The organism is Nocardia carnea, assembly GCF_029868325.1.
GTDB lineage: Bacteria > Actinomycetota > Actinomycetes > Mycobacteriales > Mycobacteriaceae > Nocardia > Nocardia carnea_C.
In genome coordinates, this window is sequence record NZ_JARWNW010000046.1 from 1 (window position 1) to 45,144 (window position 45,144).

Annotated in this window: 46 protein-coding genes and 1 pseudogene; 25 read left to right on the forward strand and 22 right to left on the reverse strand. The window is 67.3% G+C overall.

Going from position 1 to position 45,144, the window contains the following annotated elements; genetic code table 11:
- From QH196_RS02130 to QH196_RS02175, 10 genes and pseudogenes are all read right to left on the reverse strand, one after another.
- Nucleotides 1-129 (reverse strand): annotated as a pseudogene (locus tag QH196_RS02130) (homoserine kinase); the annotation flags it as partial.
- Between the two features lie 325 nt (nt 130-454).
- Nucleotides 455-793 (reverse strand): monovalent cation/H(+) antiporter subunit G, encoded by a 339-nt coding sequence (mnhG, locus tag QH196_RS02135; RefSeq protein WP_280414048.1) that lies wholly within the window; start codon nt 791-793, stop codon nt 455-457.
- Nucleotides 790-1,050 carry a monovalent cation/H+ antiporter complex subunit F gene (locus tag QH196_RS02140; RefSeq protein ID WP_062977854.1) on the reverse strand — a complete coding sequence of 87 codons (261 nt, stop codon included), beginning with the start codon at nt 1,048-1,050 and terminating at the stop codon, nt 790-792. The genes mnhG and QH196_RS02140 overlap by 4 nt, the downstream gene beginning before the upstream one ends.
- Complete coding sequence (locus QH196_RS02145; protein WP_280414049.1) at nt 1,047-1,601, reverse strand: Na+/H+ antiporter subunit E; 555 nt, start codon at nt 1,599-1,601, stop codon at nt 1,047-1,049. The genes QH196_RS02140 and QH196_RS02145 overlap by 4 nt, the downstream gene beginning before the upstream one ends.
- Nucleotides 1,598-3,193: a Na+/H+ antiporter subunit D gene (locus tag QH196_RS02150; RefSeq protein ID WP_280414050.1), complete on the reverse strand. Its 1,596-nt coding sequence runs from the start codon at nt 3,191-3,193 to the stop codon at nt 1,598-1,600. The genes QH196_RS02145 and QH196_RS02150 overlap by 4 nt, the downstream gene beginning before the upstream one ends.
- A complete protein-coding gene (locus QH196_RS02155; RefSeq protein ID WP_280414051.1) occupies nt 3,190-3,570 on the reverse strand; it encodes a Na(+)/H(+) antiporter subunit C in 381 nt (126 codons plus the stop codon). The genes QH196_RS02150 and QH196_RS02155 overlap by 4 nt, the downstream gene beginning before the upstream one ends.
- A complete protein-coding gene (locus QH196_RS02160; protein WP_280414052.1) occupies nt 3,567-6,356 on the reverse strand; it encodes a Na+/H+ antiporter subunit A in 2,790 nt (929 codons plus the stop codon). Before QH196_RS02160 ends, QH196_RS02155 begins: the two co-directional genes overlap by 4 nt.
- Nucleotides 6,357-6,571: 215 nt before the next feature.
- On the reverse strand, nt 6,572-8,815 hold the full coding sequence (locus QH196_RS02165; protein WP_280414053.1) for an AAA family ATPase: 2,244 nt from the start codon (nt 8,813-8,815) through the stop codon (nt 6,572-6,574).
- Between the two features lie 31 nt (nt 8,816-8,846).
- Nucleotides 8,847-9,305, reverse strand: coding sequence for a hypothetical protein (locus QH196_RS02170; RefSeq protein WP_280414054.1), 459 nt, complete (start codon nt 9,303-9,305; stop codon nt 8,847-8,849).
- 443 nt (nt 9,306-9,748) lie between these two features.
- Entirely contained in the window at nt 9,749-9,910 is a 162-nt protein-coding gene (locus QH196_RS02175) for a hypothetical protein (RefSeq protein WP_280414055.1), read from the reverse strand.
- A 199-nt stretch (nt 9,911-10,109) separates the two neighbouring features.
- On the opposite strand from QH196_RS02175, the gene QH196_RS02180 reads away from it, so the two are divergent.
- The gene (locus QH196_RS02180; RefSeq protein WP_280414087.1) at nt 10,110-10,562 is read left to right on the forward strand and encodes an SRPBCC family protein; all 453 of its coding nucleotides are present in this window, start codon (nt 10,110-10,112) and stop codon (nt 10,560-10,562) included.
- On the opposite strand, the gene QH196_RS02185 is transcribed toward QH196_RS02180, so the two are convergent.
- Complete coding sequence (locus tag QH196_RS02185; protein WP_280414056.1) at nt 10,537-11,583, reverse strand: beta-ketoacyl-ACP synthase III; 1,047 nt, start codon at nt 11,581-11,583, stop codon at nt 10,537-10,539. The two genes, QH196_RS02180 and QH196_RS02185, sit on opposite strands and share 26 nt — an antisense overlap.
- 255 nt (nt 11,584-11,838) lie before the next feature.
- Between QH196_RS02185 and QH196_RS02190 the strand changes: the two genes are divergently transcribed.
- The 9 genes from QH196_RS02190 (at nt 11,839) to QH196_RS02230 (ending at nt 18,652) form a co-directional block, all read left to right on the forward strand.
- Complete coding sequence (locus tag QH196_RS02190; RefSeq protein WP_062977869.1) at nt 11,839-12,099, forward strand: GlsB/YeaQ/YmgE family stress response membrane protein; 261 nt, start codon at nt 11,839-11,841, stop codon at nt 12,097-12,099.
- 140 nt (nt 12,100-12,239) lie between these two features.
- Nucleotides 12,240-12,965 carry a phosphatidylserine decarboxylase gene (locus QH196_RS02195; protein WP_280414057.1) on the forward strand — a complete coding sequence of 242 codons (726 nt, stop codon included), beginning with the start codon at nt 12,240-12,242 and terminating at the stop codon, nt 12,963-12,965.
- Nucleotides 12,965-13,858, forward strand: coding sequence for a CDP-alcohol phosphatidyltransferase family protein (locus QH196_RS02200; RefSeq protein ID WP_280414058.1), 894 nt, complete (start codon nt 12,965-12,967; stop codon nt 13,856-13,858). The genes QH196_RS02195 and QH196_RS02200 overlap by 1 nt, the downstream gene beginning before the upstream one ends.
- Before the next feature lie 51 nt (nt 13,859-13,909).
- Nucleotides 13,910-14,677, forward strand: coding sequence for a Clp protease N-terminal domain-containing protein (locus QH196_RS02205; protein WP_280414059.1), 768 nt, complete (start codon nt 13,910-13,912; stop codon nt 14,675-14,677).
- Nucleotides 14,678-14,819: 142 nt separating this feature from the next.
- Nucleotides 14,820-15,113, forward strand: coding sequence for a DUF222 domain-containing protein (locus QH196_RS02210; RefSeq protein WP_033246356.1), 294 nt, complete (start codon nt 14,820-14,822; stop codon nt 15,111-15,113).
- A 253-nt stretch (nt 15,114-15,366) separates the two neighbouring features.
- On the forward strand, nt 15,367-16,992 hold the full coding sequence (gene groL, locus QH196_RS02215) for a chaperonin GroEL (protein ID WP_280414060.1): 1,626 nt from the start codon (nt 15,367-15,369) through the stop codon (nt 16,990-16,992).
- A 152-nt stretch (nt 16,993-17,144) separates the two neighbouring features.
- Entirely contained in the window at nt 17,145-17,363 is a 219-nt protein-coding gene (locus tag QH196_RS02220) for a type II toxin-antitoxin system VapB family antitoxin (RefSeq protein WP_068044211.1), read from the forward strand.
- Entirely contained in the window at nt 17,360-17,782 is a 423-nt protein-coding gene (locus QH196_RS02225; RefSeq protein WP_280414061.1) for a PIN domain nuclease, read from the forward strand. The genes QH196_RS02220 and QH196_RS02225 overlap by 4 nt, the downstream gene beginning before the upstream one ends.
- A 90-nt stretch (nt 17,783-17,872) precedes the next feature.
- The gene (locus tag QH196_RS02230) at nt 17,873-18,652 is read left to right on the forward strand and encodes a hypothetical protein (protein WP_280414062.1); all 780 of its coding nucleotides are present in this window, start codon (nt 17,873-17,875) and stop codon (nt 18,650-18,652) included.
- A gap of 68 nt (nt 18,653-18,720) precedes the next feature.
- Here the strand turns inward: QH196_RS02230 and QH196_RS02235 are convergent, their stop codons facing one another.
- The gene (locus QH196_RS02235) at nt 18,721-19,611 is read right to left on the reverse strand and encodes an NAD(P)-dependent oxidoreductase (protein ID WP_280414063.1); all 891 of its coding nucleotides are present in this window, start codon (nt 19,609-19,611) and stop codon (nt 18,721-18,723) included.
- 145 nt (nt 19,612-19,756) lie between these two features.
- On the opposite strand from QH196_RS02235, the gene QH196_RS02240 reads away from it, so the two are divergent.
- Nucleotides 19,757-20,113 carry a winged helix-turn-helix transcriptional regulator gene (locus QH196_RS02240; RefSeq protein ID WP_280414064.1) on the forward strand — a complete coding sequence of 119 codons (357 nt, stop codon included), beginning with the start codon at nt 19,757-19,759 and terminating at the stop codon, nt 20,111-20,113.
- Nucleotides 20,114-20,147: 34 nt separating this feature from the next.
- On the opposite strand, the gene QH196_RS02245 is transcribed toward QH196_RS02240, so the two are convergent.
- Complete coding sequence (locus tag QH196_RS02245; protein WP_280414065.1) at nt 20,148-21,146, reverse strand: SMP-30/gluconolactonase/LRE family protein; 999 nt, start codon at nt 21,144-21,146, stop codon at nt 20,148-20,150.
- A gap of 121 nt (nt 21,147-21,267) precedes the next feature.
- Between QH196_RS02245 and QH196_RS02250 the strand changes: the two genes are divergently transcribed.
- Nucleotides 21,268-21,732: a MarR family winged helix-turn-helix transcriptional regulator gene (locus tag QH196_RS02250; protein WP_280414066.1), complete on the forward strand. Its 465-nt coding sequence runs from the start codon at nt 21,268-21,270 to the stop codon at nt 21,730-21,732.
- Between the two features lie 180 nt (nt 21,733-21,912).
- Entirely contained in the window at nt 21,913-23,985 is a 2,073-nt protein-coding gene (locus tag QH196_RS02255) for a prolyl oligopeptidase family serine peptidase (protein ID WP_280414067.1), read from the forward strand.
- Between the two features lie 5 nt (nt 23,986-23,990).
- Here the strand turns inward: QH196_RS02255 and QH196_RS02260 are convergent, their stop codons facing one another.
- Both QH196_RS02260 and QH196_RS02265 read right to left on the reverse strand, forming a co-directional pair.
- Nucleotides 23,991-24,851 (reverse strand): alpha/beta hydrolase family protein, encoded by an 861-nt coding sequence (locus tag QH196_RS02260; RefSeq protein WP_280414068.1) that lies wholly within the window; start codon nt 24,849-24,851, stop codon nt 23,991-23,993.
- A 41-nt stretch (nt 24,852-24,892) separates the two neighbouring features.
- A complete protein-coding gene (locus QH196_RS02265; RefSeq protein WP_280414069.1) occupies nt 24,893-25,525 on the reverse strand; it encodes a TetR/AcrR family transcriptional regulator in 633 nt (210 codons plus the stop codon).
- Nucleotides 25,526-25,770: 245 nt separating this feature from the next.
- Here QH196_RS02265 and QH196_RS02270 point away from each other — a divergent pair, with 245 nt between their 5' ends.
- A complete protein-coding gene (locus QH196_RS02270; RefSeq protein ID WP_280414070.1) occupies nt 25,771-26,457 on the forward strand; it encodes a ZIP family metal transporter in 687 nt (228 codons plus the stop codon).
- 79 nt (nt 26,458-26,536) lie between these two features.
- Here QH196_RS02270 and QH196_RS02275 read toward each other — a convergent pair whose 3' ends face one another.
- Together QH196_RS02275 and QH196_RS02280 are read right to left on the reverse strand one after the other, a co-directional pair.
- Nucleotides 26,537-27,658 carry an NADP-dependent oxidoreductase gene (locus QH196_RS02275; protein ID WP_280414071.1) on the reverse strand — a complete coding sequence of 374 codons (1,122 nt, stop codon included), beginning with the start codon at nt 27,656-27,658 and terminating at the stop codon, nt 26,537-26,539.
- 273 nt (nt 27,659-27,931) lie between these two features.
- Nucleotides 27,932-29,032 (reverse strand): AraC family transcriptional regulator, encoded by a 1,101-nt coding sequence (locus tag QH196_RS02280; RefSeq protein ID WP_280414072.1) that lies wholly within the window; start codon nt 29,030-29,032, stop codon nt 27,932-27,934.
- 121 nt (nt 29,033-29,153) lie between these two features.
- Between QH196_RS02280 and lpdA the strand changes: the two genes are divergently transcribed.
- Nucleotides 29,154-30,557 (forward strand): dihydrolipoyl dehydrogenase, encoded by a 1,404-nt coding sequence (gene lpdA, locus QH196_RS02285; RefSeq protein WP_280414073.1) that lies wholly within the window; start codon nt 29,154-29,156, stop codon nt 30,555-30,557.
- Between the two features lie 460 nt (nt 30,558-31,017).
- Here the strand turns inward: lpdA and QH196_RS02290 are convergent, their stop codons facing one another.
- The 4 genes from QH196_RS02290 to QH196_RS02305 all read right to left on the reverse strand — a co-directional run bounded on the left by QH196_RS02290 (nt 31,018) and on the right by QH196_RS02305 (nt 33,780).
- The gene (locus QH196_RS02290; protein ID WP_280414074.1) at nt 31,018-31,563 is read right to left on the reverse strand and encodes a carboxymuconolactone decarboxylase family protein; all 546 of its coding nucleotides are present in this window, start codon (nt 31,561-31,563) and stop codon (nt 31,018-31,020) included.
- An 89-nt stretch (nt 31,564-31,652) separates the two neighbouring features.
- Nucleotides 31,653-32,366 carry a polysaccharide deacetylase family protein gene (locus QH196_RS02295; protein ID WP_280414075.1) on the reverse strand — a complete coding sequence of 238 codons (714 nt, stop codon included), beginning with the start codon at nt 32,364-32,366 and terminating at the stop codon, nt 31,653-31,655.
- 359 nt (nt 32,367-32,725) lie between these two features.
- Nucleotides 32,726-33,124, reverse strand: a complete 399-nt coding sequence (locus tag QH196_RS02300) for an ArsR/SmtB family transcription factor (RefSeq protein ID WP_280414076.1) — start codon at nt 33,122-33,124, stop codon at nt 32,726-32,728.
- Nucleotides 33,124-33,780, reverse strand: coding sequence for an SRPBCC family protein (locus QH196_RS02305; RefSeq protein ID WP_280414077.1), 657 nt, complete (start codon nt 33,778-33,780; stop codon nt 33,124-33,126). Before QH196_RS02305 ends, QH196_RS02300 begins: the two co-directional genes overlap by 1 nt.
- Before the next feature lie 349 nt (nt 33,781-34,129).
- Here QH196_RS02305 and QH196_RS02310 point away from each other — a divergent pair, with 349 nt between their 5' ends.
- A complete protein-coding gene (locus QH196_RS02310; RefSeq protein WP_280414078.1) occupies nt 34,130-35,401 on the forward strand; it encodes a helix-turn-helix domain-containing protein in 1,272 nt (423 codons plus the stop codon).
- A gap of 125 nt (nt 35,402-35,526) precedes the next feature.
- Here the strand turns inward: QH196_RS02310 and QH196_RS02315 are convergent, their stop codons facing one another.
- Nucleotides 35,527-36,381: a patatin-like phospholipase family protein gene (locus tag QH196_RS02315; RefSeq protein WP_280414079.1), complete on the reverse strand. Its 855-nt coding sequence runs from the start codon at nt 36,379-36,381 to the stop codon at nt 35,527-35,529.
- A gap of 172 nt (nt 36,382-36,553) precedes the next feature.
- Here QH196_RS02315 and QH196_RS02320 point away from each other — a divergent pair, with 172 nt between their 5' ends.
- The 9 genes from QH196_RS02320 (at nt 36,554) to ramB (ending at nt 44,893) form a co-directional block, all read left to right on the forward strand.
- Nucleotides 36,554-36,934, forward strand: a complete 381-nt coding sequence (locus tag QH196_RS02320) for a VOC family protein (protein WP_195058478.1) — start codon at nt 36,554-36,556, stop codon at nt 36,932-36,934.
- A 160-nt stretch (nt 36,935-37,094) separates the two neighbouring features.
- Nucleotides 37,095-37,961, forward strand: a complete 867-nt coding sequence (locus QH196_RS02325) for a nuclease-related domain-containing protein (protein ID WP_280414080.1) — start codon at nt 37,095-37,097, stop codon at nt 37,959-37,961.
- 158 nt (nt 37,962-38,119) lie between these two features.
- Nucleotides 38,120-39,946 carry an acyl-CoA dehydrogenase gene (locus QH196_RS02330; RefSeq protein ID WP_280414081.1) on the forward strand — a complete coding sequence of 609 codons (1,827 nt, stop codon included), beginning with the start codon at nt 38,120-38,122 and terminating at the stop codon, nt 39,944-39,946.
- 83 nt (nt 39,947-40,029) lie between these two features.
- Entirely contained in the window at nt 40,030-41,295 is a 1,266-nt protein-coding gene (locus tag QH196_RS02335) for a multidrug effflux MFS transporter (RefSeq protein ID WP_280414082.1), read from the forward strand.
- A 1-nt stretch (nt 41,296) separates the two neighbouring features.
- Entirely contained in the window at nt 41,297-42,511 is a 1,215-nt protein-coding gene (locus QH196_RS02340) for an inorganic phosphate transporter (protein WP_280414083.1), read from the forward strand.
- A 1-nt stretch (nt 42,512) separates the two neighbouring features.
- Nucleotides 42,513-42,794: a hypothetical protein gene (locus tag QH196_RS02345; protein WP_280414084.1), complete on the forward strand. Its 282-nt coding sequence runs from the start codon at nt 42,513-42,515 to the stop codon at nt 42,792-42,794.
- Entirely contained in the window at nt 42,794-43,135 is a 342-nt protein-coding gene (locus QH196_RS02350) for a DUF3349 domain-containing protein (RefSeq protein ID WP_280414085.1), read from the forward strand. The genes QH196_RS02345 and QH196_RS02350 overlap by 1 nt, the downstream gene beginning before the upstream one ends.
- 8 nt (nt 43,136-43,143) lie before the next feature.
- Entirely contained in the window at nt 43,144-43,413 is a 270-nt protein-coding gene (locus tag QH196_RS02355; RefSeq protein ID WP_348538039.1) for a DUF3349 domain-containing protein, read from the forward strand.
- A gap of 73 nt (nt 43,414-43,486) precedes the next feature.
- Nucleotides 43,487-44,893 carry an acetate metabolism transcriptional regulator RamB gene (gene ramB, locus QH196_RS02360; RefSeq protein WP_280414086.1) on the forward strand — a complete coding sequence of 469 codons (1,407 nt, stop codon included), beginning with the start codon at nt 43,487-43,489 and terminating at the stop codon, nt 44,891-44,893.
- Nucleotides 44,894-45,144: the final 251 nt, after the last annotated feature.

Consider the following 45,144-nt stretch of genomic DNA (forward strand, 5'->3'; position numbering starts at 1 on the left):
GAGTGCGAGCACCGTGGGGCCGGCGCCAGAAACGGTAGCCGCGATTCCGGCGGCCCGCAAGCGGTCGATCCAGGCGGTCGTCAGCGGCAGGGCGGGTGCGCGCTGGGTTTGGTGCAACCGGTCCGCGGTCGGCCAGGATCAGCCGCAGCTGGCGCCGGGCCAGGGTGGAGAACTGCTTCCAGGCACCCGATTGTGGCGGCGAGCCACCACCACCCTGTCGCGCCCCGGGCGGCGGTGGGGGCGGCCGCGCCGCCCGCCCGCCCCCCCCCCCGCCCCCCCCCCCCCCCCCCCCCCCCCCCCCCCCCCCCCCCCCCCCCCCCCCCCCCGGGCCGAAACCTTTCAGGGCCTCGCTGGACTCGGCACCGAGGTTGGTCACTCTCGGGTTCGGCGCGGCTCGAGTTCGGCAGCTACGAGGTTCGCGGGTCTGCCGGGGGACCCGTCTGGGCAGGCACCTTTACTTGTCGAGTTTGTCGCCGAGTTCGTCGACTACGAGCAGGTCGGCGCGGTAGCGGCGTTCCCGGTAGGCGGTGCGGCCGATGAGGTGGGCGATCACCGGGGCGGTGAGCAGGGTGAACAGGCCCACGAGTATCAGCATCCAGACGTTCGGGTCGTCGTAGACCCGCAGGCAGGTTCCGGCGAGTACCAGGTTGAGGCCGATCACCTGTGGTTTGGTGGCGGCGTGCATGCGTAGCAGGGTGTCGGGGAAGCGGACGATCCCGATGGCCGCGGTGAGCGCCATCAGCGCGCCGATGATGATCAGTGTGCCCGACAGCCAGTTCAGTATCGTGCTCATCGGTCGTCCCGGACCCGGTAGCGGGTGACGGCCGCGGATCCCAGGAAACCGACCAGGGAGAGTGCGACGATGGCGGGTACCACGGACGTGTCGCGGCTGTAGGCGGCCCAGACCGCCAGACCGCAGATCGCCATCGCGATGATCGAGTCGATGCCGACCACTCGGTCGAGGGTGCCGGGGCCGGCGAGGATCCGGTACCCGGTGATCAATGCGGCCGCCGAGAGCAGGATGCCGGCCACTACGGCTACGACGATCACGGCTTCACCTCCTGAGTGGGCAGCGGGGTTGCGCGGTTCTCGAGGCCCGCGATCAGCAGTGCTTCGATCTGCCGGATGGTGCGGTAGAAGCTGGTGACCGCCTTATCGCTGCTGACATCGATGACGTGGACGTAGGCCACGCAGCGTTCCCGGTCGATCTCGAGCACCATGGTGCCGGGGATCAGGTTCAGCAGGTTGGTGCACAGCACCATCACGAAATCCGAGCGGAACGCGAACTGCACCTCCAGCACACCCGATACGGGCGCCGGTCCGGGTCGTAGCGCGAACCAGGCGAGCTGGAGACTCGATTCGATCGCGGAGTAGACGCTCACGGCCAGCAGTTTCAGCAGCGGCCATATTCGCAGCCGGCCGCGTACCGGGATCCGGGGCAGCGGCAGCGCCACCATGATCACCGTTCCGACCGCCAGGCCCGCCAGCACGTTGGCCGGGCTGATCTGCCCCCACAGCGCGACCCACACGACCGTCAGCCAGAGCAGTACGCCGAGGCGATGGATATTGTCGCGGCTGAGTGCCAGCCGCAGCCGGGTCATTTCGTGCCCCCGTCGAGGACGGCGCCGATATAGATCCCGCGGTCCTGTAGTTCGGCGGCGGAGCGGTCGGCGATGCCCAGTACCGGACCGGCCCAGACGGTGAGCGCGACACCCACCGCGACCAATGCGGCGGTCGGCAGCACCATCATGGCGGGCAGCCGGCCGGGGTCGGTGCGTTCGTCGTAGAGCATGTCGGTGTTGTCCTCGACCAGCGAGGGCAGTGTCGCCGAGACCAGATGGCCGTCCGGGGCCTGTTCCCGCGGCCGCCAGAACGCCTTGCTCCACACCCGGGCCATCACATAAAGCGTGAGCAGGCTGGTCACGATCGATCCGGCGACGAGGATCCAGGCCAGGGCACTGCCGTCCTGGGCGCCCGCCTGCAGGAGCGCGACCTTCCCGATGAAACCGGAGAAGGGCGGTATTCCACCGAGGTTGAGCGCGGGGATCAGGAACAACGCGGCCAATATGGGGCTCGCCGCGGCCATTCCGCCCACTCGGCGCAGCGAGGTGGACCCGGCTTGTCGCTCGATCAGACCGGCGACCAGGAAGAGCGCGGTCTGCACCAGAATGTGGTGCGCGATGTAGTACACGGCGCCGGCCAGGCCGATCTTGCTCGCGATCCCCACCCCGAACATCATGTAGCCGATATGGCTGACCAGCGTGAAGGAGAGCAGCCGGCGGATATCGTTCTGCGCGATCGCGCCGAATATGCCGATCAGCATGGTGAGCAGGCCGGCGATCAGCAGCAGATTGTCGAAGCCGCCATCGGGGAACAGCAGGGTCTGGGTGCGCACGATGGCATAGACACCCACCTTCGTGAGCAGGCCGGCGAAGACCGCGGTGACCGGTGCGGGGGCGGTGGGGTAGGAATCGGGCAGCCAGTTGGACAGCGGGAACACCGCCGCCTTGATGGCGAACGCGACGAGCAGGACGGCGTAGACCGCCTGGCGGATACCGTCGGGAACGCTATCCATCCGCGTGGCCAGCTGCGCGAGATTCAGGGTGCCGGTGGCCCCGTAGACGACGGCGATACCGATCAGGAAGATCAGCGACGACACCATCGACACCATCACATAGGACACACCTGCGCGGATGCGTTCGGCGGTGGCGCCGAGGGTCAACAGGACGAACGAGGCCACCAGCAGGATTTCGAAGCCGACGAACAGGTTGAACAGATCGCCGGCCAGGAAGGCCATCGAGACACCGCCGTTGAGCACCAGATAGGTGGGCCAGAAGATCGAGGTCGGCTGGCGCACCTTACTGTCGCCGATATTCTGCCCGGCGCCGTAGGCGGCGACGGCGAGCAGCACGATCTGCGAGACCAGCAGCATCGCCGCCGACAGCCGGTCCACCACGATGGTGATACCGATCGGGCTCTCCCAGCCGCCGACCTGCACCGCGACCGTACCGTCGCGATCGGCCAGATACAGCATGAAGGCGCACACCACGACGGCGGCGGTGAGCGCGACCATGACGACAACCCGCTGGAAGCGGGGCCGGCGGCCGACGATGAGGGTCGCGGCGGCGGTGAGCAGCGGGATGAGCACCGGCAGCGGTGCCAGGACGGGAAGCAGGGTCTGCGGAAGGGTCATTCTTCGGGTTCCTCCCGCTCGCGCTCGGCGATCCCGACATCCTCCGGGTCGTTCTCGACTTTTTCGCTGGTGGTCAGGATGTAGGAGCGATACGCGAGTGCCAGGACGAACGCGGCGACACCCATGGTGATGACGATGGCGGTCAGGATCAGGGCCTGGGCGAGCGGGTCGGCCATGGTGTCGCGCACGGTATCGGTCGCGCCTTGGATGGGCGGTGCGCCGTCGGGGCCGCCCATGGTGAGGATGAGTAGGTTGACGGCATTGCCGACCAGCAGGATGCCGAGCAGCATCTTCGTGACCGTGCGTTCGAGCAGCAGGTAGACACCGCAGGCCACCAGGACTCCGACGACGGTCAGCAGGGTGAGGTTTGCGCTCATGATTGCACCAGCTCGTCGTCGAGTCGCGCGCCGAGGCTGCGCAGTACGTCCAGGACCAGTCCGAGCACGATCAGGTAGACACCGAGGTCGAAGAACAGCGAGGTCACCAGCTTGACGTGCCCCAGCACCGGAAGGGTGGCCTCCAGGATGACCGACTGCAGCGGCGGCGCGCCGAACAGCAGCGGGACGGTGGCCGTTCCGGCGGCCAGGATCAGACCGGCCCCAAGTAGATGACCGGCGTCGACGGGCAGCGCCTCACCCAGTTCGTACTGTCCGCCGGCCAGATAGCGCAGGACCAGTGCGAGGCCGGCGATGAGGCCGCCGGCGAAACCGCCGCCGGGGGCGTTGTGGCCGGAGAAGAAGAAGTAGACCGACAGCACCATCATCGTCGGGAACACCAGGCGAGTGGTGATCTGCAGGACCATCGACCGGTCCCGGCGGTCCACCAGCCGGCCGGCGGGCAACCAGCCCACTTTCCCCGGGTTGTAGTTCGGTGCGTCGGCCGCCCGCGGCGGCAGGCCGAACCGGCGGCTGCGGAACACCAGCGAGGCCACGCCGGTGGCGGCCACCAGCAGCACCGATATCTCGCCGAGGGTGTCCCAGGCGCGCATATCGACCAGCAGTACGTTGACCGCGTTCTTACCGCCGCCGAATTCGTAGGCGGCCGCGGGGATCCGTTCCCAGATCGGTTCGGTACTGCGCGCGGCCGTGGCGAAGGCCGCCAGCACGGGCACCGTGATACCGGCGGCGACGGCGATCGCGGCCCGGCCGATCTGGAAGCCGGCCTGCTGTTCCGGCCCGATCTCGGCCGGGAAAGCGCGCAGGACCAGGACGAAGGCCACCAGTGTCAGCGTTTCCACCAGGAACTGGGTCAGCGCCAGATCGGGTGCGCCGTGCAGGGCGAAGATCACGCCGCAGCCGTAGCCGGTGAGCCCGACCACCAGCACACTTGCCAGGCGGTTGCGCAGCACGGTGGCGCCCAGGGCCATGGCGATCATGATCGCGCCGATCACCAGTTGCAGCGGGCGGTCCCAGAGCCGCAGCTCGACTCCCGTGCGGGTGCCGAGGGCCAGCACGGTCGCCGGGAGAATTACCAGGGTGCCCAAGATGACGGCCTGGTTCAGCGGGAGGGAACCGCGCTGCACCGAACCGGTCATCCGCAGTGATGCCCGGTCCATGGCGCGCAGGGCGGCATCGTAACCGCGGTCGGCGTTGCCGAGGAGTGTCGTCGATTCACCGAACCAGTCGCGCCGGAAGAAGAACAGCGCACCCACGGCGATGATCACCACGGTGAGCAACAGTGGCCAGGTCAGGCCGTGCCACAGTTGCAGGTGCCCGGTCAGTTCTCCGGGCAGAGTCTTCGCGTACGGCGCGAGCAGGCCGTCCACCCAGGGAGCGGCGAGTCCGGCGCCCAGCGAGCCGAGCGCCAGCAGCGCGGGAGCGGCGAGGAACGCCGGTCCGGGAGCGTGCCAGTCCGGAACCCGGATCCCGGGTTTGTCGGCGAAGGCGCCCCAGACGAAACGCGCACTGTAGGCGACGGTGAGCATGGACCCCAGCACCACACCGGCGAGGAGCAGCCATTTCCCCGTACCGCTCAGCGGTGGGTCGGCGGCGATTTCGGCGGCCAATGCCGATTCCTTGGCCACGAAACCCCAGAGGGGTGGAATTCCGGCCATGCTGAGCGCCGCCAGGACGGTGGTGCCCAGCAGGACGGGCGCACGGCGCCCCAGACCGGACAGTTCGCGGATATCGCGGGTTCCCGCGCCGTGGTCGATGATGCCGACCACCAGGAACAGGCAGGCCTTGAAGAGGGCATGGGCGAGGAGAAGTCCCACACCGGCCAGTGCCGCATCGGGGGTGCCCAGGCCGACCATGATCACCAGGAAGCCCAGCTGGCTGACGGTGCCGAAGGCGAGGACCAGTTTCAGGTCGGTGACCTGCATGGCGCGCAGGCCGGCCAGCAACATCGAGGCAAGGCCGAGGGTGAGGATCAACGGCCGCCAGACCGGTTCGTCGGCGAACGCGGGCGCGAGGCGGGCGATCAGGTAGACACCTGCCTTCACCATGGCCGCAGCATGCAGATACGCGCTGACCGGGGTGGGGGCGGCCATCGCGCCGGGCAGCCAGAAATGCAGTGGGACGATGGCCGATTTGCTGAGCGCGCCGATCAGTACCAGCACCAGCCCGACCTGCACCGCGATCCCGCCCGGCGACTCCCGGGCGAGCAGGCCGGAGAGCAGATAGCTGTCGTAGGCCTGCCCGAGTACGACGATGCCGCCGAGCATGGCCAGCCCACCCGCGCCGGTGACCAGCAGTGCCTGCAATGCCGACCGGCGCCCGGCCGCGCTGTCGGAGTTGTGGCCGACCAGCAGGAAGGAGAGCACCGTGGTGATCTCCCAGAAGACGAACAGCAGCAGCATGTTGTCGCTGGTGACCAGTCCGAACATGGCCCCGGCGAACGCGACCAGCCAGGCGGCGAAGGACCCCAGCTTCGGTTCGTCGTCGTCGAAGTAGCGGGCGCAATAGGCGAGCACGAGTGCGCCGATACCGAGTACGAGCGCGCTCATCACGGTGGCGAGGGAGTCGAACCGCAGCTGCAGCGAGAGGTTGATGGTGGGTGCCCAGGCGTAGCTGACCTGCTGGACGTCGTTCCATCCGGCGATCACCCACCCCAGGGAGACCAGCGGTACCAGTGCCAGCGGGTAGAACGCCTTACGCCCTACTGCTCGCACGGCTGCGGGCGCGACAAGCGCGGCCAGGGCGTGTGCAAGCAGGATGGCGAGCAAGCGTTACCTCCGTCGGAATCAGGGGCGGCGGGGTATTGCGCGCTCATCATATGCGAGCACGAACTGGCACAATCGTACACGTATGCGGACCTCGGTCCGTATTCGGCTACCGTTCGGCAACGATTTGCGCAGGTCAGACATAACGGACAGGGGTGCTGCGGCGACCGGGCCGCAGCGGTGTCGACCTCAGTCGTAACCGGCGTCGCCGGCAGTACTCACCGTTCGGAATAGCGGCGTAGTGCCTCGACCTGAGCCGGGTCGAGTGAAGGCCGGACGGCCTGGCGTGCGGCGGCGATATCGTCGGCGGTGACATCGGCGGCCAGCACATCGCGGCGCATTGCGGCGAGCGCGGCTTCGCGCAGGAGTGCGGCGCAGTCCGCGGCGGAGAAACCGTCCAGGTCGGCGGCCAGCCGGGGCAGGTCCACCGATTCGGTCAGCGGGACCGAGCGCCCCGCCGTTCGCAGGATCGCCTCCCGGGCCTGCGCGTCCGGCGGTGGAACGAACACCAGACGTTCGAGGCGGCCCGGCCGCAGCAGTGCCGGGTCGATGAGTTCCGGACGGTTCGTGGCCCCCAGCACCACTACGTCACGGAGCGGTTCTACCCCGTCCAGTTCGGTCAGCAGGGCCGCGACCACGCGGTCACCGACCCCGGAGTCGGAACTCTGCCCGCGCCGCGGCGCCAGCGCGTCCACCTCGTCCAGGAAGATCAGCGACGGCGCCGAATCGCGGGCGCGCTGGAACAGTTCACGCACCGCCCGCTCCGACGAGCCGACCCATTTGTCCATCAACTCCGCGCCCTTGACCGTGTGCACACTCAGCTGTCCACTACCCGCCAGCGCACGGACCAGGAAAGTCTTCCCGCATCCCGGCGGGCCGTACAGCAGGACTCCGCGGGGTGGTTCGATTCCCAGCCGGGCGAACGAATCGGGGTGCCGCAGCGGCCAGAGCACCGCCTCGGTGAGTGCCTGTTTGGTCTCGGCCATATCGCCGACGTCATCGAGGCCGAGACTGCCGATCGCCAGTTCTTCGGTTCCCGACCGGGACAGCGGCCGGATCACCTCCAGTGCGCCCAGCAGGTCTTCGTGCTCCAGCCGGGGCTCGGTGCTGTCTTCCCGGCTGGCCCGCGCCGCAGCTCGCAACGCCGCCTCCCGGCACAGCGCCGCGAGATCGGCGACCACGAAACCGGGCGCGGACGCGGCGATCTTCTCGAGCCGGAGTTCACCGGTGGGCACCTTCGCCAGCAACTGCTCGAGCAGGGCCTTACGAATGGCCGCCGTGGGCAGGGCCAGCGCGAGTTCGCGATCGCACAGGTCCGGCGCACGCAGCCGGGAATCGACCGCGGCGGGATGCGCGGTGGTCGCCAGCAATGCCACACACGGTTCGGCCACCGCCGCGCGCAACTGATCCAGGATCAGGATGGCCACCGGTTCGGCCGGTTCCGGGAGCAGGGCATCGATATCGGTGATGAGCAGTATGCCGCCCTTACCCGAGGTTGCGGCCACAGCGGCTGCCACCTCGCGTAACCGGGCTCCGCTCTCGGCGGCGCCGACCGAGGGGCCGTCCAACTCCACCACCCGGCGCGGTGCGGCCACCGCCCGCGCCAGCGTGGCCTTGCCGACCCCGGCCGGTCCGGTGATGAGAACGCCCAGGTGGGGCGCGGCGCCCAGCGCTTTCAGCAATTCGGGTTCGTCGAGCGCCAGGCTCAGCCATTCTTCGAGTTTGGCGGCCTGCTGGCGTGCACCGGCCAGTTCTTCCACGCGGACTCCGGTGGCGGGTGTGCTGGTCACCGGTACGGCTCCGGGAAGGTCGGTTTCGCAGACGGTGTCGAGATGGCTCGGTATCAGCGGTTGGTCCGGCACACCTTGTCCGTTGACCCGCACCACCGCCGTCTGACTCCCGGCGCCCGCGCCCGCGGTCCATTCGACCGCCGAATTCGGCTGCACGCTCACCGGGCCGGGCGGCTCGGTGGCGACCACTGTGAGCAGTTCGGAGGTCCAGGCGATGCCGAACGCCCGCGACAAGGCCTGGCTGGCCGCCGACGACGGGATATCCGGGCCGAGATCGCGGGGCAGCAGTGAGACCGTATCGCCGACGGTGACGACCTTGCCGAGCAGCGCCTGCCGCAGGGTAGCGGCCGGTATCGACTGTGTGGCGTGCCGGGACCCGCTCACCGAAATATGCCGGGCGCCGTGCACTGCCGCGGGCGAGACCACCACGGTGGCGTTCTCCCGCAACCCGGCGTTGGACAGGGTCACATCGTCGAGCAGGGCGGTGCCGGCCGGCGTATCGGCCGGGGCGCGACCGGCGACGGCGGCGGTCCGGCGGGCGCCGACCAGCGTGATCCCGTCCCATTCGCGTAGTCCCAGCGCGGTCAGCACTTCCGGGTGCAGCCGGATCACCCCCCGCCGGGCATCCGCGGCGGACGAATTCAGTCGGGCGGTCAAAGCCAGTTCAGCCACAGTGTCTATTCTGCGCGCGGAGAAAGGCGCCTCACCCGTTGACGACGATCCCGGAGACCACGGCGACCTTCTGATCGGCGAGTTTGCTGGAATTGCAGACCAGTTTCGCGGTGCCGAGGGCGGCATTGGGGTTGCCGACGAAGGTGGAATCGGGGTTCTCGGCGAGAATCGTCTGCACCAACTGCTGCTGCTCCGGTTCGTCGAGCTGGGCGAACTGGGCGCATGTGGTGTCGGATGCTCGTTCGGAGACGGGGGCTTCCTCTTCGGCGGCGGAGGTCTGCGCGGGCGCCTCGGAGGCTTCGGGGGTTTCGCCTGGTGCGGGGGTTTCGTTCGTGTCGCCGGTCTCGGATTCGGTCTGCGGCGATGTCTGCCCGGTAGCGGTGTTCTTGCGGAGCCCGGACGCTTCGGCGGGTTCTTCCGACGAGCAACCGGTCAGCATCAGCGCCGCGGTGGCGGTAGCGGCCAGGACAACAGTTGAAATTCGCTTCATAACGCATTCCCCGAGATCAGCCACGCCGGAGCCTCCGGCGCGACCAGCAGCGTACTGTAACTATGGCGCCGCCTCCGGCGTCGCGGGGTTCGGGGCCCCCTTGGTCTCGTTCTTCACTCCGCCGCTCCTCCGCTTCGCTCCCCCGCTCTGTCGCTCCAGAACGAGACGGGCCCCGAACCATGGAGGTGATCCGAATCGAAGCGGGTGGATTCGTGGTGGTGGCGCGGCGTCTCGGGTGCAGTTGGTGTAGATCCGAGACGGGCACTCAACCATCGAGGTGAACCGACGTGGGAGGTGGGTTCTGTGTTTATGGCGCTGCCTGCGTAACGCCTGGTTCGAGGGGGCTCTTGTGCCGAACCATCGGGGTGGGCGGCAAGCGCGGGTGGGATCTGCGGCTGAGGATGGCCGAGGGCCCGGTTTCGCCGGGCTCGGGGCCGGCAGAATCAGACCCGGTGTCTGCGCACCATATCGAGTTCGGTGGGGGTGAGCAGACGTTCCAGCCGCTCGTCGACGCGGTCGTCGCCGACGACGTCATCCGGTTCGAGGGCGGGCAGCTTGGGTAGGCCCTCGGAGTTCTGGCGGCGTAATAGCGAGCGAAGGTTCACGGCCCATCACCTTACCGTAGCTGAGTGTTTGCTGGTGGCGTGTCGTCCTTGCGTTGGCGTTAACTGAACCGGCGGGTCTTACGCCTCGATTCTGCTTCCGGATCCACGCTATCGATATGCCGGCCGGGAAAATGTGACCGAGACGAAGCCGATCGCTACTCTTTCTGATACTTGGAGTGTCAGCTACCTGGAGGCAATGGTGCCGAAGAACTTGGAAGCCAGTATCGATATCGCCGCGGCGCCGGACCGGGTCTGGGCGGTGCTCGCCGACCCGCGCCGGATGCCGGAATTCAGCCCGCAATGCGTGCGCATGATCCCGATCGGCAAACCGAAGGCCGGCGTGATCACCGTCAACCTCAACCGCGACGGCTGGAAGTTCTGGCCGACCACCTCGCGCATCCTGCGCTACGAGAAGAACAGCGCCTTGGCGTTCCGGGTCAGCCAGAACCGCACCGTCTGGACCTACACGCTCGAGGCGACCGCGGACGGAACCCGGCTCACCGAACGCCGCGACGTCCCCAACGGCACCACCTGGGTCTCGCAGACCTTGATCAACGCGATGCTCGGCGGCGAAGAAGCCTTCGAGGAGAGCTTGGTCCGCGGGATGAACGAATCGCTGGCGCAGATCAAGAAAGCGGTCGAGGCGAACTGAACTCCGGCAGCTTCACGACCTGCGCCGCGTAGGAGAGTCCGGCGCCGAAGGCGATCAGCAGTGCGGTATCGCCCGGTTTCGACTGGCCGGTTCGCAGCAGGGTCTCCATGGCCAGCGGAATCGAGGCTGCCGAAGTGTTGCCGGCCTCCTCGATATCGTTGGCCAGCGCGCAGTTCTCCGGAAGTTTCAGCACCCGCGCCATGATCTCGATGATCCGGCCGTTGGCCTGGTGCGGGATCATGGCGTCCAGGTCGTCCATGGCCAGCCCGGCCCGGTCGACCGCGTCGCGGCATACCTTCTCCAGCGAATGCGCCGCCCACCGGAACACCGCCGTGCCCTCCATCGCGAGGTAGGGCCGAACGGCGTCGAGGCCCTTCTCCTCGATCTCGGTGAAGAACTCGATCCAGTCCTTGTCCTGCCGGATCGCCTGGTGCTGGGTGCCGTCGGATCCCCATACGGTCGGGCCGATACCCGGTTCGTCGGCCGGGCCGACCACAACGGCACCCGCGCCGTCGGCGAACAGGAATGCGGTGCTGCGATCGGCCGGGTTGATCGTGTCGGTCAGTTTCTCCACGCCGATGACCAGCACCCGCGACGATGTACCGGCACGGACGAGGTCCGAGGCCATGGCCAGGCCGTGGCAGAAACCGGCGCATCCGGCGGAGATATCGAAGGCTGCGGCGCCGCCCGCGCCCAGTTCGGTGGCGATGCGGGGCGCGGCGGCCGGGGTGAGCAACAGGTGGGTGGAGGTCGCGACGATCACACAGTCGACCTGGTCGGCGGCGATCTTGGCGGATTCGAGGGCGCCGCGCGCGGCCGCGACGCTCATCGAGTGGATGGTTTCGGAATCGTCGGCGAATCGTCGGGTGCGGATACCCGAGCGGGTGCGGATCCACTCATCGCTGGAATCGATCGGCCCGGCCACTTCGTCGTTGGTGACGACGCGCGCCGGGCGATAGACGCCCAGTCCCAGGATCGCGGTGAATTGCGCCCCGGTCGTCTGGGCGATCTGAGTAGCCATGGTGCTTCTCCTATGTACCTGCGGCGGCATCGCCGCGAGGGTTGACCCGATTCGATGTGGATTCCTCGCCCGGCGTCGGCTGACGTCTGCCGGGCAATCCGAAGACATGAGGCACCCTCATATTAGCTCGGTGTTCGCGCGATGGCAGCTCATATCCGATTTTCCTCCAGGGGTTATCCGGACGGTGCCCGGGTATCGCCCGGGTAGGCGTTCGCCTCCGCGAGCGCGTAACCGGACAGATAGCGAGGGACACTCATGCTCGGTCTCGGCATAATCGGCTGGATCATCATCGGCGGGATTGCCGGCTGGATAGCCAGTAAGATCATGAAAACCGATGCACAACAGGGGATCCTGCTCAATATCGTGGTCGGTGTCGTCGGTGGTCTGCTCGGCGGCTTCCTGCTCGCGGCCTTCGGGGTCGACGTCGCGGGAGGTGGCTGGTGGTTCAGCTTCTTCACCTGCCTGGCCGGCGCGGTCATCCTGTTGTTCCTGGTGAAGTTGGTCGTCAGGAGGTAGACCTGCGGCGACACCCGGCACGAATACCCTGCTCGGCGTAAGGTGTGAACGCTTGCGCCGACAGGTTCGGCCGGGATGCCGCAGGTGTCCGACCGTACCGTCGGTCCGAGTGGATCGAATCGAGTATGAAAGAGGAATCTGTGGCACGCCGTCCCACTCCGCCCGGTACCCCGGAACGTACCGGGCCGGGCCATCTGGCCGATCTGGTGCGTAAAGCGGTCCCGCCGATGCACCCGGCCGGATTGCCGTTCGTAGCCGCGCCGCTGGCCGTGGCGCTGGCAGGCCGGCGTCGCCCCTGGCTACGGCGGGCCGGACTGGCCGCCGCCGCGGCGAGTGCCACATTCTTCCGGCACCCGCACCGGGTGCCGCCGAACCGGCCGGGCGTCGTGGTGGCGCCCGCCGACGGTGAGGTGGCGCTCGTCGATACCGCCGCCCCGCCTGCCGAGCTCGGTCTCGGGGATCGGCCGCTGCCGCGGGTGAGCATCTTCCTGTCCGTTCTGGACGTGCATGTGCAGCGGACACCGGTTTCCGGTGTGGTCCGCGATGTGCAATACCAGCACGGCAGTTTCAAATCCGCCGACCTCCCCGAAGCCAGCGCGGTCAACGAGCGCAACAGCATGGTGATCGACACCGAATCCGGCGAACAGGTGGTGGTGGTCCAGATCGCTGGACTGCTGGCGCGGCGGATCGTCTGTGATGCTGCTCCCGGTGACCGGATCACCATCGGCGACACCTACGGCCTGATCCGATTCGGTTCCCGGGTCGATACGTATTTCCCGGCCGGTACCGAACTGCTCGTGAACACCGGGCAGCGGACGATCGGAGGGGAGACGGTGCTGGCGGTTCTGCCGTCGGCGGGGTCGTGATGGAGCAGGTCATCGAAGGCAGGCGGCGCCGGTCCATCAGGTTGCTGCCCAGTATCGTCACGATCCTGGCGCTGTGCTCGGGGCTCTCCGCGGTGAAGTTCGGCCTCGAAGGCGAACTGAAGATCGCGCTGGCCATGATCGGCGCCGCCGCGGTGCTCGACACCCTGGACGGCCGGCTGGCCCGGTTGCTGTCGGCTACCACCAAGATCGGTGCGGAGCTGGATTCACTATCCGACGCCATCTCGTTCGGGGTGGCGCCGGCGCTGGTGATCTATGTCGTGCTGTTCGACGGTGAAAGCAGTAGCGCGGGCTGGATCATCGCGCTGCTGTACGCGGTGAGTATCGTGCTGCGGCTGGCGCGGTTCAATACGCTGATGGACGACGACACCCGGCCCGATTGGGCGCGGGAGTACTTCGTCGGCGTCCCCGCGCCCGCGGGTGCGCTGATTGCGATGGCGCCGATCGCGTTGTTCGTCCAGTTCGGTGACGGCTGGTGGACCAGTTTTCCGATCGTCGCGGCCTGGACGGTGTTCACCGCGGCATTGTGTGTGAGCACGATTCCGACGCTGGCCATGAAATCGGTCTCGGTGGCCCCGCAGGCTGCCGCGGGGTTGCTGGTATTGGTTGCGCTGGCCGGTGCCGCGCTGATCACCTACCCGATTGTGCTGTTGCTGGTGCTGATCGTGGTTTATCTGGGGCATATCCCGTTCGCCTGGTACTCGCAGCGGTGGGTGGCCGCCCGGCCCGAGACCTGGCAGTACAAACCGGCCGAACGGCGGGCTCAGCGGCGGGCCGATCGCCGGATGCCGGTGCTGCGCCGGCCGGAGATCCGGCGGCCGGTGCTACGTGGGGATTCCCGCCTGCGGTTGCGACGGCCGAGCGGCCGGAACTGAGATCGTCAACTCTCGGTTGACGATGACCATGCGTCAACCTATAGTTGACGCATGAACTCGCCAGTGCGTTTGGACGACCTCATCGAGGTCATCAAAAAAGCCCGTCCCGACAATGCCCTGGAACAACTGACCGACGCGGTGGTCGCCGCCGGACACCTCGGCGATGTGGCCGACCACCTGATCGGCCACTTCGTCGACCAGGCCCGCCGCTCCGGCGCCTCCTGGACCGAAATCGGCGCGAGTATGGGCGTCAGCAAACAGGCCGCGCAGAAACGTTTCGTTCCCAAGCCGCCGGGGGATCCGTCGGCCGAAATGGACCCCAACGCGGGCTTCGCCAAATTCACCGAACGGGCCCGGACCATGGTCGTCGCCGCCCAGGAAGCGGCCGGCGGCGCCGGTAGTGCCGAGATCCACCTGCCCCATCTCGTTCTCGGCCTGCTCAGCGAGTCCGACAGCCTGGCGGTCCGGCTCATCGCCGACCAGGGGGTCGCGCCGGCCGATCTCGCGGCCGCCGCCATCGCGGCATCGGGGGCGGAACCGGGTGCGGCGATCTCGCCCGAAGAATTGAAGGCCGCCACCTCCAGCGGCAAGATGAGCGGACTCGTGCCCTTCGACGCCGAAACCAAGAAGGCGCTGGAACTGACGTTCCGGGAGGCGCTGCGGCTCGGCCACAACTACATCGGCACCGAACACGTCCTGCTGGCGATCCTGGAACAGGAGAACGGGGCGGGCATCCTGTCCGATGCGGGCCTGCGTAAAGATGCGCTCAAGGCGCGGTTGGTCGAGATCCTGCAGCAGATCGTCGCCGGTAAACAGTAGCCCTCGGGTAGTGGTGTGCCCGATGACCAGCGGAAACCGGGCACGGGCGGGCATCGTCGTCGCGGTCGGCGAAGCGGTGGCGAGTCGTCTGCGTTCGCGTCGGCGCTCCCGGTGAGGGTGGTAGTCCCGGTAACCTATAGCAATGGCGGATGAAACGGACCCCGATCTGGTCGCCGGGGAACACCGGGACGATCTGCTGCGCGCGCTCACCTACGTCTCCACCGAATCCCTGTCCGATGGCAGTTACGTGGTCAACGGTGATCTGCCGCCCGAGGTCGCGCCGCCGTTCATCCGCGCGATCATGCGGGTCGAAGCGGAGCTGCTCCTGCACGATGCCGAATTCGTCACCATCGACGAGGGGGAACCACGGAGTCCGGAAGAGCGGCGCGCGGATGCTTTCCTGGCGCTCGCGCTCCGCGTCACCGACAGCCTCTGAGGTATTTCCGGCGGGGGAGCGCCGGGTTCTCGCGGTCTCCGCACCCATCGACCTTGCACTCGCTATCGGCGAGTGCTAAAAATGGCTTTGGCACTCTCGAACCCAGAGTGCTAGGTCGGGACGGTGAGATCGGGTACACGACACCCCTGGTCGTCCGTCGCGGGCACCGAGCCTGGCCACAGCGTAGCTAAGGGTGACCCGACAAGGCGGTCATCCTGTGTGTCAGCCTCATCATTTGGAGGATCTCACCGCAATGGCCAAGACAATTGCGTACGACGAAGAGGCCCGTCGCGGCCTCGAGCGGGGCCTGAACAGCCTCGCCGACGCGGTCAAGGTGACGCTGGGGCCGAAGGGCCGCAACGTCGTGCTCGAGAAGAAGTGGGGCGCCCCCACGATCACCAACGATGGTGTGTCCATCGCCAAGGAGATCGAGCTCGAGGACCCGTACGAGAAGATCGGCGCCGAGCTGGTCAAGGAAGTCGCCAAGAAGACCGACGATGTCGCGGGCGACGGCACCACCACCGCCACCGTTCTCGCTCAGGCGCTGGTGCGCGAAGGTCTGCGCAACGTCGCGGCCGGCGCGAACCCGCTGGGCCTGAAGCGCGGTATCGAGAAGGCCGTCGAGGCCGTCACCGCCAAGCTGCTCGACTCCGCCAAGGAGGTCGAGACCAAGGAGCAGATCGCCGCCACCGCCGGTATCTCCGCGGGTGACCCGTCCATCGGTGAACTGATCGCCGAGGCCATGGACAAGGTCGGCAAAGAAGGCGTCATCACCGTCGAAGAGGCGCAGACCTTCGGTCTGTCGCTGGAGCTCACCGAGGGTATGCGCTTCGACAAGGGCTACATCTCGGGCTACTTCGTCACCGACCCCGAGCGTCAGGAAGCGGTCCTCGAGGATCCGTACATCCTGCTGGTCGGCTCGAAGGTCTCCACCGTCAAGGACCTGCTGCCGCTGCTGGAGAAGGTCATCCAGGCCGGTAAGCCGCTGCTGATCATCGCCGAGGACGTCGAGGGCGAAGCCCTGTCGACCCTGGTCGTGAACAAGATCCGTGGCACCTTCAAGTCCGTCGCCGTCAAGGCCCCGGGCTTCGGTGACCGCCGCAAGGCCCAGCTCGCCGATATCGCCATCCTCACCGGTGGCGAGGTCATCAGCGAAGAGGTCGGCCTCAACCTGGAGACCGCCGGCATCGAGCTGCTCGGCCAGGCCCGCAAGGTCGTCGTCACCAAGGACGAGACCACCATCGTGGAGGGCTCCGGCGATGCCGAGGCCATCCAGGGCCGGGTTTCGCAGATCCGCACCGAGATCGAGAACTCGGACTCCGACTACGACCGCGAGAAGCTGCAGGAGCGCCTGGCCAAGCTGGCCGGCGGTGTTGCGGTCATCAAGGCCGGCGCCGCAACCGAGGTCGAGCTCAAGGAGCGCAAGCACCGCATCGAAGATGCCGTGCGCAACGCCAAGGCCGCCGTCGAAGAGGGCATCGTCGCCGGTGGTGGCGTGGCCCTGCTGCAGTCGGCTCCGGCTCTGGACGACCTGAAGCTCGAGGGTGACGAGGCGACCGGCGCGAGCATCGTCCGCGTCGCCCTGTCGGCTCCGCTGAAGCAGATCGCCTTCAACGCCGGCCTCGAGCCCGGCGTGGTGGCGGAGAAGGTTTCCAACCTTCCGGCCGGCCAGGGCCTCAACGCCCAGACCGGTGACTACGAAGACCTGCTCGGCGCCGGTGTCGCCGACCCGGTCAAGGTCACCCGCTCGGCCCTGCAGAACGCGGCCTCCATCGCGGCCCTGTTCCTGACCACCGAGGCCGTTGTCGCCGACAAGCCGGAGAAGGCGGCCGCCGCGCCGGCCGATCCGACCGGCGGCATGGGCGGCATGGACTTCTGAGTCCTGCCACCCGGCAACCAGTTTCGAGCCGATGGCCGGTCCACCTGCGGGTGGGCCGGCCATCGGCCTTTATGCGCTTTCGAGAGACCAACCCCTAGGTATCCTGGACGTCTAGTTATGACGTAGGAGATATCCCAAGGAGGTAGGCGATTATGGGATCTTCCAAGACGCCGATCGAGATCGACGACGAAGCGCTGGCGATCGCTGCGGAAGTACTCGGTACCAAGACCAAAAAGGACACCGTCAACGCTGCGCTCCGAGAGGTCGGCCAACGATTGGTCCGCATGCGCGCTCTCGCCCGTCTCGGCGAGATGGCCGACCAGGGTGACTTCGACGAGTTTCTCGACAACAAGGCGGCCTACCGCCGGTGACTCCTGCCATCTACCTCATAGATACGTCCGGACTGTTACGGATTCTCCAGGAGCCCTACCGGAAGGCATGGGCCGATCAGCTGGCCGTCGGAGTTATCGCCACTTGTCCTATCGTGGAACTCGAATTCCTGTACTCGGCCCGATCACTGGCCGACCGGCTCGAGAAGCGGCGACTACTACATGACTTGTTCGGCTGGACCCCGATGTCGGACCGGGCCTACGAGCGTGCAGAAGAGGTCCAGCAGCTGATGACGGAGCAGGGAACACATCGTTCGGCCGGCCCGGTCGACCTACTCATCGCGGCGACCGCCGAACACAGCCGCCTCACAATCCTCTGCGATGACAACGATTTCGCGACTGTTGCCCGGATAACCGGACAGCAGGTGGCGTTCGTGTCCGGTACCACCGGCGCCAGGTAGCTGAACTACCTTCGAAGCGTCGCCGACGAAGATGCGCTGGACCGGTCGAACCTTGTGCGGGAGGGTCTTTTGTCAACATACGATGAAAAGATGAGCGAGCCCAGCGCGTCCGCGCGGCAGATCCGGGCTTTCACGCCCGCCGATGTGCCGACCTGGGAACACATCGAGGGCGGGATCCGGCTCGGCTCCGTGGTGGGGGAGGGGTACGGCCGGATGAGCGTCGGCTTCACGCAGCTGGACGCCGGCACGCGGGCTCCGCTCTTGGCCCCCTATGAGGAAGTCTGGATCGTTACGGCGGGGACGATGATCGTCGACAGCGACGACGGCAGTGTTTCCGCGCGGCCGGGAGACCTGATCGCGCTGTGTGCGGCGAGCCGCGGTGAACTGCGCGTCGAGGCCGATGTGGAGATGATCGCGCTGGCATATCCGCCCGCGTGGGAAATCGATAGCGCGGCATGGGAAAGCGCCCGTGCCCGGTCGGTCGCAGGGCCGTCGGCGGTCGTATTGTCGCCCGGTGGGTCGCCGAGCCCGTGGCCACGGGGAGAAAGGCAGGAATTGTTCGCTGCCCACGAAAAGGCCGATTCTGCGCAGAATCACTTCGGAGTCGGGTTCTGGCGGGCAGATACCCAGGCCGACGTCGAGTTCTTCACCCGACACGACAATCTGGTGGCGGCAACGGCCGGGCAGTTCGAGATCCACGTCGGTGCGGACCTGAACTGCGACGGTTCCCCGGCTCCCGCGGGACGCGGACTCGTGACGGTCCGGCAGGGCGAATTCGCTTATCTCCCAGCAGGTGCCGCTGGCGCACTCTCGGCCGCTCCGGGTGCGGAACTGGCGTGGGCGCAGCAGACATTCCCGCCACTTTCGTGACTTCGGAACTATTCGCGGTGGGCGGCGCTGCTCGACGACTGAGACGCGATGCGCCGCCGCCGGCTGGGTCACCGGGCAGGCCGGATCGGTGGGTGCAGGCTTTCGAACATTCGCTCGGAGCTTTCGTGGCCGTAGCCGGCGGCGACCTGGCGGTCGACGAGGTTCTTCACCGGGCCGATGATGTCGAGGTCCACTCCGGCGTCGCGGCTGGCGGAGACGATGGCGTCGACTGCCGCTTTGGTGAAGTTCAGGCTCTGGAACGGCACCGAGTAGTCACCGCTGTCGATCTGTTCGCCTGCGGTGGGCAGGATCGAGAGGACGGCGCCCAGCCAGGCTTCGGCGCGACGGCCGAATTCGGTGGCGGACATACCGGCGGAGCGCACCATCGCGGCGCCGTGGTAGAAGCCGGAGAACATGACGTACATCCCGGACAGCAGTGCGAAATCGACGAGCGCGGCCTTGCCCGGTTCGGCGCCGAAATACTCTGCTGAGCCCAGTAGTTCGAGAACCTGCCGGTGCCGGTCGAACACCTCGGCCGAGCCGCTGTACAGCAAGGCCGAACCGGGCTGACCGATCATCGGCGGGGTAGCCATGATGCCACCGTCCAGGAACGGAATACCGTGCCCGGCAGCCCAATCGGCGAGTTCGCGGGCACCGGCGGGTTCGGTGCTGGTGAGGTTCACCAGATCGCGGCCGGCCAGTGTTGCGGTCACCGGGTCGAGGGTTTCGTGGACCGATGCGTGGTCGAACAGGCAGGCGATGATCAGATCTCCGGCGGCGACCGCTGTTTCGACCGAATCGGCGCCGCGGGCGCCGGCCGCTATCAGTTCGGCGTCCTTACCGGGGGTGCGGTTCCAGACGGTGGTGGGGTGCCCGGCTTTCACGAAAGTGGCTGCGAGGGCGCTGCCCATCGCGCCGAGTCCGAGCACGGTGACGGGGGTCGGTACGGGTTGTCCCATGGGGGGTGACTCCTTCTCGAGCACTGGTTCGGCACGTCGTCCGTGCGTGCACCGAGCGTCCCCCGCGTACTGTTGTTCCGGCAAGTACCTACTTTCTTGTCTGGTACTAACCAAATGGTATGCATGCAGGTAGTGAGGTCGAACGGTGAACGATAAGCGATGCGGTCCGTACTTCTGCGGTATCGACGCCGCGATGGATGTCGTCGGGGGCAAATGGAAATCGCTGATCCTGTGGGAGTTGCACGAGAAAGGTGTCCGGCGGTTCGGTGAACTCAAACGCGGGCTGCCCGGGATCTCCGAGAAGATGCTCATCCAGCAATTGCGGGAGCTGGCCGAGGACGGGATTGTGCATCGCGAGGTGTACCGGGAGGTGCCGCCGCGGGTCGAGTACTCGTTGACCGCCGACGGGACGGCGCTCAACGCGGCGCTGGAACCGCTCGGCCGCTGGGGTGCCGGCCGGATCGCCCGGATCGACGCCGGGCGGGTGCACGTCCCCACGTGATCGACGGCTCGGCGGTCTCGTCTGCGCGGGGTTGTCAGAATCCGGATACTGCCGTTACCCGGAACGGGGTGGTGGGTACGCCCGGTCCGCGCGGTCCGCCTTTGTCGAATTGTGAGGCGACGACCAGGGTCGTCTCCGGTCCGCGGACCAGGGTGGTCGGGGTGGCGAGGGTCTCGTCGTGGTGGCGGCCGGTGCGAGTTGCGGTGGTGCCGTCGGGCGACATCTCCCAGCGGGTGAGGGTGTTCTCGGTGTTGTGGGCGACCCGGAGGGTGCCGTCGTGGAAGTCGAGGCCGTCACCGAGGGTGAGATCGCCGCCGTCGAGGGCCACTTTGCTGATTGCGGTGGTGGTGAGGTCGATTCGGTAGAGGTCGCCGCCGGTGGAGTCGACTGTGAGCAGGTAGGACCCGGTGGGGTCGGCGACTATGCCGTTGAGGGTGTAGGCGCCTGGATCGTGGGGTTCCAGGGAGGGGTTCAGGTCGAAGGATTCGGTGAGTTCGCCGTGGCCGCCGGTGCTCATGGCATGGGTGAGGGCGTCGGCGGTGATCCGGTAGACGACTGCGCGGCGGCTGTCGGTGAGATAGGCCGTGCCGTCGGGAGTGAGGGCGAGGTCGTTGAGGAATCGGTCTGCCGGGCCGGTGACGTCGAAGCGGGCCAGCAGGGTGCGTGAGGTGAGGTCGTAGACGGTGACGCCGGTGGTGGAGTCGATCACCCAGAGGTGGCCGGCGGGGTCCACGCGTAACCCGTTGGCCGTCCGGCGGCCGTCGGTGCCGGCGGGCAGGAAGACCTCGGCGCGTGGGGTGTCAGGGGTCGCTCGGTAGATGGTCCCGTCGCCGAAGGAGCCGACGTAGATATCGCCGGTCCGTTCGTCCAGGGCGATGCCTTCCGGGTAGACCCGGTCGCCCGGAAGTGTGAACGCCGTCTCGACTCGGGGCGGCGAGGCGGCCGGGGCTGTCTCGCCGCAACCGGTGAGAGTGAGGCCCGCGGCTGCCGCCAGGAGTGCGGTTGACCAGCGGATTTTCTGTGGATCGAGCATCGGTTTCCCGGCCTTTCGTGGCATTCGGTAGTGCGCAGATCAAAGTGTGTACTCGAAGGTAGATTAGAGCTCTAATTCATGTCAACGCTCTAACTCAGGAAAGGATGGATACCATGCCTGCATGACCTCCATGCCCGCCGGCGAGCGCATCGGTTCGTACGTGAAACGCGCGGAACAAGCCCGCACCGCGGCCAAACTCGCCGTGCTGAAGCCCGCGGGGGTCACCGAGGCGCAATACGCGGCGCTGCTGTTCCTCACCGAGAACCCGGGGATTTCCGCCGCGGCGCTGGCCCGGCTCTGCGGGGTGACACCGCCCACCATGAACACCGTGCTCACCAACCTCGTCGATCGCGGACTGATCGAACGCACCCCGCACCCCTGGCACCGGAACGTGCTGGAAACCCGGCTCACCGAGAAAGGCGAATCGGTGATGCACGATGCCGATGCGCGCGCGATTGCCGTCGAGCGGTCCGTCGGCGAGGGGTTCACCGATTCCGAGCGGGAAACGTTGTTCCGGTTGCTCAGTCGCTGCGCCGACCTGTTCGACACTGCCCGCACAGAAATACCTGCCCGCTTCCGAACCTGAACCGGCTCGCGTCCGGACCACGGCGGCGACAGGGATAACCGCTGACGGCGTCGGCGTGCAGGCCGCAGCCTGCCGGTCCGGCGTGTAGATCGAGCGAACTGGACGTCAGCCCGGTCGTGCGCCGGGGTCGGGCGCCGACCGGCAGCGCACACTCCTGCCCTGCTGGGCCAGAATGGTCGGATGAGCGATGCACCGGACAGCGCAGCCGACCCCTATCTGTGGCTCGAAGAGGTCACCGGCGAGCGGTCGCTGGATTTCGCCCGGGCGAACAACGAAGTGGTGATGCAGCGGTTCGCCGCGGATGACCGCTTCGACCTGTTGCAGCGGCGGATCCTGGACATGCTCGATACCGATGCCAAAATTCCGTTTCCGGGCCGGCGCGGGGAATGGTTGTACAACTTCTGGCGTGATGCGCAGCATCCGCGGGGGTTGTGGCGACGGACCACTTTCGCCGAGTACCGGAAAACCGAGCCGGAGTGGGATGTCCTCATCGATCTCGATGCGGTCGCCGCGGCCGAGGACGAGAACTGGGTGTGGGGCGGGGCCGGGGTGTTGCGGCCGGAGCAATCCCGCGCCCTGATAAGTCTTTCCCGCGGCGGGGCCGATGCCAAGGTCGTGCGCGAATTCGATCTCGGGACACGGGAATTCATCGCGCCCGAGGACGGCGGATTCTTCCTGCCCGAGGCGAAATCCCGGCTGAGCTGGATCGATATCGACACCGTGTATGTGGGCACGGATTTCGGGCCCGGCTCGCTCACCGATTCCGGCTATCCCCGGATCGCGAAACGCTGGCGCCGCGGTACTGCGCTCGAAACCGCGGAAACGGTATTCGAGGGCGCAGCCGGCGACGTCGCGATCAGCGCCGGTTACGATCGCACTCCCGGTTACGAGCGCCACTATGTCGGGCAGGCGACCGATTTCTACAACGAGGACGTGTACCTGCTGCAGGCCGACGGTTCCCGGGTCCGCCTCGAAACCCCGTCCGACGCGGACGAATCCTGGTACAAGGAGTGGCTGCTGGTGCGGTTGAAATCGCCGTGGGAGACCGGTGGCCGCAGGTACGCCGCCGGTTCACTGATCGTGACGAATTTCGACCGTTTCCTTTCCGGTGAACGCGATTTCGAGGTGCTGTTCGAACCCGATGCGCATACCGCGCTACACGGTTACGGCTGGACCGAGAACCATCTGCTGCTGGTGACCTTGGAAGATGTGCAGACCAAACTGTATGTCTTCACTCCGGGCGACGACGGTTGGCGTAGTGAGCCTCTCGCCGACACCCCGGCCATGGCGACCACGAGCGTCATGAATCTCGACCCGCTCGAAGGCGGCGACGATTTCATGCTGATGACCAGCGGTTTCACCACACCGACAACGCTGCTGTCGGGTGTGGTGGGCGCACCGGCGACCGAGCTGAAACAGGCGCCCGCCTTCTTCGACGCGACCGGGATCGATACCGAACAGTTCTTCGCACGCTCCGACGACGGCACCATGATCCCGTACTTCGTGATCCGGCATCGCGATAATCGCGGCCGGCCGGCCCCGACGGTGATGTCCGGCTACGGCGGATTCGAGGTTTCCCGCACCCCCGGATACAGTGGGGCATCAGGTATGGGCTGGCTGGAACAGGGCGGCACCTGGGTGATGACCAATATCCGCGGTGGCGGCGAATACGGGCCCGAATGGCATACCTCGGTGCAGAAAGCGAACCGGCACAAGGTCTACGAGGATTTCTCGTCGATCGCGCGGGATCTGGTGGAGCGGGGTATCACCACCGCACCGCAATTGGGCGCGGTGGGTGGCAGTAACGGCGGTTTGCTGATGGGTGTGATGCTCACCCGGTATCCGGAATTGTTCGGTGCCCTCGTCTGCCAGGTTCCGCTACTCGATATGCGCCGGTATCACCTGTTGCTGGCCGGGGCGTCATGGGTTGCGGAATACGGTGACCCCGATATACCGGAGGAATGGGAGTACATCAGCCGCTATTCGCCGTATCAGAAGGTGATGGAAAACGGTGCGGGCGCGACGTATCCGCCGATTCTGCTCACCACCTCCACCCGTGACGACCGGGTGCATCCCGGTCATGCACGGAAAATGGCGGCGCTACTCGAGGAGCAGGGGCATCGCGTCTGGTATCACGAGAACATCGAGGGTGGGCACGGCGGTGCCGCGGACAACAAGCAATCGGCGTTCCAGGCGGCGCTGATCTACGAATTCTTCACCCAGATGCTGATCGAGGGCCGTACCTCGAAATAGCCGCCTCAGCGGTCGTGCAGCCATTTCTCGATGCTGTCCACGACCGGGGCGGGGTCGGAGATCCAGCCGTTGTGGCCGAGCTTCCGGGGTTCGTGGCGGCTGGTCTTGTCGGCGGCGGGGAGCTTTTCCAGCAGATGGCGGGCCGAGGCCGGCGGCGTCAGTTCGTCGCCGGCGAGGGTGATCGACAGTACCGGGAGTTTCAGCCGGGAGATGCGTTCCTCGTAGTCGATATCGGCACCGGCCGGGGTGAACCGGCCGGTGCGGGCCAGCCGCGCCCAATCCGAGATCAGCACCTTGGATTGGCGGCCGAACCCGTTCGGGCCGAGTTTGTCGCCGGGCCAGACGCCGGCGAGGTTCGCGGTGAGCGAGACAGCGGCGGTGCCGAGCAGCAATCCCGGGCCCAGGATGCCGCGGAATCCGCGGTAGTACGGAGTGCCGGAGGCGACGAGGATCAGCCCGCCGAGCCGTCCCCGGACCCGCGCCGCGTACAGCACCGAGAGATGCCCGCCCATACTGTGGCCCAGCAGGTACGGGGTGCTGTCCGGGAACCGGGTGCGCACCGCTTCGAAGATCGCCGGGAAATCGACCGCGGCCAGTTCGTGGTAACCGTAGGAACTGGTAGCGCTCGGTTTCGGTGTGCTGGCACCGTTGCCGCGGAGTTCGCCGACCGCCACATCCACCCCGCGGCGGGCGAGTTCCCGGGCGAAGTACAGGTAGTACTCCCCGGGCACGCCGAGCCCGGGGATCAGCACGATCACGGGGCGCGGCCGATCGAGGGTGATCGGATGGCGGTGCGGCCCGGTGGCGGGGATCAGCCGCACCGGGACGGCGCTACCGTCCGGCATCTGGATGGCAACGGTTTCCACGGCGTCAACGCTAATGGACGCGTGCGGTCGTGGGCGGCGCGTCAGGCCCGGATGGCGCCGATGATGATGCGGCTCAGCACCCGGATGACCTCGTCGAGCGGACGCTGGGGTTCGTTTCCGCTCCATTCCTCGATCACGTAGTTCACGGCGCCGATGATGGCGAGCATGCGCAGGTCGTAGTCGCCGGTCGGGATCTCGCCGTGCAGGGCGGCGTCCTCGGCGGCGCCGGCGAGGACGGCACTCCAGGCGCGGCGCGAGTCGGTGCGTATCTTCTCGACCTTGGTGCCCGCGCCGACCACCTCGACCAGGACAACCCGGGCCCGCCGCATATCGGACCCGATGGACTGCACGTACGCGCGGACGGCCGCATCGATCCGCTTGATCGCGCTCTGCTCGGCGCTGTGGTCCAGCGATGCCAGCACTGCCGACCGGGATTCGCGGTCGATGAGGGTGAAGAGTTCGAGAAGTAAGGATTCGCGGCCGGTGAACTCCTCGTAGAACTGACGCGAGGACAGCCCCGCATCTTTGCAAATCGCACCGACCGAGCTATTGGCGTACCCGTCGCGGGCAAAAACCGTCAGGCCGGATTCGAGAAAACGTGCGCGTCGCTCGCGTTGCCGATCTTCTACGGGCTGGCCGGCATACCTTCGTCCCGAATTCGCTTCCTGTGACATCGCGCAGAACAATACCGAAAAGCCCGATCCCCTCGTCATCGATCGGGCCTTTCGCAGCGCACCGGCAGGCGGCCGCGGGTTTGCCGAAAGTTGGCTGCTCGCAGGCGTGGTCGCCGGTAAATCCGCCAAACCGGACATTACCGGGTCGAGGGCCGGATGCCTTATTTTAGAGGGAAATAATAGAATAATTCTCGGTAGCCGCGTGGAGTCGAGGTAATTACCGGGAAACACATAGTGTCAACCCTATGGGAACCGCACTCCTGTACGGACTCGGTACGGCAATTCCATTGGTGATCGGTGCGGCGATCGGGCTGCGCACCACATTGCCCAAACCATTGCTCGCTTCGTTGATGGCCTTCGGTGCGGGCACCATGATCGCCGCGGTCTCCAACGAATTGTTCGAACCCGCCTTCCTCCAGGCCGGCGCCGTCACCGCCGGTGCCGCACTTTTCCTGGGGGCCGCCGTCTACGTGGTGGCCAACCGATTCCTCGAACGGAAGGGCGGCGGCGCGGCCGTCGGCTGGGCCCTCATGCTCGGAACCGTCCTCGACGGTGTTCCGGAGAACACGGCACTCGGGGTCACGCTCGGATCGGGTGGCGGATTGGCGCTGCTGGTGGCCATCGCGGTCGGCAACGTGCCCGAGGCGATCGGCGGATCCGCGCTGCTGCGCCGGGAACGCGATGTCTCCACCCGCAAGGCGTTCGGTCTGTGGGTTTCGACGGGAGTGGCATTGGTCGCGGTCACCGTGGCCGGACATATGCTCGCCGAACAACTCGGTGCGACCCCGATCAGCGCCATCCAGGCCTTCGCCGGTGGCGCCACGGTCGCCGTCCTCGCCGATTCCCTCATGCCGGAGGCCTATCGCGAGGGCGGCTGGTGGGTCGGTATCGCGACCGCAGCGGGCTTTCTGGTCGCTTTCCTCCTGGGCTGAAACCCCGGCACGGTCGGTCTCGACGGTTTCAGACCGGTACCCCCGGGTGCGCGCTACCCGGCGGTACCGGTGTCCCGGCTCACCGGCGCGGACTGCGGGAATTCCCGGACACGCTGCTGCCGCGCTGATCGAGACGGACCAGCATCTTGCCCGAATTGGCGCCGGTGAGGACCCCCAGGAACGCGGCCGGAGCTTGTTCGAGCCCGTCATAGATTGTTTCCCTGGTCCGCAGGGTTCCGTCGGCCAGCCAGGCGGCCGCCTTGGCGATGTACTCCCCGAAGAGCGGAAAGTAGCTGTTCACCAGCATGCCCCGCAGAGCGATCTCCTTGGTGGCGGCGAGGTACAGATCCGGGCCCTGCTCGGCCGAACCGCCGTTGTAGCCGCTGATGGCGCCGACGAGCGCGATGCGGCCGCGAGGGCGCATGGCAGCCACTGCCGCCTGCAGATGATTACCCCCGACACTGTCGAGGTAGACATCGATGCCATCCGGTGCGACGGCCGCCAACTGACCGGGCAGATCGCCCGCGCGGTAGTCGATCGCGGCATCGAAACCGAACTCTGTGGTCAGCAGTTCGGTCTTGGCCGCGCCGCCCGCGGAACCGATCACCCGGCCGGCGCCGAGTACGCGCGCGATCTGCCCGGCGACGCTACCGACGGCACCGGCCGCCGCCGAGATGAAAACAGTGTCACCCGGTTCTACCGGCGCCACATCGGTGAGCGCGGCGTAGGCGGTGAGTCCTGTGGTGCCGAGGGCACCGAGGAAATGGTGTGGTGCGGCGAGCGCCGGATCGATCGGCGTGGCCTGCGCGGCGTCGAGCACCGCGTGTTCGCGCCAGCCGGCGAAATGGGTCACGCTCGTGCCGACCGGTATATCGGTGGAGCGAGAGGCGATCACCTCGCCGGTCGCCGAGCCTTCCAGCGCCTGCCCGAGTTGGAACGGTAGGATGTAGGAGGGTTTATCGTCCATCCGGCCGCGCATATACGGGTCCACCGACATCCAAGTGTTACGGACCAGGATCTGGCCCTCCGCGAGTTCTGGTATCGAGGTCGTGACCAGGTCGAAGTCGGCCGCTGTCGGTGCCGCCGCCGGCCTTGCGGCCAAATGGATTTCGCGTGTGGTGGTGGGAATCGCCGGATGTGCATGCTCGTCGGGCGCCGCGGTGAACTCGCGGATGGGCCGGTTCTGTGTATCTGTCTGCATGATTCTGCCTGTTCTCGTATCGCGGACTGCCCGTCCGGATACGAACAACGCTATGGCGGTATCTTCCCGCGACCCAGGTCCGCGCATACCACTTTCCGGTCCTTACGTGACAACTCGAATTCCTGTGCTCTGCGGGGGGCTGTACCTGCGTCGCATCCGCGGGCGGGCGCGACGATCGCGCTGTGCGTCCGAGCCCGGGCGCATACACCGGCGCCGCGAACCGTTGCGTCTTCGACTGCTGTGAAGGCCCCTCGTTGCCGTACTCGGGGACGATCAGCGATTCCGCAGCGCGCTCGGAGACGATCCGCTCCAGCGGTGGAAGGCTTTGCGCAGGGCGCGATCATCGGTGAAGCCGAGCCGCGCGGCCACCGTCGCTGTTGTCGATCCGGCGGATAGCAGTTCTTCGGCGCGCCGGTAGCGGAGCAGGTCGAGCTCGCGGCGCCAGGTGGTGTCGTGCTCGGCGAGGCGTCGTTGCAGGCTGCGTGGGCTCATCGCCAATCGGGCGGCGACAGTGCTCAGGGTGGGATCGCCGGTGTCGATCGCGGCGGCGAGTGCGGTGCGGAATTCCTCCAGCGGCCCGGGGATGGGGCGTGCCGAGGCGAGAACCAGGTCGGCGTGGCTGCGCAGTAGTTCGGCGAGTGCGGGATCGGCCCGCTGCAGCGGGGCCTCGGCGTCGGCGCCGGCGAAGGTAATGGTGTCGGCAGGCGCGTCGAAGTCGATCCGGTGGGTGCCGAAAGCCCGAATCAGGGCGCGATATTCGCGCGGGGCGGGGTGACCGAAGGTGACCTGGACCGGAACGACCGGCCGGCCGAGTGCCTCCCGGGCCCGTCGCAGATAGTAGGCCAGGACGTACTCGTTGATGACCGACGAAACCGCCGGATCGCCCGCGGTGGTGCGATAGCCGATGGTCAGTTCGTCGTCGTGGTACAGATCGAATTCCTCGGCGGCGGCGGTGACCAACCGGTGGTACGGCTGCGCTGCGGCCAGGGAATCGGCCAGCGTCGAACCGGTGGTCACGAGATAATCCCAGGTGCTGAGGCTGCCCAGGGGAGCATCCGCGGCAACGGCCAGTCCGGCGCCCGGACCGGTGTGCGCGAGCAACTGCCACAGTTCCACCAGCGACCGCATCGGGACCCGGTCGAGCTCACCGCGCAGTTCGCGATCGTGCACGCCGTGGATCGTGCTCACCCGGTCGAGGGCTGCTCCCGACCGCAGGGCGGCATTGCGGACGAGCCGGACCAGCTGGGTCGAGGCGGTTCCCGCGAGTGGGTCCAGGGCCGTCGGCGCAGGAGCGGCAGCGATCGCCGCGGCCCGTTGCGGCCGGCCCGCGTGGAGCGCATCGGTCGAGCCGGAGGCGGGAGGTCGAGCGGTCACCACAGATATCAACGTAGCCCCGCAGCGGTGGACCGCCGGCTTCCCGGTGCCGGTGATCCGGTTCACCGGCGGGCACGGGTGGGGTGGGCTCGGCCACGGGGAGAGAGTTAGGCTCGACACCGTGACTTCCCACTACGATGTCGTCGTTCTCGGTGCTGGTCCCGGCGGTTACGTCGCCGCGATCCGCGCCGCTCAACTCGGCCTGCGAACAGCGATCGTCGAGCAGAAATACTGGGGTGGCGTATGCCTGAACGTGGGCTGCATCCCGTCCAAGGCGCTGCTGCGCAATGCGGAGCTGGCTCATATCTTCACCAAGGAGGCGAAAACCTTCGGTATCACCGGGGAGGCGTCGTTCGATTTCGGGGCGGCGTTCGACCGGAGCCGTAAGGTCGCGGACGGCCGGGTCAAGGGCGTCCATTTCCTGATGAAGAAGAACAAGATCACCGAATACGACGGTAAGGGGTCGTTCACCGATCCCAACACCATCGCGGTGGAACTCAGCAAGGGCGGTACGGAGTCGATCACCTTCGACAATGTCATCATCGCCACCGGCACCGAGACCAAACTGCTGCCGGGTACCTCGCTGAGCCGCAATGTCGTCACCTACGAGGAGCAGATCCTCACCCGCGATCTGCCCGGTTCGATCCTGATCGTCGGCGCCGGCGCCATCGGGATGGAGTTCGGCTACGTCCTGCGCAACTACGGCGTGGATGTGCGGATCGTGGAATTCCTGGACCGCGCGCTGCCCAACGAGGACGCCGATGTGTCCAAGGAGATCACCAAGGCGTACAAGAAGCTGGGGATCACCATCAGCACCGGTGCCGCCGTGCAGTCGATCGACGACGACGGTTCGAAGGTCACCGTGGCGATCAAGGACAACAAGTCCGGCCAGGTCGAGACGGTCACGGTCGACAAGGTGCTGCAGGCCGTCGGGTTCGCCCCCCGCGTGCAGGGCTATGGGCTGGAGAACACCGGGGTCGCGCTCACCGAGCGTGGCGCCATCGCCATCGACGACACTATGCGCACCAATGTGGGGCATATCTACGCCATCGGCGATGTCACCGCGAAACTGCAGCTCGCGCATGTCGCGGAAGCCCAAGGTGTGGTCGCGGCCGAGACCATCGGCGGCGCGGAAACCCTCACCCTGGGCGATTACCGGATGATGCCGCGCGCCACCTTCTGCCAGCCGCAGGTCGCCAGCTTCGGGCTCACCGAACAGCAGGCGCGCGACGAGGGCTACGACGTGAAGGTCGCGACGTTCCCGTTCACCGCCAACGGCAAGGCGCACGGCCTCGGCGATGCCACCGGTTTCGTCAAGCTGATTTCGGACAACACCTACGGCGAGCTGATCGGCGGCCATTTGATCGGCCCGGATGTCTCCGAACTGCTGCCGGAGCTCACCCTGGCCCAGAAGTGGGACCTCACGGTGAACGAACTGGCGCGCAACGTGCATACGCATCCGACGCTGAGCGAGGCGTTGCAGGAGGCGATCCACGGCCTGGCCGGCCACATGATCAACTTCTGATCGTATTCCCGGCCGATTCGGTCCCGTAAGACCCGGCGCGGAGCCCCCGCGCCGGGTCTTCTGCGTTCCGGCGCCCGAACCGATCAGCTCGCCCACCGGTGGAAGCCCAGTTCGGGTTCCGATTCGATTGCGGGCACGAGGTACCAGTGCGTGCCCGCAGCTCCGTGGTCGGCAAGTGGGGAAAGCCCGGTAGCGAGCGTGAGGTGGACAGCGGACCCGGCCGGGGTTGGTCAACAGAAAGCCGGCTCGGCAGTCCGCCGTGTTCAACCAGCCTCTATTCGCCGTTCCGGCTCGGTGGGGGCGTGTCGTGCATGTCAGCGCGGGAACTGCGCGCACGACACACACGCGGACCTGATCGGTGCGGACGGCCGGATGCGAACAGGTGGTGTATGCGTGGGGGCGCGTCTGACCGGGAGGATTGCGGGGGACCGGTCGCGTTCCAGGCGGCGAGCGGCGGCGTTCAGAAATCGTCGCGGCGGATTCGGAGGGTCCCGATGGTGGCGGCTAGGCCCTCGTACTGGTTGACCAGGAGCACGATTTCGATCAGTCGTTTGTCGTCGTAGTAGGTGGCCAGGTGGTTCCAGGTGGAGTCATCGATATCGCGGGTCTGCACCAGTTGGTCTACGGCGGTCAGGAGGGCTCGGTGTTTATCGGTCCAGCCGTCGGCGCCCGGGCCCTGGCGGATACGGTCCAGGATTTCCGGGGTGACTCCGGCGCGGCGGCCGAGACGAATGTGGTGGTCGGTTTCGTAGGCGCAGTCGCGTAGGTGGGCGACGCGCAGGATCACCAGTTCGCTGTCGTGGCGGCGCAAACGGCCGGCGGGCATCAGCATTCCGGAGAAATGCAGCCAGCCGCGGAACAGGCGGCCGGTGCGGCCGAGGGTGCTGAACAGTTGTGCGTCCGATGTGCCCGAGGCCCGGGACAGTACCTGCCAGGCGGCCCAGTTGATCGGTCCCAGCTCGCGCAGGCGGCCGGGGGCGATCCGGGGTGGCGACGCCGAAACCATCAATCTGCCCCTCTCGGTGGAAGTCGTTATCTGCCGCGGCCGGATTCCGGCAGCGTGCGGTTGCCTGCGAACCTACCTGTCCCGGACGGTCACGGCCTGCCGGAACCGGCGCCGATCAGCTCCGAGACCGTGACGAACCGGTAGCCGTCGGCCCGCAGCTTCTCGACGATCGGGCCGATCGCCGCCCGCGACGCGGCACCGCTGCCGAACATGGTGTGCAGCAGGATTATCGATCCGGGCCGAACCCGGTCGAGGGTCGCGGCCACGATCGCGTCGGCGGAGCTGTTCCCGGCTTCCGGTTCCACATCCCAGGTGACCGTGGTGCGGTCGTGGTCGGACAGGTATTTCGGCAGCGTCCACAATTTCTTGCCGTACGGCGGACGGAACGTGATGTCGCCCTGATAACCCGTCTTGCGGATCTCGGTATCGGTGCGTTCCACCTCGTCGGCGACCGTTCCGGACGAGACCAGCACCATGCGGCGGTGGTTGTAGGTGTGGTTGCCGATCTCGTGGCCGGCGTCGGCGATCGCCCGGCCCAGTTCGGGGCGGGCGGCCAGATCGCGGCCGTTGAGATAGAAGGTCGCGGGGATATCGGCGCCGGCGAGCAGATCGAGTACTTCACCGGCGTATTCGCTGGGGCCGTCGTCCAGGGTCAGCGCGACCACTTTCTCGTCCGTCTCCACCCGGTCCACCAACCGTCCGGCCAGCTGGTAGGTGCGGGAATTCATCAGGAAATACCCGCCCGCGAGCACCACCAGTACCGTCACCAGACCGAGTGCCGCCCAGACCATCCACCGTCGCATCCAAGCTGTATACCAGCAGTGTTGCGGGCGAACCACTCGGAAAACCGGCATCCCCGGGTGGTCGTGCACCCGCCGGGCCGGCGCGCGATCCATGGGCCACTACCGCACGACCGGTGTGCCCCGAACTCCCGCGCACCGGATTCGAGCGGGTGTGTCCGGCACGAGTCGCCGGCCGAACCAACCCCTGAACACGCCCCCTCGCCGGCGCCGGCTGACGTACACCGTGGCCGCTGAACAGCCGGCAACCCGGACAAAGGCCCGTCAGCTGCTATGGCCGGTGCAGAAGAAACCCATTCGGCAGGTCCGGTTACCGGCCGCCGCGTCACCGGGTGCGCGCCAGGCCGGGCCGGACCGGTGGCTCAAGCCGACCGGGTATCGCGGTCTGGCCGGCCGGTCCCGGGGTGCTGCCGGCGCTCGCGTTTACCACGCGCGACCTCGGTGGCGAGCGCGTCGAGCGGCTGTGCGAACGGCGCCATCGGATCGAGCAGGGCGGCCAGCCACTCCCGGGCCGCGGCGATACCGTCCGGGTCCAGCGTGTAGAGCCGCTGGGTTCCCGCCGGTCGTACCCGCAGTAGCCCGGCCTCGCGGAGCACTTTGAGATGCTGTGAGACGGCGGGCTGGGATATCGGCGTATGCGCCCGGACCCCGGCCACGAGCGCACCGGCCGGTTGTTCACCGGCGGCTACCAGAGCCAGGATGGTGCGCCGGACCGGGTCGGCGAGTGCCTCGAATACGGCGGTCGGAACAGGTGTCGACATCAGGACTGTTGATCTTGCTCCGGCACGGTGGTGTAGAACGCCAGTGTCGCCTCGCCGGCCGGCCGGGCGAGGGCGGGGTCGTCGCCGTCGGCTATCGCCGCTTCGGCCCAGGCGGTGGCCGCGGTGCGCACGAACGTTTTGCCCTCGGGAGTGGTCGGGAACTCCAGGGCGGCATCCTGGTCGACGCCCGCGCCGGTGTCCAGGTGCAGGCCCAGGCCCATGAGGCCCAGATCCCAGCCCACGCCCACCGCTCCGGGGCCGAATTGTGTCCACATATCCGGATCCACCGGTGCTTCGTGCAGCAATTCCAAAGTGGTTCCCTCGGCTGCCGGATCGAGCCGGATTTCCAGCCAGGAGATCATCGGGCCCATTTCCCAGGTGACGGCGAACCGTTTCGGCGGCTCACATTCTTCGATGGTGCCGCCGGCATTTCCTTCGAGCTGATACCTGCCGCCGACGGACAGGTCCCCGCTGATGGGCAGGAACCAGCGCGGTATCCGGCCGATATCGGTGAGCGCATCCCAGAGATCGTCCGGGCCCGTGCCGTAGGTGCGCCGGGCGACGGCGATCCTGGTCGGCGTACCGCGGCGTTCGCCGGTGCGGACTTCCCGGGTCACGAGTCCGGCGACGGTAACGGGATCGATGAGCAAGGCCACGTTGTCCTCCTTTGATAAGTTGCTACTTATATTACTCGTGTGGGTTCGAGCGCGCTACCGCCACCTCGTCCCGTGTCCGGTCGAGGCCACTGCGCCGATCGGTCGCGTGATGCCCCCGATCACGGTCGATGCGGAACGGGACGCTTCGCGTGCTCGAATTTCTCCGTAATCCCGGGCGGCTGTACGGAAAAAGCGCATTGCTGTGGGGTCGGCCCGGAAAATCCGCATTCCCCACCGTCCCGATGCGGTAAATCCGCATCGCCGATCGGTACCCGGCCGTGGCGATGGCCCTACTATCGGCGCAGGGCCGGAGAGCGCATCCGGTCGCAGCGAAAGGCGCATCCCACTGATGAGTGATCACGAATCCGGGATCGGGCGCAGGATTGCTTATTACCGGGCCCGAAAAGGATTGTCCCAACGTGATTTCGCGCCGCTGATCAAACGGTCCGAGGCGTGGGTGTCACAGGTGGAACGCGGGGTGCGGCCCGTCAAAGCGCTCGATGTGCTGCAGCGGATCGCCGACGTCCTGGATATGCCGGTGGCGGAGCTGGCGCCGGGCGCACCCACTGCCGGGGTGGAACCGATTCCGGCGCATACCCGGGCCCTGCGCCTGCTGCTGGTCACCGACCATGCGCTCGCAGCGGCGGTGGCGCAGCCGCAGGCGCGGCCCGATCTCGACCGGCTGGCCGAACAGGTCGACAAGGTCTGGACTTGCGCACGCCGGGCGCGCTACGCCGAACTGCATACGCTGCTCGAAGGCCTGCTGCCGCAACTCGAAACTGCCACCGCGACTATGGTTCCCGGACGGGCCGATGAACTCCTGGCCGAAACCTGCCAGGTGTGGGCAGTCGCATTGGCCGAATTGCAGCAGTTCGACGCCGCCTGGGCTGCCGCCGAACGCGCGATGCGAGTGGCGCAGCGTCGCGCTGACCCGGTACTCATGGCGGCCTGTGCATTCCGGCGCACCATTGTTTTCCAGCGCGGGCAGCGTCTCGACCTCGCCCGGCGGACAGCCGATAGTGCGCGGGCCGCGCTGGAAGCCCTGCTGAACCAACCGGCATCGCAAGCGCTGGTCGTCTACGGCGCGTTGACATTGCAGTCCGCGCTGATCGCCGCCCGGCTGCAGGATGCCGAGCGCGTTCGCGAGTTGCTGGACAGCGCCCACAAGGCGGCCGGCGCCGTCGGCGCCGACCGGGAGGAGTACCGGATCGACTTCGGCCCGGCCGCCGTTGCGCTGCACGAGGTCGCCGCCGCGGTGGAACTCGGTGATGCGGGGACCGCGATCCGGCTGGCCGCCCAGATCGATACGGATTGCCTTCCGGATTTCCCACGCGCCCGGTTGCTGGTCGATATTGCCCGGGCGTGGGCGCAGCGGCGGCGGCCGGACCGTGCGCTGGCCCTGCTCCTCGACGCGGAGGCGCTCGCCCCGGAGTATCTCGCGCGGCAGCGGTCGGTGCGGTCGACGATTGTGGACCTGCTCAGCATGGATCACCGCACCCCCGGACTCGGCGAGTTCGCGCGGCGTATCGGTGTGGAGGTACCGCCCGTGCAGCCGCCGGAAGGTGGTCGGGAGAGCGCTCGTACCGCAATGCGGGCGGCTCGCGGCCCGCGGACGCTTTGAGGCGTATCCGGCAACTTCGACGGCACGGCCGCCGACGGTGATGTGGATCCGGGGCGGATCGATCGGACGCCGGGGGCCGGGTGTGCGGAATTCGGGGCGGACGTGATTCGCATGCCGTACCGGGCTCAGGCACCCGGCCAGAAGTCGCGCAGCTCCGTGGCGGCCGCGGCCGCTTGGCGTAGCCCGGATTCGTAGGACGGGACCAGTGCGGCCGCGCCGAACAGGTCGGGTCCGAAGGCGGCGACCGCGGTTTCGTCCGGTGCGATCGTGACCTCGCGGGCGGCACCGAGGTCGCGATCGGCCCGGGTCCTGGGATAAAGGTGCGCCAGTGGTTCGAGGATCACCACCGCGTCGTAACCGGCGGCGAGGTCGGCGTTGATGGTGGAGCGCACCCCACCATCGATGTAATGGCGTCCGGCGATCTCGATCGGCGGAAAAACCCCGGGGACAGCGGTGCTGGCGGCCAGCGCCTGCACGAGCGTGGCGGCATCGTCGCGGGTCCAGGCGGTGAGCGCGCCCGACCCGATATCGATGGAGGTGACCAGCAGATCGTGGTCGGGCCATTCGGCGAAATCCACCAGTGCGCCGATCCGCTTCAGGTGTTCGGCGGGATCGCCGGTATCCGCGCCCAGCGCCAGTTCGCCCACGCGCTGCAGGGCGAGGTCGCGGTCCTGGTCGACGGTGCGGAGCAGGGTGGTGATCTCGAGCAGTACCCCGTAGTCGTGCGCGGGCGCCGCGGCGGGTGGTTCGGCCGCGTCGGGGCGCGGGGTGAGCAGGCTGGAGAGGTCCGTGCCGGCGGCGATGGCCGAGCCCACGACCGCTCCGGCCGAGGTCCCGATGATGCGATCGGCACGCGCCAAATCTATTCCGGCCGCCCGTAATCCATGGGTGAGGCCGGCCAGCCAGGTTATTCCGACAGGACCACCACCTCCCAATACCAGGGCGATGGTGGTTTCTCGGTGCGATACGGCGTCGGGCATGGCAGCAGGTTAGCCAAGAGTCGAACCGCACGCTCGGTGCGGCGGCCCGCGGAAACGCGGCACGCCCGGCCACCGGTCCTGTGCGGCAGATCACGGTGTAACGCGCGGGACCGTAAGGTAGAAGTAACTACGTACGATGTACGTAGTTTTCCGATGCACTCATGGAGGCCGCATGCGCACAACCGGAACCGCCATTTCACTCAACGTCGCCGATCCGGCCGCCTCGGCGGGTTTCGTCTCGGCGCATTTCGGCTTCACCGAGCAGATGTCGGCCGACGGATTCGTGTCCCTGACCCATCCCGATGCCGGTGTGAACCTCATCTACCTGCGCACCGGGCTGTCGACGTTCAAACCTGCCCGTATCGCCGGAGCCGCAGGCGACGGTCTGCTCGTGGTGTTCGTAGTGGCCGATATCGATACCGAGTACGCGCGGCTACAGGCGGCGGGCGCACCGATCGTCACGCCGATCGAGACCGAGGAATGGGGTGAACGCTATTTCCAGACCACGGATCCGAACGGCATCGTCTACCAACTGGTGCAGTGGGTCGACTGAACGGCGACCGGCCGGGTATCCCGGAATATCGGCCGTTGATTACTGATTCACCCGAGCCGTAGCCCATAGGAGTGGTACGAAAGGGGCTGGTGGGTGAAGATCGACAGCGGGGGGCAGTGGTGGTACCGGGAGCAACGGCACGCAGCAGAGGTGGAACACGATGCTGGTGAAGGTCGACGATCGTGCGGAACTTTCCGCTGCCGAGCGGGAATTCGTGGATTGCCTGCGGCAACTGCCGTCGACCGGGCTGGCGATCGTCGACCTCAGAGTGGGGACCCAGCGCGGCACCCGGCAGATCGGTGCGGTGGTCTGGACTCCACAGGGCATCCTCGTGGTGGAGGTGATCGGCTTCCGCAGCAAACAGAGCGGAATGCTGGCCGTCTCCACCGAACGACCCTGGCGGGTGGGCGATATCGCCGCAGATCTGGAATTGGAACTCGGGGCCGATCCGGTGCGCCGCATCGAGAGTGCCCTGCGGGAGGTGCAGTTCACGTTCGAACGTGCCTCCTACGACCCCGGCCACCTGTGCGGTGCGGTGGTGCTGATCCCGCAGCGGGGTGCGGTGTTGCGTCCGGCGCGCGAGACGTTGCGGCCGGGTCTCGATGTGGTGGTGGGCAACACCGTCGAGCCCACCGAGCTGCGGATCTTCCTGGAGAATTTCGCTCCCGGTCCGCCGCGCTGGACGCTCGGCCGGGTCTGCGCGGCGACCCGGGCCCTCACCGGTTGGGCGCCCGACCGCGGTGAATTGATCGCCGCCGGGTTCGAGGACAAACTGCCGGAGCCGCCGAAGCGGCCGCGCACCAGGCAGCTGCGGCGCCCGGATTCGCGGCGGGCCCACGATCTGATCGGCTGGGCGGTCTTGGGGGTCGCGGTGTTCGGCATGCTCATCGTGCTGGCCGCGATCGCCGGGTCCCTGATCACCGATGGCCCCGCCGCCGAACCCGCGGCGCCCAGTAGCAGTGCCGACCCGACGGTGCCGCCGCCGACCGGTCCGGCGGAGTGCTGGCCGCTGCAGAAGGATTGCTGAGCAGGCCGGAAATGTCCGGTCCGGCGTGGCTACCGGATGGTAAGGCTACGGTTGCGTAGCCGTTGCGCGGTCCGGCAGGCTGCGGTTTGTACGATGTCCAAACGCCTGTAACCAAGCGGTCCGCCCGGCCGCCAGGGAATCGACCAGGAGGACCACCGGTGGGCCACTACCAGGCAAATCTGCGCGATATCGAATTCAACCTGTTCGAAGTATTCGAACTCGGCAAACTTCTCGATACCGGTGCGTACGGCGATCTCGATACCGATACCGCCCGCGCGATACTGGCCGAAGTGAAACGGCTGGCCGAGGGGCCGGTTGCCGAATCGTTCGCCGCCGCCGACCGGGAGCCGGTGGAATTCCGGCCGGAAACCCATTCCATCGAGGTCGGCGAACCGTTGACCAAGACGATCCTGGCCATCCGCGAAGCCGGTTGGAACCGGTTGGGTAAACCCGAGGAAATGGGTGGGATGCCCGCCCCCGCCGCGTTGATCTGGGCGGTCAGCGAGATGATCACGTGCGCCAACCCGGCCGCCATCTTCTTCGATATGGGCGCGGCCATGGCCCAGGTGCTGTACGGGATCGGCAACGAACAGCAGAAGCATTGGGCGGCAGCCGGTTTCGAACGGCACTGGCAGGGCACGATGGTGCTCACCGAGCCGGATGCGGGCTCCGATGTCGGTGCGGGCCGGGCCAAGGCGATCGAACAGTCCGACGGCACCTGGCATATCGAGGGCGTGAAACGGTTCATCTCCGGTGCCGATGTGGGCGATACCGCGGAGAACGTCTTCCATCTCGTACTGGCTCGCCCCGAGGGCGCCGGACCCGGTACCAAGGGGCTGTCGCTGTTCTACGTGCCGAAGTACCTGTTCGACCCGCAAACCCTGGAATTGGGCGAGCGCAACGGCGTGTACGTCACCGGCGTCGAACACAAGATGGGCCTGAAATCCTCGCCGACCTGTGAGCTCACCTTCGGTGGTGACCGGCCGGCCGTCGGCTGGCTGGTCGGCGATACCCACAACGGGATCGCCCAGATGTTCAAGGTGATCGAGAACGCGCGCATGATGGTGGGCGTCAAATCGAGCGGCACCCTCTCGACCGGGTATCTGAACGCGCTGGAGTACGCCAAACAGCGTGTCCAGGGTGCGGATCTGACCCAGATGTCGGATAAGGCGGCGCCGCGGGTCGCCATCACCCGTCACCCGGATGTGCGGCGCAGCCTGGCTACCCAGAAGGCGTACGCGGAAGGTTTGCGCGCGGTGTATCTCTACACCGCCGTTCATCAGAACGCTGATGTCGCCGAACTGGTTTCAAGTATCGATGCCGATACCGCGCACCGGGTCGACGATTTCCTGCTGCCGATCGTGAAGGGGGTGGGTTCCGAGCGGGCCTACCAGTACCTCACCGAATCGCTGCAGACCCTGGGCGGATCCGGGTATCTGCAGGACTACCCGATCGAGCAGTACATCCGCGACGCCAAGATCGACTCGCTGTACGAGGGCACCACCGCCATCCAGGCGCAGGACTTCTTCTTCCGCAAGATCATCCGGGACAACGGGGTCGCGGCGGGGCATATCTTCACCGAGATCAACGCGTTCCTGGATGCGCCCGGCGGGCGGCTGACCGCCGAGCGCGACCTGTTGCGCACCGCGCTGGGCGATGTGCAGGGGATGGCCGCGGCGCTGAGCGGGTACGCGATGGCCGCCCAGACCGACCCGGCGGAGCTGTACAAGGTGGGCCTGGGTTCGGTGCGCTTCCTGCTCGCGGTGGGTGATCTGCTGATCGGCTGGCTGCTGCTGTGGCAGGCCGAGGTGGCCGCGGGCGCGCTCGCCGGTGCCGCCGAGGACCGTGACCGGCCGTTCTATACGGGCAAGGTCGGGGTGGCTAGCTTCTTCGCGAAGAACGTCCTGCCCACGCTGACCGCCACCAGGGCCGTTATCGAGAACCTCGATACCGACATCATGGCGCTACCGGAGGATGCTTTCTGAGCTCCGGGAGGTCCCGGCAGGCGCTTCGGCCCGCCAGGTAACTTATGTTTCCATAAGTAAGTATCTGGAGGAGGTGCGCCGAAATGCCGATCACAACCCGCCCCGGAGTATCCGGTCTGCTGCTGGTGGTGCTGGCCTTGTTGTCGGCGGCGGCGCCGTTCGCCGTCGACATGTACCTGCCGGCCTTCACCGATCTGGCCGACGATCTGGGCACCAGTGCCGCCAGTGTGCAGCTGACCCTGACCACGTTCCTGATCGGGCTGGCCGTCGGACAGCTGTTCATCGGGCCGCTGTCGGATCGGTACGGCCGGCGCACGCCGCTGATCCTCGCGACGGCGATCACCGTCGTCGTGACCGTGGTCTGCGCGCTCGCCCCGACCATCTGGCTGCTGATCGCGATGCGGTTCGTCCAGGGCGTGTCGGCCTCCGCGGGGCTGGTCATCGGTCGCGCGGTCGGCGCCGACCGGACCGAGGGTGCGGCCACCGCCAAACTGTTCACCCTGTTCTCGGCGATCGGTGGTATCGCGCCCGTGCTGGCGCCGCTGCTCGGCGGGGCGCTGGTGTCCTTCGGCTGGCAGGCCGAGTTCTGGGCCCTGAGCGTGATCTTCGCGCTGATGTTCCTGGGAGCCCTGCTGGTGGTCCCGGAATCGCTGCCACCGGAGAATCGGCAGACTGCCGGATTCGCCGGGACGCTGCGGACACTCGGCCGCCTGACGGCGGACCGCGGCTACCTCGGCTATATCTTCGCGTTCGGCTTCGGGTTCGCCGCGCTGATGTCCTATATTTCGGCTTCACCGTTCGTGGTCGAGAACGTCCTGGGTATGTCGAACCGGGCCTACACGCTCATCTTCGCGATCAACGCGGCCGGAATGGTCCTCGTCGGTACGGTGAGTTCGCGGCTGCTCGGCAGGTTCGGTCCGGAGCCCATTCTGCGCACCGGGCAGGCCGTGACCCTGGTCGGTGGGCTCACCTTGCTGGTGCTGCTGGCCGCCGGTGCTCCCGCCGTGGCGGTTCTGCCGGTGCTGTTCCTGACGGTGATCTCGGCCCCGATGGTCATGGGTACCGCCAGCGCGCTGGCGATCGGCCGCGCCCGGCATGTTGCCGGCAGCGCCTCTGCGCTGATGGGTGCGCTGCAGTTCGGTCTCGGTGCGCTGGTCTCGCCCCTCGTCGGACTCGGTGGTCCGGGCACCGGCATCCCGATGGCCGTATCGATCGTGGTCGCCGTCGTACTGGGTGTGCTCGCCCGGCTGGTGGCGCGTAACGCCGGTCCCGTGCCCGAACCCGAACACTTCGGCAACGACGCCGTACCGGTTTCCGGCGGGACGTCCCCCGGCGTGCACAATGCCTGATGTGACAGTAGAGCTGCTGATCCTGCTTGTCGTCATTGTCACCGCGCTGGCTTTCGACTTCACCAACGGATTCCACGACACCGCCAATGCGATGGCGACATCCATTGCCACCGGGGCGCTGCGCCCCAAGATCGCTGTGGCCTTGTCTGCGGTCCTCAATCTGGTGGGTGCCTTTCTTTCGGTGGCTGTGGCGGCGACGGTGGCCGAGGGGATCGTGCGCCTCGACGCGGTTTCCGGGCACGAGCTGCTCATCATCGTGTACGCCGGTTTGGTCGGCGGCATCCTGTGGAACCTGCTCACCTGGCTGTTCGGCCTGCCCTCCAGTTCTTCGCACGCGCTGTTCGGCGGTTTGATCGGCGCCACCCTGGCCTCGCTGGGCTGGACCGGGGTCGTCTGGGCCGAAGAGGGCGGCGGGGTGCTCTACAAGATCGTCTTGCCCGCCCTGCTCTCGCCGGTCATCGCGGGAATGGTGTCGGCCCTCGGTACCTGGTCGGTGTACCGGATCACCCGCGGCGCCGACCCCGGCAAGGTGACCACCGGTTTCCGGTGGGGCCAGATCGGCTCGGCGTCACTGGTCTCGCTGGCCCACGGCACCAACGACGCGCAGAAAACGATGGGCGTGATCTTCCTGGCGCTGGTCGCGCACGGTACGGTCACCGCCGATACGGAAATCCCGATCTGGGTGATAGCCGCCTGCGCGATCGCCATCGCCGCGGGAACCTACCTCGGTGGCTGGCGGATCATCCGCACTCTGGGCAAAGGCCTGGTCGAGATCGAATCACCGCAGGGATTCTCGGCCGAATCGGCCTCGGCGGCGATCATCCTGACCTCCGCGAATTTCGGGCTGCCGCTGTCGACCACCCAGACGACCACCGGTGCGATTCTCGGCACCGGAATCGGCCGCGGCGCCGAGGTGCGCTGGGGTGTGATGGGCCGGATGGCGGTGGCCTGGCTGCTCACCCTGCCGGCCGCCGGAATCGTGGGCGCGGTGTGCTGGGCGCTGGCACATTACATCGGCGGACTCGCCGGAGTCCTCATCGTCTTCGCACTGCTCGTGGGGCTGGCGGGCCTGATGTACCGGCGTTCGCTGCGAGACCGCGTCTCCAGTCACAATGTCAACGACCCGGCACCACCCTCGACGCCCCCGCCCGGCGCGGCACCGGCGCCGCCCGAATCGCGGGCCGCGTTCCGGGCCCCTGCCGGAGAGGAGGCATGAGATGTCCACTCTGCTGACCCAGCTGCGGGCACTGTTCGACGTCACACTGGCGGCGCTCGTCCTGGGTGCCGCCGTACCCATGCTGTTCGCCCTGGGGGTGCGCTGGTGGTCGGGCGTCGAGGTGACCGGTCCGGACGGGGCGGTCCGGCGTAACCCGGTCGCACTGGCCGGTGCCTGCCTCTGCCTGCTGATCGTGCTGACGGTGGTGGTCGCCGGGGTGCTGTTCGTCGCCAAGGGCTTCCTCTCCGATCGGCTCGGTATCCACCTGTTCGGGGAGTCCTGATGGCCACCGACGAGGTGCAGCCGCCGCGGCAGGGCCTGCTGTCGCGGATCGTGGGATGGTTACGGGCCGGATACCCGCAGGGTGTCCCGCAGACCGACTATGTCGCGCTGTTCGCGGTACTGCATCGTGACCTCACCGAATACGAGGTTCTCCTCGTGGCCGAGGAGGTGCTGCGCGAACGGGTGGAACGCCAGGAGATCACGCACGCCGATATCGAGGCGGCCGTGCAACGGGTGGCCAAGGAACAGGCCGGTCCCGAGGATATCGCGCGGGTGGCTTCGCATCTGGCTGCCGGCGGGTGGCCGCTGGCCGCACCGGCACCGGAGGACCGGCCGCAATGATGCCCCGGATGCTGCACGCTGTGATCGATTGGTTGCGGCGCGGGTATCCCGACGGGGTGCCAGAAGCGGATTACATTCCGCTGGTCGCGCTGCTGCGGCGGCGGCTCACCGACGACGAGGTCGAGCAGATCGCGGCCGAGGTGTTGAATTCCCCCGCCCACCGGCTGGACCGTATCGATATCCGCGTGATGATCACCAAGGTCACCGATGAGATGCCGTCCGATACCGATGCGCAGCGCGTGCTGTCCCGCCTGGATCCGCCCGACTGGCCGGAATGACCCCCGGCAACCCCCGCTCGCGAAGTTGCTAACCCGGCTATCGCAGCTTGCGAACATCTTCTAAACTGGACATATGGCCAAGACCTATGTCGGCGCCCGGCTCCGGCAACTGCGCACCGAACGCGGGCTGAGCCAGGTGGCACTGGCCCAGCAGCTGGAGATATCGGCGAGCTATCTGAACCAGATCGAACACGATGTCCGTCCGCTCACCGTGCCGGTACTGCTGCGGATCAGCGAGGTGTTCGGTGTCGAGGCGACCTTCTTCTCCCCGCAGGACGACACCCGGCTCATCGCCGAACTGCAGGAAGTCGTGATGGACCAGGAACTGGGTATCGAGGCCGACGCCCGGGAAATCGCGGAAATGGTCTCCGCCCATCCGAGCATGGCCCGCGCCCTGGTCAATATGCACAACCGCTACCGCAACACCAGCGCCCAGCTCGCCGCGGCCACCGAGGACCGGTTCGCCGACGGCTCGGGCAGCGCCACGATCAGTAAACCGCACGAAGAAGTTCGCGACTACTTCTATCAGCGGCAGAACTATATTCACGAGCTCGATACCGCCGCCGAGGAGCTGGCCAACCGGATCCGCTTCCACGGCGGTGACGCGCACAGCGAAATCCCCAAGGTGCTGCGCAGCCACGGCGTGCGGATCATGGAACGGATCGACCTCGGCGAAGGCGTCCTGCACCGATACGATACGGAAAACCAGATACTCGAAATCGCCCCGCATCTCTCGGGCGGGCAGCGCCTGTTCAAACTCGCCGCCGAACTGTCCTATTTCGAATGCGGCCCGCTGCTGGACAAACTCGTGGACGAAGGAAACTTCTCCGGCCCCGACGCGCGCCGCCTGGCGCTGCTGGGCCTCGCGAACTACTTCGCGGCCGCGACGGTACTGCCCTACACCTACTTCCACGAAGTCGCCGAGGACTTCCGCTACGACATAGAACGGCTCTCGGCGTTCTTCACCCAGAGCTACGAGACGATCTGCCACCGGCTGTCCACCCTGCAGCGACCGGAACTCCGCGGGGTGCCGTTCTCGTTCGTCCGGGTGGACCGCGCCGGCAATATGTCGAAACGGCAGTCCGCCACCGGATTCCACTTCTCCTCCAGCGGCGGCACCTGCCCCCTGTGGAACGTGTACGAGGCCTTCACCTACCCCGGCAAGATCATGACCCAGATCGCTCAGATGCCCGACGGCCGCAAATACCTGTGGGTGGCCCGCACCGTCGAACGCCGCGCCACCCGCTACGGACAGCCGAGCAAAACCTTCGCCATCGGCCTGGGCTGCGAAATCCGCCACGCCGCACGGGTGGTGTACGCGGACGGAATCGATACGCGCGAGGTCAACGCCACTCCGATCGGCGCCGGCTGCCGGGTATGCGACCGCGCCAACTGCCCGCAACGCGCCTTCCCACCGCTGGGCAAAACCCTCGACATCAGCGAACACCGCAGCTCGGTATCGCCCTACGTGCTGAAATAATTGCGCCGCCTTCGGCGGCGCGGGTTTCGGCCCCCTTGGTGCCCGCGGTGGGGCCCAGGCCCCACCCGGGGGGGCGCCGGCGGGGGGGGGGGGGGCCGCGGGGGGGGGTGGGTGGTGCCCCCGCGCGGCACCATGGGGGCCTAAACCCGCGCCGCCGAAGGCGGCGCAATTATTTCAGCACGTAGGGCGATACCGAGCTGCGGTGTTCGCTGATGTCGAGGGTTTTGCCCAGCGGTGGGAAGGCGCGTTGC

Coding starts and splice junctions, on each gene's coding strand:
- mnhG (WP_280414048.1), bottom strand. CDS start 793: ATGAGCACGATACTGAACTGGCTGTCGGGCACACTGATCATCATCGGC.
- QH196_RS02145 (WP_280414049.1), bottom strand. CDS start 1,601: ATGACCCGGCTGCGGCTGGCACTCAGCCGCGACAATATCCATCGCCTC.
- QH196_RS02150 (WP_280414050.1), bottom strand. CDS start 3,193: ATGACCCTTCCGCAGACCCTGCTTCCCGTCCTGGCACCGCTGCCGGTG.
- QH196_RS02155 (WP_280414051.1), bottom strand. CDS start 3,570: ATGAGCGCAAACCTCACCCTGCTGACCGTCGTCGGAGTCCTGGTGGCC.
- QH196_RS02170 (WP_280414054.1), bottom strand. CDS start 9,305: ATGAAGCGAATTTCAACTGTTGTCCTGGCCGCTACCGCCACCGCGGCG.
- QH196_RS02185 (WP_280414056.1), bottom strand. CDS start 11,583: ATGGCTACTCAGATCGCCCAGACGACCGGGGCGCAATTCACCGCGATC.
- QH196_RS02190 (WP_062977869.1), top strand. CDS start 11,839: ATGCTCGGTCTCGGCATAATCGGCTGGATCATCATCGGCGGGATTGCC.
- QH196_RS02200 (WP_280414058.1), top strand. CDS start 12,965: ATGGAGCAGGTCATCGAAGGCAGGCGGCGCCGGTCCATCAGGTTGCTG.
- QH196_RS02205 (WP_280414059.1), top strand. CDS start 13,910: ATGAACTCGCCAGTGCGTTTGGACGACCTCATCGAGGTCATCAAAAAA.
- QH196_RS02210 (WP_033246356.1), top strand. CDS start 14,820: ATGGCGGATGAAACGGACCCCGATCTGGTCGCCGGGGAACACCGGGAC.
- groL (WP_280414060.1), top strand. CDS start 15,367: ATGGCCAAGACAATTGCGTACGACGAAGAGGCCCGTCGCGGCCTCGAG.
- QH196_RS02220 (WP_068044211.1), top strand. CDS start 17,145: ATGGGATCTTCCAAGACGCCGATCGAGATCGACGACGAAGCGCTGGCG.
- QH196_RS02230 (WP_280414062.1), top strand. CDS start 17,873: ATGAGCGAGCCCAGCGCGTCCGCGCGGCAGATCCGGGCTTTCACGCCC.
- QH196_RS02235 (WP_280414063.1), bottom strand. CDS start 19,611: ATGGGACAACCCGTACCGACCCCCGTCACCGTGCTCGGACTCGGCGCG.
- QH196_RS02245 (WP_280414065.1), bottom strand. CDS start 21,146: ATGCTCGATCCACAGAAAATCCGCTGGTCAACCGCACTCCTGGCGGCA.
- QH196_RS02250 (WP_280414066.1), top strand. CDS start 21,268: ATGACCTCCATGCCCGCCGGCGAGCGCATCGGTTCGTACGTGAAACGC.
- QH196_RS02255 (WP_280414067.1), top strand. CDS start 21,913: ATGAGCGATGCACCGGACAGCGCAGCCGACCCCTATCTGTGGCTCGAA.
- QH196_RS02265 (WP_280414069.1), bottom strand. CDS start 25,525: ATGTCACAGGAAGCGAATTCGGGACGAAGGTATGCCGGCCAGCCCGTA.
- QH196_RS02270 (WP_280414070.1), top strand. CDS start 25,771: ATGGGAACCGCACTCCTGTACGGACTCGGTACGGCAATTCCATTGGTG.
- QH196_RS02275 (WP_280414071.1), bottom strand. CDS start 27,658: ATGCAGACAGATACACAGAACCGGCCCATCCGCGAGTTCACCGCGGCG.
- QH196_RS02290 (WP_280414074.1), bottom strand. CDS start 31,563: ATGGTTTCGGCGTCGCCACCCCGGATCGCCCCCGGCCGCCTGCGCGAG.
- QH196_RS02295 (WP_280414075.1), bottom strand. CDS start 32,366: ATGCGACGGTGGATGGTCTGGGCGGCACTCGGTCTGGTGACGGTACTG.
- QH196_RS02300 (WP_280414076.1), bottom strand. CDS start 33,124: ATGTCGACACCTGTTCCGACCGCCGTATTCGAGGCACTCGCCGACCCG.
- QH196_RS02310 (WP_280414078.1), top strand. CDS start 34,130: ATGAGTGATCACGAATCCGGGATCGGGCGCAGGATTGCTTATTACCGG.
- QH196_RS02315 (WP_280414079.1), bottom strand. CDS start 36,381: ATGCCCGACGCCGTATCGCACCGAGAAACCACCATCGCCCTGGTATTG.
- QH196_RS02320 (WP_195058478.1), top strand. CDS start 36,554: ATGCGCACAACCGGAACCGCCATTTCACTCAACGTCGCCGATCCGGCC.
- QH196_RS02325 (WP_280414080.1), top strand. CDS start 37,095: ATGCTGGTGAAGGTCGACGATCGTGCGGAACTTTCCGCTGCCGAGCGG.
- QH196_RS02335 (WP_280414082.1), top strand. CDS start 40,030: ATGCCGATCACAACCCGCCCCGGAGTATCCGGTCTGCTGCTGGTGGTG.
- QH196_RS02345 (WP_280414084.1), top strand. CDS start 42,513: ATGTCCACTCTGCTGACCCAGCTGCGGGCACTGTTCGACGTCACACTG.
- QH196_RS02350 (WP_280414085.1), top strand. CDS start 42,794: ATGGCCACCGACGAGGTGCAGCCGCCGCGGCAGGGCCTGCTGTCGCGG.
- QH196_RS02355 (WP_348538039.1), top strand. CDS start 43,144: ATGCTGCACGCTGTGATCGATTGGTTGCGGCGCGGGTATCCCGACGGG.
- ramB (WP_280414086.1), top strand. CDS start 43,487: ATGGCCAAGACCTATGTCGGCGCCCGGCTCCGGCAACTGCGCACCGAA.